The following is a 57,671-nucleotide window of genomic DNA, read 5'->3' as shown; positions in this document are numbered from 1 at the left end:
TTTTAGTAAATTTCTGGTGAAAAAGAAGCTGATTAAACAGATACTTCCATCAATCAATAGGGCAGGAGTAACTGATAAATATCGCGTCGTAATGCTACTTTGTAATGCTTCTAATTGATTCCCAGAGGTCACCAATATGCCATTCAGGGTAGCAATGCATCCAATAAAAGGAAATTTTGTGTAAGCTGTTATTTTTCATAATAATTAAAAAGGAAAATAAAACAGCAGTGGCAGAGTACAACTCCAACAAAAACTGGATTGTAAATTTTCTGACAGTTATAGCGATCTGCCCAATGACTACGAATAAAAGAAAAATCGCACGAACGAAATGCAGCAAATGCATCGGAGCGTAAAAAGGCATAAATCAAATTTGTAATGGGGATAAGGCCAAAAGGATGTACCGAAGTCCATCCTTTTGTATTTTAGAAAGGCTTATTGTGCTTTACTGACAGCGACTGATGAATCATTGGCGTATATTTCAACCCTAAAGTTTGGCTGGTGTATTGACGCACCTGATCCAATAATACAGGGTTTGTGCTGAGTTCTTGCTGATACGATTTTACAATTTCATGTAATTTCGGGTTCCATTCACCGTGTACTTGTTGCGGGAATGCTTTTTCAAGCAAACTCAACATAATATAAGGTGAAGTTGATGCGCCCGGTGAAGCACCCAGCAATGCTGTTACAGCACCGTCTTTCGACGCGAAAATTTCTGTACCAAATTGCAAACTTGCAGGCTTTCCTGGTTCTTTCTTAATGATTTGAACACGTTGACCACCTTGATTCAAATGCCAGTCTTCTGGTTTTGCATCAGGATAGTATTTTTTCAATTCATTAAAACGATCTTCATCAGACATCATGACCTGACTTACTAAGTATTTGACCAAATCAAGGTTTTCCATGCCGACAGCAGTCATGGGTAATACATTGTTTTTCGTGGTCGATTTTAATAAATCAAGCTGAGAACCTTGCTTTAAGAATTTATTTGAATAGGTCGCAAATGGGCCAAAGAGCACATATTTTTTACCATCAATATAGCGGGTATCAATATGTGGAACAGACATTGGCGGAGCACCTAATTCGGCACGACCATAGACCTTGGCGGTATGACCTGCGGTGACTTTAGGATTGTCTGTCATTAAGAACACACCGCCTACAGGGAAGCCAGCGTATTGTTTTGCTTCAGGAAGACCTGTCATTTGCAAGAGTTTAACTGCTGCACCACCTGCACCAATAAACACAAAACGAGTTTTGACATGATTGGTTGCACCTGTTTTCAAATTTTTGAAAGATACAGTCCAAGTTTTGTCATCATTTTGGCTGATGCCAGTCACCTCAGTAGAGGTTTGTAGTTGGAAGTTAGATTGCTTTTTAAGGTGATCGACCAATTGTGTGGTGATTGAACCATAGTTCACATCCGAACCCACATCCATACGTGTTGCAGCGACTTTTTGTGTTGCATCACGACCATTCATCACCAAAGGTGCCCATTGTTTAATTTCGGCAGGGTTCTCAGAGAACTTCATGCCGTAGAACATAGGGTTTTTAACCATGGCAGCATAACGTTTTTCTAGGAAATTCACGTTGTCTCCCCATACAAATGCAATATGAGGAACAGGGTTAATAAAGCTAGTTGGTTTGCCTAAAACACCTTGTTTGACTTGATATGACCAGAATTGTTTAGCGACTTCAAACTGTTCAGCAACTTTTACGGCTTTGGTAATGTCCATCTTGCCGTCTTTTTCTGACGTATAGTTCATTTCCATAAAGCCAGAGTGACCAGTTCCTGCATTATTAAAGCCATTCGAGCTTTCTTGGGCAACTTGATCAAGTCGTTCGTACATGCGAATTTGCCAGTTTGGCTCAAGTTCGGTCAGATAAGTACCTAAGGTGGTACTCATAATTCCGCCGCCAACCAAAACAGCATCTACCACAGGTTCATTATTTGAGGTTTGAATTTTTTTAGACACAGTTGGTCGGAATAAAAAAATCAATACTGCAAGCAAAAGCAGTACGATAAATACCGCGAGGTATTTTAAAAAAGTTTTCATGCGATTTAAACCTTGGGAGCAGGTGTTGGCATCGCTTTAGAGCGAATAGAGAATAAGAACGAAAAATAAAAAAAGAAGTTGACGGAAATGGTGGCAAACTAAAAGTTCAGAAGAGAGGGAGTGAAATACATGAATCCTTAAAACTAAGAAAAAATGTACCTTTTAGTTCAACCACACATTTCCAATCGGTTGCCATTTTAGACGAAATAAGTATTGACTCAGTAATTTTTATTATAAATGTCGATATAATATCTATAAATTTGAGTGATGGTTAATTTATTTTTTATGAATTTCAGTGATTTAGGATAAATTTATTTCTTCTATAAATCAATAGACTAGAGTTTTTTGTTGATTCACCCCAATTTTTTACTATCAGTACAGCATAATCTCCGCCATAAGATAATGCAGAAGGAGTGAACAATTAAAATAATGAAAACATATTCAAAATATATCTAATTATAATACCTAATAAGTATAGGGAAATAATAACACCACATTAATTGATCTCAATAATGTGGTTTTGTTGATATTCAATGAATTAGATGATTCGGTTCCAAGCGCTTGGGAATCGGGTGCAGCGATCGTGCGAAAGCCTGTCAACCACAGATTTGAGCCGCCATTTTTTCAGTCATCATAATAGTGGTGGCATTTAAGTTACCCATGAGAATGAACGGCATAATCGAAGTAATGATCATTCGAAAGCTTAACATATCATGTATATGTCCTTGCCGATCTAACACAGACATTGCAGCTTTAGTCATTTTACAATGACAGAATCGATGGTATCTGTCCCAATATATTGTGAGCTCGGCAACTGGGTAAGTGGTTCTATTACCGTTTTGAAATTTATTTGTGCAACGTCTTTGTTGGTTCTACCAAAATGCAAGTGATTCATGATGTGTTGGATTGTTATGTTCCCATGACCTTCTTACAGATCAATCAATCGGTTCAGGGAATTATCCCTTATTTCCAGACCTTTAAGGATAATTAGGAGAAATCATGTTGACCTCATATTTACATGCATTTGCTTTGTTTTTCTCATTGCTGAATCCGTTTTTAATGAGTATTTACATGATTGGTATGATTCGGAACTCCGAAGCGAAAGTGTTTAATAAAGCTTTGATTCAGGGTTGTCTGATTGCCTTTGTAGTATTTATGCTGTTTGCATGGGGTGGAGAAGCTATTTTTAGTAAATATTTAAATGTGCGCTTTGAAGCCTTTCAAATTTTTGGTGGTCTGATCTTCTTGGTGATTGGCTATCGCTACGTGTTTCAGGGGGCGGATACCATTGGGGAAATGCGTGGTGCACCTGAGCATTTGGCAGGAACCATTGCCATGCCTTTTATGATTGGGCCGGGAACGATTAGTGCTGCTGTGGTAACGGGCATGTCGCTGCCAATTGGAGGTGCAGCCATGATTATTTTCTTAACTTTAACGCTGACCTGTGTGTTGATGATTTTAATGAAATTTGCCCATGATCATTTGCGCTATAAGCATGCCAAATATATAGACCGTTATGTCGATATTGTCGGACGGTTGTCGGCATTACTGATTGGAACCATTGCGGTGGATATGATTATTAACGGCATTATTGGTGTGATGGCTGAAATGTAATCTTCAGGGGAGTTAAAACTAAAAACCGAACATATAAAGTCCGGTTTTTAGTTTTAAAAAGAAGGTTGAGTTAGAGGCTAAACCTTCTAAGTTCAGTTAAGATGCGAATCTTTCGATAATTTTATCTAACTTCTTATCGATTTGCCCGCGATATACATCAGGTAAAACACGTGAAAGTTTAGCAAGAATACGTGCCTGAGTTCCCGGAATAATCATAAATTCAGAAGAAAAAATGCCTTGGTAAATTTCTTTACATGCTTTATCTACAGGCATGCTTCCACCTAATTGTTTCAATGCTGCTGTAATTGGTGAACCATTTTTACGTTCTTCTTCCACAAGTGGCGTGTCTACTTCTGGTGGGCAAACCACGGCAACATCAATCTTCTGGCTACGTAATTCCATACGAAGGACTTCAGCTAAGCCGACCACACCAAATTTAGATGAGCAGTAACCTGTGTAGCCATAGCAACCCACTAGACCCGCGGCAGATGCAATAAACACGATCTTAGGACGTTTACCTTGCTGTACTGCTTGCTTTAAATGCGGTAAAGCAGCATGTGCGACATTACGACTGCCGATAAGATTAATATTGATCTGTCTTTCGAACTCTTGCGAAGTCATTTCATCGAAATTCTTCGCAATACTGATGCCTGCTGAGTTAATCAACAAATCTGGTGTACCAAATGCTGTAACGGCTTCTGCAAATTTTGCATCCATCGTACTTTCATTTTGCACATCAATTTCAAAACCACAAACCGACGGGGAAAGCTTTTGCAAGTCAGTAACGGCTTGTTCAATGCCTGCATGGGCAAAAATACACACTTGGTACTTATCTTTGAGTAAGCGTTTAGTCAGTTCAAGACCAATACCGCTACTACCGCCCGTAACCCATGCTGTTTTTTTCATTGTATTTTTCATCTCAATTTCCTTATTTTGACAACTTAAAAGAGTGAAGTCTTAAACCACTTCATGTTGAAGTAGAACATCACCAAATTGTGTACGTAACGTAGCTTTTACAATTTTACCTGTACCATTGACTGGTAAAGCATCAACAAAAATCACCACATCAGGAATCTGCCAACGTGCAATTTTATTTTCAAAGTAAGCGCGCGCTTCTTCTTCAGTTAGGTTCGAGTTTTCCTGTTTCACTGCAATCAGGATTGGACGTTCATCCCATTTTGGATGACGTGCTGCAATTGCTGCCGCCATACGAATTTCAGGGTGACCGACTGCAATATTTTCAATTTCAACCGAAGAAATCCATTCACCACCAGATTTAATTAAATCTTTGGCACGGTCGCAAATGCTCATATAACCATCGACATCAATCGTTGCGATATCACCAGTGTCGAACCAGCCATCAGCCGTTGTCGCACTTTTCTCTTGGTTAAAGTAGGTGTCAACAATCCATGGACCACGAATTTGTAAATTACCTTGCGTGTGACCATCATTTGGCAAAGCCGTTAGGTTGTCAGCATCAACAATACGTAATTCAACACCGAATGGTGGACGACCTTGAGTTAAACGTAATTTTTCGAATTCTTCTTCATTTAAGGCTAAATGTTTTGCTTTTGGTTGGTTCGCTGTACCCAATGGGCTAGTTTCTGACATACCCCAAGCGTGAATAGTGTCACAAGCATAGTTGTTTTTGAAATCACGAATAATTGAAGGAGGGCATGCGGCACCACCCACGACATTACGCGCCATGCTTTCTAACTTAGTGCCGCGCTTTTTCGCAGCAGCAAGTAGACCTTGCCAGATGGTAGGTACACCTAAAGCCACAGTGACTTTATAATCATCAATTAAGCTAACAAGGCTGTCACCATCAAGGTTAGGTCCTGGAAGTACAATGGTACAGCCAACCATTGCAGCTGCATAAGGTACGCCCCATGCATTTACATGGAACATCGGGACTACAGGCATCACAATATCTTTTGCAGACAAGTTAAGTGAGTCTGGTAAGCTAATTGAAAGTGTATGCAATAACGTAGAGCGATGGCTATACAATACGCCTTTAGGGTTGCCGGTTGTACCTGAGGTATAGCAGAGAGAACTTGGTGTCTCTTCACTAAATTGTGGCCAGCTAAATTCGGCAGATTGATGTTGAATCAGCTCATCATAGAACAGGACATTTGGTAAAGCTTCAGCGATTTTTTCATCGCGTGAACCATAGCAAATGAAACGCTCAACAGAAGGTACTTTACCTTGAATCGCTTGGATTAATGGTAAAAATGTTGAATCAAAGAAAATCGCTTTATCTTGAGCATCATTAATAATAAAAACTAATTGTTCCGGGAATAAACGCGGGTTAATGGTATGGCAAACATAACCACTTCCCGAAATCGCATACCAAGTTTCTAAGTGACGATGGTTGTTCCATGCAATGGTAGCAAGACGATCACCAGCTTTGAGATCAAATGCAGAGAAAGCATTTGCCAGACGTTTACTGTTCTGTTGAACTTGTAACCAGTTGGTCGTGGTAATTTGACCATTCACTTCACGTGAAATAATAGAGGTATCGGAGTGATACCTTGCTGCATGCTCTAGTAAATTACTAATCAACAAAGATTGATGCATCATTTTGCCAAACATTTCATTCATCCTTGGTTTCTATTGTTCTAATAAAAAGGACTTCTAACTGTTGTTAAAAGTCCTTGATCCGTTTATTCGCCAGTTAATACAACGCCAGCGCCGGGTTTGATATAACGCGGCAATTTTTGCCCTGTTTGCTGCGCGACTGCATGAAGTGTACGCTCGATCCAACCTGCATCCATGATGAACATGAGTGAGTCGTCATCATTTAAGTTGACGTTTGCGCCTTCAATGACCATGAAACCTTCAGCGCCTTCAGGGGTTGCTAAAGTATGGATAGAACCTGCTGGTTCAAATAAATAGCTTCCAGCTGTTTGAACATCTTCAGGATATTCGACATAATGCCAAGAACCTGCTGTGGTATAAAAATGTACTACACCCGTGTGGAAGTGACGTGGAAGCACTGTGCCCGCATCAAAACGTGCGCGGATAACCCAAGTACCATTATCTGGATCTAAAAAGCAAGGTGTTACATGTACACCTGGTAAGGCATTTTTGATTTCGCCATCGTTTACATTAATTGTTAATAAACGGTCTTGATGATTGATTGATTGTGCAATGCTCATGACAAACTCCATGTATGTCTTTTTTTGGAGAATGAGATATCAGAACGCTATAGTAGCGTTTATCTGTTATTTCCTTAAGCTTGAGCATAGCAATGTTTCATAATAAGCAAACCATTCAAAAGAATGGATTTGTACTCGTTTGATTATTGCTCGGGTGGTTTGAATTTAAAAATGTATTTAAAATCTGGATTTTGATTCAATTTCATATTGAAGTATTACGCGCCTTATTTTAATTTGGTTGCGTTTTTTAGGGGAACATATCACGCTTTTTACGAAGATGATGTGTGATGTTAAATTTCAAGGAGTGGAAATTTGCTCATGGAACTGAATAAGAAAGATTGGATGAAATGATATGCAAGTATTAAAAACTAAGCTCAGCCGTCCAAGCATGATGAGTAATATGGTGATGCAACGTCCTGAGTTGCTAAACCAGATGTTGGAAAATTGCCAATCTTCTCTTGTTTTTATTCATGCAGCAGCAGGTTATGGAAAAACTACGCTCATGTATCAACTGAGTGAAGTATTCATTACTAAAGGCAAAAGAGTCAGTTGGTTAACTTTAGACAGCGATGATAATGATCCAATTCGGCTTTACCAATATTTGTGGTTAGCATTATTGGGTTTGGAACAGTTGAACTCTGTTCCAGATGGACAAATTCACAAGCAGAATCTTCTTGAGCTAGTTCAGCGAGTTTCAGATATTGATTCTGAAACAGTATTTTTTATTGATGAATTTGAAGTCTTAGAAAATTCTGAATGTTTAAATATTTTGTGGTGGTTGTACCAATATTTACCGCACAATTGTCATTTGGTCATTGCATCCAGAGTCAAACCAAATTGGAGCTTTGCTAAAGAGTATTTGCTGGGTCGTTTAAAGCTGGTTACCGAAGTTCAGTTAAGTATCAAATCGGCAGATAGTGCCGAATTAATTCATTTTTTAAAACAACAAAATTTTGATCACGTCACCTTAACCCCAAAGCTGGCAGATCAATTGATTGAGAAAACAGAAGGCTGGCTCACTGGAATTCAGCTCACCAATTTATATTTAAAAAATTATCACGATGCTGGCGCTGTTATTCAAAGCTTAAGTGGTGCTCACAATCAAATTGTAGACTATCTGAGCGAACAGGTTTTTATTCAGTTGTCCGAAGAAATGCAGAATTTTCTTTTGAATATTAGTGTATTAAGAAAAATAAGTTTGTCTAATATTCAGGAAGTTGCACAAAACCCTGCATCTGCAAAACTGCTAGAGCAAATGCTTCAGACGGGACTATTTTTACAGGCTTTAGATGAGCAACGCACATGGTATCGTATTCAGCATTTATTCCGTGAATTCTTAGAGAACCGTTTTAAGATTTTAGATGCTGAGCAATATAAAGCTGCACATTTGCGCGCGGCTTATTGGTATCAACAACATCATTATTTAATGGAAGCCATTTATCACGCGCAGCATGCTGAAAACCAAGTATTGGTCTTGGAACTTTTAAGTGCAGTCAGTCGTGAGCTGGTCTTAGAAGGTCGTTTTTATAGTTTAGTCGAGTTGGTCAAGTTAATTCCAGATGCACTTTTGGTGCAGCGTACCACGTTGTTATATGACGTTATCTGGTCTTTAATCATGACCCATCAGCATTTATTGGGTAATCATTATCTGCAACTTTGGCTCAAAATTGACCCCAATGAGCGAGTTGTCGGTGATGACCAATTAGGTCTTGAGCCCATGATTGCCTTAATGGGAGATGAAATTAAACAAGCCTATGAGTTATCCCAAACAAATATTTCAAAATTATCAGAAAATTCCTACTTTGTTCGTGCACCATTAATTGGGATTGGTGCGCTGTACCATATTTGTTTGGGTAAAATTACTGAAGCCAGAAAAAGTATTATTCAAACCCGCGCTGCATATATACAAGGTCAGAACGTATTTGGGTTAATTATTACGGATTGTATTGAAGCTTTATGTGACTATTTAGAAGGTAATTTAGACAAGGCATTGGTTAAAATTAATCACATTGGCAAAAGCGATGACTATTTGAAACTCACTTCAGATGAGTTTTTAAGACCAATTGTGAATATGATTACCAGTAGTGTAAAAGGCTATCTTTATTATGACTTGAATGAGATTACGTTAGCAGAAAACACACTGAAGCATTTTAGTAACGGCGAACAATTGATTATTCCAGATTTGGCAATCGTCGGTTTTGAGTTGTTATTGCGTTTAGCGCATATTCAAGGTGACGTGCAGGCAGAGCAAGCATATTTGACCCAAGCACAAATTTGTACCAATAATTGGTCTATGCCAAGGTTAAGCCGAACGGTTCAGAATATTTATGATCAATATCAATGGTTCGATAAAAAACAAAAGTTATTTGAGACGACAGCTGAAAATCTAGAGGAGTTGTGCCATCGTCATGTCGAGAAGACATTGAATATTTCCAATGTTATTACAGGGGATGATTTAACCCTTTATCGACAGTTAATTTTTACAGATCGTGAGACGCAAGCGAAGGTATTTCTTGAACAAGAATTAGATCGAATTCTGACTTATCCATTAAGAAGAGTCCGCATTTTATTATTATTGGCCTTAGCTGATTATCGTTTAAATCACAATGAAGCTGCATTTGTATGGTTTGAAAAAGCTTTGGTCATTTTAGAGCCAACGAAAGCTGTACGGATTGTATTGGATGAACATCCGCTGCTATCCCAACTCTTGGCTGATTATATGAGACATTTGGCTCAGTCCAAGCAGAAAAAAGACCCTTCTGTTTTGGCTTTCGCTGAAATGCTGGCTGCAATGTGTAGTGTTCCTTTATCTGAAACATCGGTAGATGATGATCTAGGCGTTATACAAACCGAATTACTTTCTAAACGTGAATTGCAAATTTTGCAGAAGGTGAGTGAGGGTTGTACCGATATTGAGCTTGCAGATAAAGTCTTCTTGTCTGTAAATACAGTAAAGTGGCATTTGCGTAATATTTATAACAAATTGGGTGTACGTTCGAGGCTTGAAGCAGTTACGGAAGCCAAGAGGAAGGGATTAATCCTCTAAAGCAACAGTCAGTCAGACAGTGCAAACGGATTAAAAAAAAGTTGCCCATGTCTAAACGCTAAGACATGGGCAAGATAGGGAACTGGTTTAATTGATTTTGTTTTTTTGATTAAAATAATAAGAATTTTTTAAGTGTTTTCTTTAAATTTTGAATATTAAGATCATACGGAAGTAATCTTTATATTTAAAATTCATACCGTTTCCTTTAGGCTGGGAAACAGCTAGAACCTCTTTTCTAACGTTGGTTGTGCCTACAACTTAGAAAATAGAGTATGCACCATCAACTTTTACAATCGCGCCATTTACGAAGCTTGCTGCATCCGAAGCTAAGAAAAGTACTACGTTTGCAATTTCAGATGGTTTACCTAAACGTTGCATTGGAGAGCGTGCCATAATGCCTCCAAAGACTTCTGGCATATCTTTTAATGGTTGGATCAGCGGTGTATCGATCCAGCCTGGTGCTACAGCGTTCACGCGAATATTTGCTTGAGCCAAACTTAATGCGTGTGAGAAGGTTAATTGGTCAATTGCACCTTTAGAGCAAGAGTAAGCTGGTGCAAGAGCTGAACCAAATTGTGCATAAAGTGAAGAAACATTAATAATTGAAGGGTTATCAGATTTTGCGAGGGCCTTTGCTGCAACTTCGCTGATATAAAATACTGAAGTTAGGTTGACTTCGAGTACTTTCTTATAAGTATCTAATTCGTGTTCAGCAATTGAACCCATGCCTGCGCCATTGAATAGAGTATCAATACGATCAACTTTTGCAAAGAATGCATCAACAGCAGCTTTGTCAGTGACATCCATTTCAACTGTTTCAATGTCTAAACCAGCTGGATAAACGGCTTTTTGTGCTTGTAAACCAAGTGCCCAAACTTTTGCGCCTTTTTCAGCAAAAGCAATAGCAACTGCCTGACCAATACCTGAAGTCCCGCCAGTTACGACTGCAACTTTATTCTCAAAAATTTTTGTGTTGAACGCATCCATGTTCCAATCCCTTTGTTGTGTAGTCAGCACTATGCTGTTGGGATTTACCTTAGCGGTTGCAGAATCAATTGGAAAGAATTGTTGTAAAAAACCATTCGAATGAATGGGTAAAATGGGAGAGTAGGAAAAGCATAAAAGAAATTAGCCTATGTTTTTAGACATAGGCTTTGGTATGTACTTTATGGTTTATAAAGTCCAAGTTGGACGAGATGTAAACGCAGAATACGCCTTAACTCTAACACTGCTTCAGGTGTTTCTTGAATTGAATGGCCACCGTGAATAATTTTTTCAGAGACAGCACCTTCTAGGTGAGCACTCTTGTAAGGCACAATGCCATCCGTAATGACATTAAGGTCATCACTTTTGGTGTTATTGCCCATAATTGAGTGAAATAACAGACCTTTACGCGGCATTATGTCTGAAGTGATTGTCATAAATTTAGACTTATGACTTAAATCACTTGGGCCATTCTGAATGAGTCCTTGATCAATTTGTTTGGCTAAGTCCGAGAAATCTAAATCTTGGCTTTGTAAAGTGTCACCAACCGCAGTTAAGAATGCCCCAGGAAGTTTAATGACTTTACGAGCTGCACGGGTAAACCAAAGGTCGGCATACGCTGTGCCGTGGTGTGGTGCAGAAATAAAGATCGCACGGCTAAAATTAGGAATATCTTGTATTTGCATGCGCTGTGCAACAATCGGGACTTTTTTATATTTACTGAGTTGTCGATTGCTCATCATCGACAGTGCTTTTTTGGTGACATCAGCATCACTGACCAACAGACGGGCAATAATTCCCCCCATACTATGTCCAATGAGTACAGCATCATTCTTTGCGGAAGCGCTTGCATTAACTTGTGCGAAACTTTGTTTAAGAAGTGCGTAAATTTGCAAGCGACTTTCTATAATGGGCATATTGGTCGAATAGAAAACTTGCCAGACTTGGTAATTTTCTCTTAAGACTTTATCTCCCATAATGTCATTGGTTAGACGAACCCAAGCCTCAGGACTGCTGGCTAAACCATGAACCAACACAATCACTTTTTTATTCGGATTGTAAGGTTCTAACATATATAAGTGGGGCATGGTTAAACGGTTTTCACGGTCAATCAGGGTCAGATAGGCCGCTTTACCCAAGTTATTCTGGGCTAACCATAAACCGTATGGAGTCGAGAAGTTAGCGGCTAAAGGATATTTATGTCCAGCAAGCTGAATGGATTCATATTTATACGGATCATAGGCCCGAATCACAAATTCAGGTTTGGTTAAAATATCATTGACTGAAGTGGCTACTTTAGGTTCAGCGGTAAATGTTGCTGCCAAGTAGCGTGCTTTATGAATATTTGGATTGATTCCACTGTCATAAGAAAAATGTAAAGGATCAAGAATGTATTGATTGGATTCTTTTTGTTGAGCGTTCGAATCTGGGAGTACCACCACAAATTCAGAGCCAAAACCATCACGACGGTTAATCGAGCGTAGACCTGAAAAATTTAGATTATAACTCGACATCAGTTGTTCAATTTTCTGATCTTTCAGCAAAGGATAATTACTAAAATCAATGTCATAAATACTCTGACCAATTTTAATTTGACGCTGAACTTCTTTTTCAGGGTAACGAAGACTATAAGCATTAGAAAGATTTGCAATCGCTAAGTTATAGAAATCTCGTATTTGCACTTGTCGGTTATCAAAAATTCGATCTTCAGGGCCACGTTGGGTTTTGAACATGTAGGCATAGCTATAGCGAATACTTTTATCCAACATGTCTAATTCTTGGTCTAAGCACTGATTATATATGTCTTGTTGAATTTTCTGTTTTTCTTCAGATTTATGGCTAGTCAGTAATCCAATTTTACAGTCTGAAGAACCTTCTAATGCCAGTGCCCGCGCCAGATACAGTTCACTGGCTGTGGAATATAATTGTTCATCTTGAATTTGTGGAATTTGCTGTAATTCCTCAACGCATTGAGTGGGATGTGCTGTACAGATTTTAGCTTCACGCCCCGTCATGGATAAAACATTCAGGCTTGCTTCACTCAGCTTATCACGTGTCAGAATACTTTCACGTTCATTGGTGATGGTGACTTTTACAGCTTGATTTTTGACAGTAACAACTTGGCAACCCGAAAGTAGAGAGGTGACCAGTACAGAAAGCAGGGCAATATGGCTAAAATTCTTTGGCATAGGCGGATCTTAACTTTCATTTTGTTTGTTTTTTTTAATCATACGATAATTGTCAGCTTTTTCAATGCACAGAAAAAGAAATAGACCGTACTGGACGGTCTATTTGATGTAGTGAATGAGATTAAGATGCTTTAGGGGGAGTATTTAATACTTGCCAGACATTCCAGCGACCTTGAGTTTCAATTTCGCTAATTAAACGATCAGCAACAGCAGCTTCTTGAGGATATTTGAGTTTGTAGTTTTTTAGAATTTGGATGGCACTTTTCTTTTGTTCCAGTGCAATATAGTTATTGGCAGCGGACAAATAAGCTTCCTGAACACCTGCTTTCATGGCTTTGTCTAAATATGGAATAGCTTCACGTTGACCACCACCTTCAGATAAACCAAATCCAAACCAGAAGTTGGCTTCAGCATCATCTTGATTAATTTTTAAGATGCGCTGTGCATACGTTAAAGATTTGGTGGTATACACAGAGCCTAAGTCAAGATTACGTGCCATAACACTGGCTTTAAATGCACGCACTAAAATATCGAAAGAGGCATCATCGCGGACAGCAAGCGTATCTAATTCTTGCGTGACTTGTTTTAATTTTGCTTCGAAACCTTTACGTTCTTTGCGTTCTGTAAAACGTGGTGGGTAGTGGCGTGCTTTGCCTTCAACTAACTGTAAAAAGTCATCAATATCCGTGATATCAATTTCATTTTCACCTGCCAAAACGGCATATTTGATCGTGCGTTGATTGTTATTAATCGTAGGAATGATCAAACGATTTGTTTCTAGCGTAATTTTTTCATTTGGATTGGCTGAATTTGTTACCACCATTTTTGTGACTGGCTGAGCAGCAGCTTGCTTCAATGCCAATTCAAATGGAGGCGGTGCAGCATAGTCAAATGGGTTCAGTGCATAAAATGGGGGAGTTGTATCGGGTTCTGTGAAAATAATCGGTTCTTTAGAGTTCTTATCTTTGGTTGGGGTTATGCTACACGCCGTTAGAAATGATGCGGCAATTAATGCGATTGCCAGAGGCTTTAACGTCATAGTATTCATCCATTCTTTCTTTTAAAAGTAATAAAAAATTTGCATGTTCGTCAGTCTAAGAAAACTATAGCGAACATGCAATATAGGGCGTGTTACAGTTGGTTTTTAATTATGTTGTTATGGCTTAGATTGACTACTTTGTGCTTCACATTCGCGGCGCACATCTTCAATAATTTTTAACTCTTCTTTACTGTATGGTTGTTCATTTAATTGCTGCTTTTTAAAGGTTGGATCAAGCAGAGATAAACGTTGGCAAAGCGTATTCATACGTTTTTCATTATTTTGAATACGGTCTAATAAAATACGCATACCTTCAAGCATTGGGTCTGATTGGTCTTGCGTTGCAGCATAGGCTTGGAATCCAATACTTTCGGCATAATCACGGCGACGTGCCTCATCTTGATCTTTTGGAAGGTCTTTACTGATGTAGCGTGCAGGGTTTCCGACAGCAGTTGTCCCAGCAGGTACGGCTTTGGTGACCACCGCATTTGACCCAACTTTTGCACCTTTACCTACGGTAAACGGTCCTAAAATTTTGGCACCAGCACCAATAATCACACCATCTTCAAGCGTAGGGTGACGTTTGCCTTTATTCCAAGTGGTACCACCTAATGTGACACCATGATAGAGCGTAACGTCATCGCCAATCTCGGCAGTTTCACCAATTACTACACCCATACCATGATCGATAAAGAAGCGACGACCAATTTTTGCACCAGGGTGAATTTCAATACCTGTCGCAAAACGGCTAAATGATGATAGTAGTCGAGCTGAGCCTTTACAGTCTTTTTTCCACAATTCATGTGCCATACGGTGCATGATTAAGGCATGAATGCCAGGATAAGTGGTTAAAACTTCTAAAGTGTTTCGCGCTGCTGGATCGCGGGCGAAGACAGCTTGTATATCCTCTTTTAGCTGTTTAAGCATTAGACGGATCCTCTTTGTCTTTGGTCTTAGGTGTAGATGGTTTCCAAGTTCCTTTATTTAAGGCTTGTACGCGACTAAAAATACCGCGAAGTAAATGATATTCCATTTTATCTAATTGTATACGCCCAAATAGTCGACGCAAGCGTAAAGGCAGTAATCTTGGATTATTTGGATCTAAAAACTCAATATCTTCAAGCATTTTCTCTAAATGTGGATAGAACTGCTGCATTTGGTCATGCGTTACTAAAGGTTCATCCCAATGCATTTGCGTAGTATCTGTGACTGGCATGGTGGCTTCTGGATCTTCGGTTTGTTCAATCCGTGCCAATGCCGCCATCCGCATTTCATAACAAATGATTTGAATGGCTTGAGCCACATTCAATACGCCGTAATCGATATTGACTGGAATAGTGACATGATAGTTGGCCAAGGCTAGTTCTTCATTGGTTAAGCCTCGGTCTTCACGTCCAAAGACTACGGCAACATTTTGCTGTTGTGTGACCACGGCTTGAAGTGATATTTCTGCCGCAGGGCGTGCATCCAGCAATGGCCAAGGAATAGTACGGCTACGTGCACTGGTCCCAAAGACAATGTGACAGTCTTGAATGGCTTGTTCTAGGGTGTCTACAATTTTAATTTGCGGAATCAGATCTACTGCGCCAGCAGCCAGTGCTTCAATGTCTGGATGAGGATAGGTTTTTGGAGCAACCAAGACCAATTGGCTAAGCCCCATAGTTTTCATGGCCCGCAGTGCGCTACCAATATTGGCAGGCAAGGTCGTATTCACCATGACAATACGGATATGGGAAAGATGTGCTGCAACCGCAGTATTGTCGAATTGATTCATTGCATTTCCAATCTTGTTTACTTGCTGAATTCGGTTAATCGTTATGAATATTGATTAACGTCAGCTTGATATAAATCCATTGCCTCATCCATGCTTAAATCGGCGGGTGGAGGAGGGACTTGTACTGGTTTGGCTTGCTCGTAATTGACGGCTTTGGCAGCCTTAGATTTCACCTGATATTCAACATAGATGGCTTCTTTACCAAAATAATCGCGCAATTTACTTAAAAGTTCATCTAAAGGAGCAACTTTCCATTGCATGCCAAAATGTAATTCCGCAGAAGCATAGGCATAATCGAGTTGCAATAACATAGGAATATGATTGCACAGATCGACATTGCAATAGGGCAACAAGATTTTTTGTAAATCTTGAGTTAAAGTTTTACTTAGATGATCAGCGTGTAACTTAACTTGAATGCTATTGGCACGTTTTTGACGAATTTCATTCAGGCTAAAGGCTTTGGTTAAACGTCCCATTGGACGATCATATCCTTCACGTTCATAAATTTCGCCTTCAATCACCACCACACGCTCATTGACAATAATGTCTTTAAAGCGTTGGAAACGTTCGTGATTGGCAGAAACCTCAATGCGTGATGTACCATCATCTAAGGTAATCATGACACGGTTCGGGAAGTTAGCAACATCGACCACTAAGCCTGCAAATACTGTAGTTACACCACGACGTGTTGGTGTCAATTCATTAATTTTTGCAGGAACAAAAGATTTTAATTCAGGGCGATAGACATCAATTGGGTGCCCTGTTAAATATAAACCTAGGGTGTCTTTTTCACCTTTTAAGCGGACTTCATCTGACCATGGTTTAACTGGCTTTGCAGGCTTACGTTGAACTTCTTCAACTTCGCCAAATAAATCCATAATGCCTGTTTCACGGTTGCTACGTGCTTGTTCTGCGGCTTGTACAGCCTCAGGCAATTGGGCCATTAAGCTTGAACGTTCAATACCTAAACAGTCCAAAGCACCTGCACGAATCAGCGCTTCAAGGGTACGTTTATTGATTCTCTTTAAATCAATACGATGGCAGAAATCAAACAGGTCTTTATAAGGACCATTCTGGAGGCGGGAGTCAATGACTGACTGCATCGCCTGTTCACCGACACCTTTAATCGCGCCTAAACCATAAACAATGGTTTGCTCATCAGTAGCATGGAAATGATACAGCGACATATTCACAGATGGCGGTAAAACGTCCAAACCATTATTACGACAGTCATCAATCAAGAACACGACGTTGTCAGTATTCTGCATTTCCGAAGAAAGTACCGCAGACAAGAATTCGGCAGGGTAATGTGCTTTTAACCAAGCTGTTTGATAGGCAACCAAAGCATAGGCAGCGGCGTGGGATTTGTTAAAACCATAACCTGCGAACTTTTCCATGTAGTCGAAGATATGGTTGGCCGTGGCTTCATCAATGTCTTTTTGTGCAGCACCTTCAATAAAGATCTGGCGCTGTTTTACCATTTCTTCGGGTTTCTTTTTACCCATGGCTCGGCGGAGTAAGTCTGCGCCACCAAGGGTGTAGCCCGCACAGTATTGCGCGGCCTGCATCACCTGTTCTTGATAGACCATAATACCGTACGTCGGTTCAAGCACACCTTCAAGTAAAGGATGTAAGTATTCGAACTCGCCACCGTGCATACGATGAATAAAGTCAGGAATCAGATCCATAGGACCCGGACGGTACAAAGATACGAAGGCAATAATTTCCTCAAATTTGCTCGGACGAGCTTCTTTGAGCATTTTTTTCATACCGACGGATTCAAACTGGAATACCGCTGTGGTGTTGGCATCGGCAAAGACCAAGTAAGCATCTTTGTCGTTTAAAGGAATATTGGCAATATCCAGTGGGATGGTAGAAGGATAGTGCTTGTTAATATTTTGCACTGCATCTTCAATAACGGTTAAGTTACGTAGTCCCAAAAAGTCAAACTTGACCAGTCCTGCTGCTTCTACATCGTCTTTATCATATTGTGAAACACGACCTGTACCGTCCGCATCACAGAGTACCGCAGAGAAGTCGGTAATTTTAGTCGGTGCAATGACTACACCGCCGGCATGTTTCCCTGTATTACGAGTAATCCCTTCTAATTTGAGGGCCATTTCCCAGATTTCTGAGGCATCGTCATTGTCTGGATTTGAAGGGTTCGTGACAATATCTTTTAGTTGTGGTTCGGCTTCAATCGATTCTTCTAAAGTTAAACCTAAAGGTTTGGTTGGAATCATTTTAGAAATACGATCCGCTAAACCATAAGATTTACCTAAGACACGCGCAACGTCACGAATGGCACCTTTTGCCGCCATAGTTCCGAAGGTCGCAATCTGAGAAACTGCATCTCGTCCATAGTTACGTGCCACGTAGTCAATGACTTTATCTCGACCTGCAATACAGAAGTCGACGTCAAAGTCGGGCATGGAAACACGTTCTGGGTTCAAGAAACGTTCGAAAAGCAGATCGTAACGAAGTGGGTCGAGATCGGTAATTTTTAAACTATATGCAACCAATGAACCTGCACCAGAACCACGACCAGGACCAACAGGTACACCGTTATTTTTTGACCATTGAATGAAGTCCATGACAATCAGGAAGTAGCCAGGAAACCCCATTGAGTTAATAATATTAATTTCGTAAGTAATACGGTCATCATAAGGTTTACGGATTTCAGCCCAATCATCACCGCGTTGTTCTACAGGGTACAAATGATTCAGACGTTCTTCTAAACCTTCTTTGGACAAATGTTCAAAGAAGGTGTCAATGGTATGACCTTCGGGAATTGGATAATCAGGTAGGAAGTACTTGCCCAATTGTAGGGTGACATTACAACGTCGAGCAATGTGGAAGCTATTTTCAATTGCAGTCGGCAAGTCAGAAAACAGCTCGGTCATTTCAGCTGCGGTTTTAAAATATTGCTCAGAGCTATAAGGTTTTGGGCGACGATTGTCGCCTAGAACATAACCATCGGCAATACAGACACGGGCTTCATGTGCATCAAAGTCTTCACGGGTAATAAAGTGCACATCATTATGTGCCACTACACCAATATTATATTTTTTAGCCAGTTTAACGGCTTCTAAAATGTAATCGTCTTCAAAGGGGCGATCAGTTCGGGTGAGTGCTAAATAAACACGATTACCAAATTTTTCGATCCATTGTTCGAGTAAGGGTTCAGCTTTTTGTGGGTTTGACGAACACAGCATTTTGCCGACATCACTATGCATACCCAGTAAGGCAATAATGTCTTGATGTTGTTCTAGAACCCAGTCTTTTTGTACGCAGGGAATATCGAGTTGCTGACCTTCAATAAAACCACGGGAAACAATTTCTGTTAACCCACGCCAACCATGATTGGTCATAGCCAATAAGGTCACACGATGTTCAGCATCATTCAGGCGAATCACTGAACCTAAAATCGGTTTGATGCCTTTGGATAGGCAAGAGCCGTAGAATTTCACAGCGGCATGCAGATTAGATAAATCCGTCAATGCCAAAGCGGGCATTTCATCATTTACGGCAGCTTTAATTAGATCAGGTATCCGAACGATAGATTCAGTAATAGAATATTCGGTATGAATACCAAGATGAACAAAGTGCATAAATGAGTTCCTGCAAAAACCACTCATTAGTTTAGCACGCTATGCGCTTAATCTGAGTTTAATTGAAATGAATTGGTTAAGATTTAGTAGCTTGAAAGCCTTTGCAGGCTTGTTTTATTTTGTCGCACCCAAAATTTAGAACCCATTTCATAGACAGATTTAAGAAATGGGTGGATAGACTTAACAACCAAGCGCTTGCTGAATGGCGAATTGTGCTAGTTTTCCGTCCTTAAACTGAAAGTTGAGATAAGCTGTGTAGGGTGGACTGAACTCTTGGGGATGATTCAAATACGCTTTGGCTTGATTGTGTTCTAATATCAGGACTTGTGCTTTTCCTGAAGGATTGATCCTGCGAGCACTGTGTTTAAAATCTTGTTTAAATTGCTGTAATGAATATTGCGGTGAGATATGGATATTTTGTACAAAAATATTTTCAGACATGTCTTTGGTATTGTTCCAAGTCATCCAGATACGACCTTTGGTTTGCCCTAATTGTTTGAAACTGGATTTATTTTGATAAAATTGTTCAGCTTTGATTTTGGGATTATCTTCAGTGAAGATTTCAAATTTTAGTGTTTTATTGGGTGAGTGATTTAAACTGTATTCATAGTGCATTCTGAATAGACTTTATGGGTTGTAGTCTTCCCATCCGTTATCAATTTGTTGACTTGATCTGCTGATACCGCAGCATTCAGTTCAATCTGGTTGACTTTGACACTGGTGACATAATTATAAGAAATAGTATTTGCATGGCTGATCATCGAAAGCATACAAAGGCTCATTAATATCGTCTTTATTTTCATGATTAAGTTGGGCTTTGTTTGTTGTTATGCTGATTATATAAATTTCGAATTTGAAAAAAAGCTCCCATTTAGGGAGCTTTAAAAGATCTGTTTTATCTTAAACGAGACAACCAGTCACCAAAGCTTTGTACTAACTGTACTAAGATCAGTAGAACAATTACGGTGAGGATGACCACACTGGTGTCAAAACGTTGATAACCATAAGAAATTGCGAGATCACCAATACCGCCAGCACCTACAGCACCTGCCATCGCAGTGGCACCAATTAAGCTAATAGTTGCAGTCGTTAAGTTCAAAATAAGTGAACTGCGCGCTTCAGGTACAATAAATTTGAAAATGATTTGCCAAGGACTCGCACCCATCGCTTGAGCGGATTCAATAATCCCTTCATTGACTTCTAGGAGTGAAGTTTCAATCAGACGACCAATATAAGGTCCTACATAAATGGTGAGTGGAACAATGGCTGCCCACGTACCAATAGAAGTCCCCACAAGTACTTTAGTCAGTGGAATGACTGCAATGAGTAAAATAATAAATGGTAATGAACGTAAGGCATTCACAATCGGGTTTAATATATGATAAACCACACGATTTGGTAAAATACCATTTGGACGCGTCACTAATAAGGCAATGGCTTGAATAAAGCCCCAAATAGAACCAAACAGCATGGCAAAAAACACCATGTGAAACGTTTCCTGCAGGGCAGTGACAAATTGGTCAATACTGAGTGAACTATGCCAAAATGGTGCCGTAAGGTCTGTCAGCCATTGTACGATTAAATCTCTCATTCGCAGACTCCAGATTGTTCAACTTTCACACCATGTTGCTCAAAGAATGCAATTGTCTCTTGAATGATGTCTGGATCGCCCAATAGCTGAATAAACATCTGCCCAATTACCGAACCGTTAATTTCAGTCATATTGGCAAATAAAATATTTAAGCTAATATCAAATTGTTTAATTGCAGCTTGAACCACAGTTTCTTGGGCGGAAGTGCCTAAGAATTGCAAGCTATAAATACTGTGCTGATTTTGATTCTCTAAATTATTAAGAATATTGATCGGCAATTGCTGCTGTAAAACAGTTTGAATGAAGTTTTTGGTCGTTGGATGTTGTGGCTGACTGAAAATTTCAAGGGTAGGCCCTGTTTCAATCACTTTGCCTTGTTCCATAACTGCCACATAGTCACAAACCGATTCAATCACATCCATTTCATGCGTCACCATCACAATGGTAATGCCTTGTTCCTGATTAATCTTTTTTAACAAGGCTAAAACTGATTTTGTGGTTTGAGGATCAAGTGCTGAAGTTGCTTCATCGCAAAGTAAGATTTTGGGATGATTCGCCAACGCACGTGCAATACCAACACGTTGCTTTTGACCACCAGAAAGTTCATCGGGATAGGCATCTTTTTTATGCTTAAGATCGATAAATTCGAGTAGTTCATTCAGGCGCTTTTCTCTTTCCGCTTTGGAAAAGCCTAAAAGTTTAAGTGGCATTTCAATGTTGGCTGCAACCGTTTTGGTTTGCAGTAAATTGAAGTGCTGAAAAATCATGCCGATATTTGCACGTTCTTGACGTAATGAACGTGCATCCAATGCTGTAAAGTCGGTGTCACGAATAATGACCTGACCTTGCGTAGGACGTTCAAGCAAATTAATCAGACGGATTAAGGTACTTTTACCTGCACCACTGTAGCCAATAATGCCGAAAATACTGCTATCTGGAATAGTCAGGTTAATGTTATCCAGAGCACGTATGGTTTGACCTTTGAGCTCGTAGTGTTTTGAGATGTCTTTAAATTCAATCATAGCGTCAAGAACTGTACAAAATGAAAAAACAGGCAAAGTCACTTTGCCTGTTTTGTTTGCAGCATTATATTACTATTTGCTTTCGGTAAGATAGCTAACAGGTTTGTTTACATCAATTTTAGTGCCGCCAAAGTGTTCTTGAACATATTGTTCTACAGCTTTGGTGTGGTAAAGCTCGCCTACTTTTTTCAAGATTGGGTCATCTTTACGTGATTCAGCTACTGCTAAAATGTTGACATTCATCTTCGTACTTTGGTCAACTGGTTCGTAGAAAACCGCATCTTTCAATACGTTTAATCCACCTTCCATAGCCAATGTGTTACCCAAAACAATTGCATCTACTTCGTCTTTAACACGAACAGCAGTTGCCATTTGGATTGGTTTGATCACGATTTTCTTGTTGTTTTCAACGATGTCAGCAGGTGTACCTTTTACATCATCAAAACCAGCTTTTAATTTTACTAAGCCAGCAGATTGAAGTAATAACAATGCGCGTGATTCGTTAGCACCATCATTAGGAATGGCAATGGTTGCACCATTCTGGAATTCATCAAGCTTTTTCACTTTGCTTGAGTAAATACCCATTGGTTCAAGGTAAGTCGTAGAAACTGGCGCAATCTTGTCTTTATTGTTGGCATTGAATGCAACAAGGTAAGCATAAGATTGGAATGCGTTGATGTCGATTTCTTTATTGGCTACAGCAGTGTTCATTGCAACGTAGTCAGTAAAGTTTTTCACTTCAAGCTTAATTCCTGCTTGTTTTGTTTCAGGAAGCGTTGCAATGAAACGCCAAATATCAGCGTCAGAGCCAGTCGAAGCCATGACTACAGTTTGTTCGGTAGTCGTTGCCGCATCAGTTTTTGTTTCAGTTGCAGGAGCTTCCTGTTTGCTGCAGGCACTGAGTGTTAACACAGATGCACTCAATAAAACGCTAAATAGCTTTTTCATGAATATTTCCTAGTACAGACCTACTTTTATCGTTTTTACATTATAAAGACATGCTAAATAAATGTCCGATGCTCACAATAAAAGAAGTTGTCTGATAAAAATTCGGTACTTTGCGTTTTCTCGCTGTAATTGGAGCAAGAAAAACGCTTCATCCCAACAAGACCAAAATAATTTCGTATTTAGAGAAACAGATTAGCGCGTTATGATATTGAAATCATGCGGCATTACTGCCAAGGCAGCTCTGAAGTCTCAAAAAGATACGCTATCATAACAATAAAACTATATTCAATATAGCGAATAAGAATGCAATGCTTATCATTTTAGTCGCAAAAGAAAGTTCTTCTTTTTTATAAAATAATAGTAAAAACAATGTATTGTTTTAAATAAATATAAATAATCTATTCATTTTGCTGAAAAAATAAGCTTTATAAGATTTTATCCAATAGACATCTGAAAAATGAATAATTTGTGTAAACAGAGTAGGATTTTAACTATATAAAGGGTTGAATTTATAGATAATTTAAATGCATGAATTGGGTTCAAGTCATTGATATTGAAATTGAAGAGATGTTCAATAACAGACTAAAGTCTAGTCTTGAATTTTATGAAATATAGCTTCTATTGAGAAAATACAAAGCCTTGCTTTGGGTTTTTAATGAATGGGATTCTGGGAAAAAGCCAAAGCCATAGCACGTAGAGTGATCGCTTTGACTTTTATCTCATCTGATTTTTCATGTAAAGATTTAAAACTTTAACCCCTACACGTATTTCATTTTATTTTAAAAAATCAGCTGCTTCGTATGCTGGGTTTGGATAGTTATAAAAACCTTTGCCTGTCGGCATGCCCAAATGGCCAGGAGTAATAAATTCAGCCTCTAACTTTTGCATCAATGGCACCATAAGTGGATTGGTATCAACATTTAGCTTTGCAACATTGTAAACTGTATTAATACCAATAATATCCAGAATTGCAAAAGGTCCTTTAGGTGAACCAAATGATTTCATCCAAGCCTTATCAATCGTTTCAGGTTGAGAGACCTCTTTTACCCAAAGATCTAATGCTGAGATTAAAAATGGCACAAGCATTGAATTAAGAAGATGGCCAGGTTGCTCTTTGTAAATCGGGAGTGGCAACATACCAATTGCTTGAGCAAATTCGACTACGTCTTCAAATACTTTTGAGTCAGTCGAACTATGTCCCATAATTTCTGCCATATTGTTAATCCAAATCATATTGGCAAAATGCAAAGCTAAAAACTTTTCAGGGCGTCCGGTAAATTCAGCAAACTGACTCGGCATTAAGGTTGAAGTATTGGTTGCAAATACGGTTCTTTCAGGGGCAACTTGACTTAATTGTTCATAAAAATTACGTTTGATATTTGGATCTTCTGGTACCGCTTCAATCACTAAATCCGCATCTTTAACGGCTTCTGCGAGGTTTGACTGATAACTAAGATTGTTAAATGTATTGTCGAGTTGTTCTTGGGTTGCATTGAGATCTCGTTTATAGCATTCACTTAATTCAAAAAACTTAGCTTTTGCTTTAGCAAGTACGTCATCATTGATGTCGTAAACTGAAACTTTAAAGCCGTGAAATGCAGTCTGAAATGCGATTTGATAGCCGAGAACACCACTGCCTGCGACAGTTACATTTTTAAAATTCATTCTAATTTCCTTGTCTTATGTTTGATCAGAAATACGGTATTTCATATCCATGTACCGTATTTATTTGCAGTACCCAAGTATTTGTTGGATGTGCAATATTAATGAACAGAAAATCTGTTCATTAACACTATGCTGCCCATTTATATTTATGATAACTTGACGATATGAGTCTTTTTTTTGACATGTTGAGACAAGGATTGTTTGAATGGTGTACTCAGATTCGTTGGATTTTGTAAATAATAAAAATGCACGGCAAGATATGGTACATAGCTCAGGATTGCGAGGTTATGTAGATGTTATGCAGTCGCTTGGTATGGACCCAATACCCTTATTAACGAAGTATGAAATCTATGTAACCGATATACAGGCTGAAAATGTATGGATTAAACATCAGGCATTAATACAGCTTTTAGAAGAGAGTTCGCAAAAAGCCAATTGTGCTGATTTGGGTTTGCGAATTTCCAGTTATCAGGATATCCGTGTATTAGGTGTCCTTGGGCAAATTCTACAAAGCGCATCGACATTCCGCGAGATGATCAAGTTTTCATCTGACCTTTTATTTTTGCATGGTTCAGCACTTCGGTTACATATGAATGAGCATGTAATAACTGATTTGTCGGATCAGAATACTGAAATTATTGAAATTGTTTTTGATATACAACTTAAAAATTCAGAAAATATTTTAAGTAAGCGTCAAGTTATTGACCTCGGGCTTGCTGTGTGTCATCGAGTAATAAAATATTTGAGTGGTGAACAGTACCGGCTACTGAAAGTGGCATTGCCGCATCATCCTATTGCACCGTTGAATGTCTATAAGCGTTTTTTTAATGCAGATGTAGTTGTAGGGCAGAACCGCGCAGCATTGTATTTACATAAAAGTATGTTAGATATTCAATTTAATAGTGCTGATAGTGGTTTGCGTGAAATAGTTGATCATTATCTTGAGCAAAGTTTTCGTAATAATCAAGGTTCATTAGTCGAACATGTTCGTCATGCAATTCGGATTCATTTATCTAGCCCTAAAGCGAATAAAGTTGATGTCGCAAATATGTTAGCAATGCATCCTAGAAGCTTGCAGCGTAAACTCAATGAGTTGGGCACAAGTTTTGAGGAAATAAAAGAAAAATTAAGACGGGAACTCCTTTTACAATATCTGGTCGACTCTAAAGCAACCATGAGTCAAATTACGTCCGTACTTGGCTTTTCAGAGCAATCCGCTTTAAGCAGAGCATGTCGTAATTGGTTTGGAATGACACCGAGAGAGCTAAAAAATAGGGTCACAGCAGCATCTGCTACACCTTTAATAATGAGTGATAAATTGAATTGAGTTTATGCTGTTTTATTGCATTTCATTCGATGAAATTAATTCAATTTCATCAATAAAAAAACCCGCATTCAGCGGGTTTTTTTCGTATGAATGCTTTTAAGTATTTTCACGTGCAATAGCACGATAACCAATATCTGTACGATATTGCATACCTGTAAATGTCACTTGACCGCAAACTTCTAAAGCATTGACTTGCGCTTCAAGTACAGTATCACCAAGTGCAGTTACACATAAAACACGACCACCCGCAGTCAAGATGTGACCGTCAGCACTCATTGTTGTGCCTGCATGGAAGATTTTGGTGTTCTCAGGAGATTGACCAAGACCAGAAATCACGTCACCTTTACGAACGGTTTCTGGGTAGCCTTCTGCAGCAAGAACAATACCAATTGATTTGCGTTCATCCCATTCAGCTTCTGCTGGCAGATTACCTGCAATACCAGCTTCAACCAAATCGACCAGTGAAGATTTTAAACGCATCATAATCGGTTGTGTTTCAGGGTCACCAAAACGACAGTTAAATTCGATTACACGAGGTGAACCTTGTTCATCAATCATGAGACCAGCATATAAGAAGCCTGTGTAAACATGACCATCTTTTTTCATGCCTTCCACAGTTGGACGCATAATTTCAGTCATTACACGATCAAAGACTTCAGGAGTAACCACTGGAGCAGGTGAGTATGCACCCATACCGCCTGTATTTGGACCTTGGTCACCTTCAAAGATACGCTTGTGATCTTGTGAAGTTGCCATAGGAAGGATGTTGTCACCATCAATCATACAAATGAAAGAGGCTTCTTCACCTGCAAGGAATTGTTCAACAACAACACGAGAACCGGCATCACCAAATTTGTTTCCAGCTAACATGTCATCAATTGCTGCAAAAGCTTCATCGTTGGTCATTGCAACAATTACGCCTTTACCCGCAGCAAGACCATCGGCCTTAATGACGATAGGAGCACCATGTTCTGTTACATAGGCTTTGGCAGCATCTACTTCTGTGAACACATCATAAAATGCAGTTGGAATATTATGGCGTTTTAAGAAGTGTTTTGCGAAAGCTTTTGAGCCTTCTAGCTGTGCAGCAAATTGAGTAGGTCCCCAAATTTTAAGACCTGCTTCACGACATGCATCAACGACACCATTTACAAGTGGTGCTTCTGGGCCGACCACAATTAAATCAACCGCATTATTTTGAGCAAATTCAATAATTGCAGGATTATTTTGAATGTCTAATGCAATGTTTTCACATTTATCTTCAGTTGCAGTCCCTGCATTACCAGGTGCAACAAATACCTTAGCTACTTTTTCATCTTGAGCGATTTTCCATGACAATGCATGTTCACGACCGCCACTACCCAAAACTAAAATGTTCATCTTACTATCCTTTTTTTAATCCCTCCTAGCCTCCCTTTGAAAAGGGAGGGGCATCACGAATTTAAAGAGCCCTTTAATTCATGATAAGTCCCCCTTTTTAAAGGGGGATTTAGGGGGATTTTTGAATATGAATTATTGTAAATTAATGACGGAAATGACGCATACCTGTGAACACCATGGCAATACCTGCTTCATCAGCTGCTGCAATGGTTTCTTCATCACGCATAGAACCGCCCGGTTGAATAATACATTTAATGCCTGCTTTCGCTGCATTATCAATACCATCACGGAATGGGAAGAATGCATCTGATGCCATAACTGCACCTTCAACCACTAAGCCAGCATGTTCTGCTTTAATTGCTGCAATACGCGCAGAGTTGACGCGGCTCATTTGACCTGCGCCCACACCAATTGTTTGGCGGTTTTTTGCATAAACAATTGCATTCGACTTCACATATTTTGCAACTTTCCATGCAAAAATCATGTCATCAATTTCTTGTTCAGTAGGGGCACGCTTAGTTACGACTTTAAGGTCATCTTTAGTGATCATGCCTAAGTCTTGCTCTTGAACCAATAGACCACCGTTTACACGTTTGTAGTCTAATTGTGGAGCACGTTCGTCAATTGCAGGTAATTCACCACAAACGAGAACACGAACATTCTTTTTCGCGCCTGTTACTTCAAGTACGCCTTCAGCGATACTTGGTGCAATGATCACTTCCACGAATTGACGGTCAACAATCGCTTGTGCTGTTGCAACGTCTAATTCACGGTTGAATGCAATGATGCCACCGAACGCTGATTCAGTATCTGTTGCATAAGCCAAGTCGTATGCCGCTTGAATGCCATCTAAAGACACAGCAACGCCACAAGGGTTTGCGTGTTTAACGATGACGCAAGCAGGTTTTGCAAATGATTTTACACATTCAAGTGCGGCATCTGTATCTGCAATATTGTTATAAGAAAGTTCTTTACCTTGAAGCTGTTTCGCAGTTGAAACAGAGGCTTCAGTTGCTGTGCTTTCTACGTAGAATGCTGCTGATTGGTGTGGGTTTTCACCATAACGCAAGTCTTGAGCTTTATTTAATTGTGTATTGAAAGTACGTGCAAACTTGTCTGCTTGACCTTCTTCTTTACCAACGCGTGCACCTAGGTAAGAAGCAATCATGCCGTCATATTGTGCTGTATGTTCAAATGCTTTAACGGCTAAGTCAAAACGAGTTTCATAAGACAAAGCGCCATTTGCTTTAAGCTCAGCAACAACAGTGTCATAGTCTGTAGCATTGACCACAATACCTACAGAGGCGTGGTTTTTCGCAGCAGCACGAACCATTGTTGGGCCACCGATGTCGATATTTTCAATCGCATCTGCAAGTGAACAGTTTGGTTTAGCCACTGTTGCAGCGAATGGATAAAGGTTCACAACCACCAAGTCAATTGCATCGATGTTGTGCTCAGCCATTACTGCTTCGTCTAGACCACGACGAGCTAAAATACCGCCATGAATTTTTGGGTGTAAAGTTTTTACACGACCATCCATCATTTCTGGGAAACCTGTGTGCTCTGAAACTTCTACAACTGCGATGTTGTTGTCTTTAAGCAACTTATATGTACCGCCAGTTGATAAAATTTCTACCCCTAGAGCAGAAAGGTTTTGAGCGAACTCAACAATACCAGTTTTATCGGAAACAGAGATTAATGCGCGTTTAATGGTCATGATCTTCGTCACAGTTATCAAGGATTAAAACAAAAAAGCTAAAAATAGCAGGTAAAAAAAATGCCCGCGGAAGCCGCAAGCATTTTATCATTTATTCACTCATTAAACCGTGAGCTTTCAACTTTTTACGTAAAGTGCCACGGTTCAGTCCAAGAATCTCGGCAGCACGTGTTTGATTACCACGCGTATACTCAAGAACTACAGATAAAAGAGGTTTCTCCATTTCTGCTAGCACCATGTCATAGACCTGAGAAGGTTGCTCGCCTTGCAATTGAGCAAAGTAATGGCGAACTGCGCGATCTACGTGAATACGTAGAGCAACATCAGATTGTGCAGTAAAAATAGGAGATTTGCTATTCATGCGAATTAATCCGAAAAATCAGATACCACTTGGGTAAAGCGATATATTAATGTTGTCTATAAAAAATAAATGAACTCCGTTTTAGATCCTAAAACGAGGAGTTCTAAAACTCGTACATTTAGCTTGCCACAATTCAGCCGCACTGATCAAAAAACATACGTAACAATTATTTAATATTTGTTACTGATCAAATCAAAACAAAAAATAGATACCCTACGCATTATCTGGAATAAAGCGCATTGGCAAAACTAGTAGTTGTTGTGAAAATTAGCGAGGAGTTTGCAGCACAAAGCTTTCGTGGCGCGTATGATACCATTGTCTTAGAAAAAGTGAGCAAGAAAACTGCATTTTTTTTACTTTTTTTTTACTTTTTTTGTAGTTTTTTCATTTTTTAAGGTCCAATGATTTCTAAACTATAGTCATCAAAGCTTTTTCGATCGACTGGAAGCTCAAAATGGATTTTAAATGGTCTTTTTTGAGGGATACGTTCAATACCAACCAAGTTGTCTGCTAAATATTCTTTGGGTTGCAGTGTGAAGCTACCTGTTTCTACACCTTGTTCACGTAAAATAACTTTAAGAATAGGTAAAGGAATGCTCTTATCGTAATAATTGATTAATTCACCTGTAAATAGTGTTTTGTTTTTTTCAATACGCTTGGCTTTTACTTTGGTGGCACTAATAAGGGTATAGTTCTCTTGCTGTATTTCACATTTGAACAAAGCGCAAACGTGGTTAAAGCTCGCGGCTAATTTAGGGCTACTTCTTAAGTAATGTGGGTTAAACCAAAAGAACTGGAACAATAATAATAGAATTAAAGCAATATTAATGATGCCCCACATCATATAATAGATAGGGCTACGAGGTTTGTGCTCTACATCTTTTTCTGCAAGGTTAAGCGCAGGGAAGTTTCCGATTGGATCGGTACTAAAATAATTGAGATTGTTTAAATACGTTTTTAAGTCAATATTGGAGTGTTCAATTTTTCGATCAAAAATTTCAAGTAATTGTTGACGATTCGACAAAGAATGTTCAAAAGCAATATTGGACATTTGATGGCGAAAGTCAGTTTCTTGATTAGATGAATCAAAATGATTATCCGAAGCGGGATAAGTCGCAAGCTGACCAAAGGGCTGATTGATTAAATGTGTTAAAGCATTAAACGTAGTTGAACACTTTGGGCAACAAACCATGCCCTGAGCAACAGTCAGTTGAGCCACAGAGACTCGATAAATTGTTAGACACTCAGGACAGCTGGTTTGTTTTTCGCTCATAGTTTTTAAATTAGATAGTTAGGCTTTGTGGCGTTTGCCTGAAATACGGCACCAGTTTTCTTCACGCGTTTCAACTTCTAATATATCAAAAAATTCTGAGTAAATGCTAGAAACATCAGCAACTTGCTCTTCAATCACACCCGCAAGTGCGAACTCTGCCTCATATTTTGTTAAAGTTGCAAACTCTGGCGCAAGAGCCATTAATGGGCCAGCTAGAATATTTGCAACCAATACATCGGCTTTTTGGCTACCAAAAGTTTCATTGAACTCATCTGGCAAGCCTACAAACAGTTGGTCGAGAACACCATTTAGATCAGCATTTTGTTGAGTTGCTAATATCGCTTGTGGGTCAATATCTGTAGCGTAGACTTTTTTCGCACCTAGAAGTAAGGCTGCAACACCAAGAATGCCCGAACCACATCCGTAGTCGATCACGATTTTATCTTTAAGGTCAGTTTTGCCAAGCCATTGTAGGCATAAGAAGGTACTTGCGTGATTGCCTGTACCAAAAGCTAAACCTGGGTCCAGTTTAATGTTGACAGCATCCGCTTCTGGTGGCTCTAACCATTCAGGCACAATCCAGAATTTTTCACTGATTTGAATGGGTTCGTAATAGTCCATCCAAGATCTTTCCCAGACTTGATCTTCTAAGTACTCACTACGCAAAGGTGCGTCTGGCATTTGTGCGCGAATGAAGGTTTCTAATGCTGCGACATCAATTTCTTCATTATCTTCTTGTGCATAAATACCCGTCACAATGACTTTATTCCAAAGTGGTGTTTCACCTGGAAGTGGCTCAAGTAAGTCTTGATTTTCAGCATCGTCCAAAGTCACGCTGACTGCGCCCAAAGAACTTAATAATGTTTCTGTAAAATCGACTTGTGCTTGATCAACAGTAATATGAATTTGTAACCACTTCACGGAATAACCCAAACTTTGCTTTTCTAAAGCGCACATTGTAACTGAGAGCAGCACTTACAGCTACACTTTCATCTAACTGTAAAAAAGGATGCCGAAGCATCCTTTTTTTTATATTAAGACTTTAGGTTAATTGGGTTGTCATCCTGAACAGATTTTGGCGTGCCTTCTAATTTATTCAGTAACATGCCAAAACCAGCAGCGATAAAGTACATAAATAAAGAATAAACCGCAGCAGGCATGGCTACAGTGGTGTTTCCAATCACAGTCATGGCGATTGTGACGGCAAGTGTTCCATTGTGTACCCCAATTTCGAAAGCACAGGCACGTGCTTGCGCGCTATTTACTGAAATGAGTCGTGGTAATACATAGCCAAGTGTTAAGCTAATCATACAGAATAGAATGGTAACGCCACCAACCTGCGTGAAATATTGTGCAATGTTATTTCTTTCTTTAATAAATGCAGCAGCAATAATTAAAATTAAAAACACAACCGAGAAAATGCGAACAGGTCGATGCATTTTCTGTGTAAAATTCGGTGCAAAGTGACGAATTGTCATACCAATACAAACAGGCACAATAATGATGCTAAAGACCTGAATGATTTTCCCAAGCTGCAAATTAATTTGTTGACCATCATTAACGAAATGATGAATCGAGAAATTGACAATTAAAGGTAGGGTTACTGCTGCAAGCACAGAGTTAATTGCTGTAAGGGTAATATTTAATGCGACATCACCTTTAAAGAGATAACTATATAAATTGGCAGTTGTGCCACCTGGTGAAGCTGCAAGGAGCATGACACCAACAGCCAGAAGTGGTGGAAGTGCAAAAAGTTTACACAGTAAAAATGCAATACCCACCAGAAGGACCAGTTGTGTAAATAAGGCAATCATCACGGCTTTGGGTTGTTTGGTAACGCGTGCGAAATCTTTTGGAGTGAGCTCAAGACCTAAGCCCATCATAATGATTGCTAAAGCGAGAGGTAGAATAACGGTAATCAATCCTGAATCCATTTTTATTCCTATTGTTAAATCAATTTAATTTTAAAATCAGTAAAACTCGATCCTGAGTTTTTGATTGAGATTGTGGTTATTTTTGTGTGGGGTCTTTCGCCGAAGCGATACACAATCATTTTGATCATAATGTATTTATAGAAGTTGCAAATGACATTTATGCACAATGCTGCATGCTTGTGTGGTGAACATTGATTTTTAATGCAGAATGACTAATGTGATGGATGTCTCTTTTTAAGATTTGATTCTATGATCCATATCTTAAAATAACTGTTTGTTTTTTTAATGTTTAAAATTAACTCTTGGCTAGATATCCACTTTGTTTAAAAATTATTTTCAATTGTAGATTCAGTTGGCGGTTTTCAATTCTAAAAATGACAAGTACATTTTATGGTCAAAATGACTGTAAAGCGTGACCAGTCAGTTCTCACCTTAATTTATATATATTTTATTGACTGCTAACGCATGATTTGAGTGTTTTATCACTCATGCAACTTGATAGGGAAAGTGGTTAAAGATGAAGTACTTTAACCACTTTGTGGAGGATAACTGTTTGTAAATTACTTACTATTTATTTAGGGTAAGGGGCGGTGAAACCTAATGCACATTTCCCTTTTACTTCTTGACCAGCAATCATGACAGATTTAGCAGCCATATCTGTTTGGCATGTAGTCATTAATTCGGATTCATTCCCTGTCACTGCTTTATTGGTACTAAAGAATTGTGGTTCGCAGGTTCCATTCCAAATAATGCCACGGTAAGCAAAACTGACAGGAGCGCCTTGAGTTTTTCCTTTACAGACCTGCATATATTTTTGCGCGTTGTAGGTGGTTTCAACTTTATCATTTGCCTGAGTGGCAAATGGAGTAAGACATAAACCGCAGAGCAGAGCAGAGAGTAGAATATTTTTATTCATGATGCGTACCTTGTTCCTATATTTTTTAGGTTACTCCTTAATAGAATAAAAAATAGCCAAAATAAAACAGTGTAGATCAGGTAAATAGTGCTGAAAAATTGTGTTAAATCGCTTAATTATTAGACAGATCAATAGTGTTTATGTAGCGATATGCAACATTCAATAGGAAATGTTTTAAAAATAAAATTGAGTTGTTTGGTCAACTTATTCAGCAAAATTTGATATAATACTCTGTCATTCTTTTTATTTCTCTCTATACCACTATGCATTATCCTAAAGTTTACGATGTCATTGTTATCGGTGGCGGTCACGCAGGTACGGAAGCAGCACTTGCTGCGGCGCGTATGGGTCGACAGACTTTACTCCTGACTCATAACATTGAGACTTTAGGGCAGATGAGCTGTAACCCAGCCATTGGCGGCATTGGTAAATCGCACTTAGTCCGTGAGATTGATGCTTTGGGCGGTGCAATGGCACTGGCTGCCGACAAAGGTGGTATTCAGTTCCGTATTCTGAATTCACGTAAAGGTGCAGCGGTACGCGCAACACGTGCACAGGCTGACCGTGTACGTTATAAAGCTGCGATTCGTGACACTTTAGAAAACCAAGCCAATTTGGATATTTTTCAACAAGCAGCAGATGATCTGATTGTTGAAGGCGATACTGTAAAAGGCGTTGTAACCCAAATGGGTATTCGCTTTGATGCGAAAACTGTTGTACTGACTGCAGGGACTTTCTTGGGTGGTGTAATCCATGTTGGTCTTGAAAAATCGAGTGGCGGTCGTGCAGGCGATCCACCATCAATTTCGCTCGCACACCGTTTACGTGAGTTAAATCTGCCTGTAGGTCGTTTAAAAACAGGTACACCGCCACGTATTGATGCGCGTTCAGTGGATTTTTCTGTAATGACACCTCAACCAGGTGATTTCCCGTCTCCTGTGATGTCATTTATGGGTGATGCATCTATGCACCCAGAACAAGTCAACTGCTACATTACTCATACCAATGAAAAAACCCACGACATTATCCGTGGTGGTTTAGACCGTTCACCAATGTACACAGGTGTCATTGAAGGTGTCGGCCCACGTTACTGTCCATCAATTGAAGACAAAATTCACCGTTTTGCGGATAAAGACTCACATCAAGTGTTCTTAGAGCCTGAAGGCTTAGATACACATGAACTTTATCCAAATGGTATTTCAACGTCACTTCCGTTTGATGTGCAGTTTGAATTGGTTCGTTCGATTCGCGGCATGGAAAATGCACATATTTTGCGTCCAGGCTATGCCATTGAGTACGATTACTTCAACCCACAAGCGCTTAAATTTACTTTAGAAACCAAGGCGATTAACAACCTGTATTTTGCGGGTCAGATTAATGGTACGACAGGTTATGAAGAAGCCGGTGCACAAGGTTTACTTGCAGGTCTGAACGCTGCGCGTCGAGCTTGGGATCAAGAGCAATGGACACCAAAACGTGATGAAGCGTATATGGGCGTGTTGGTAGATGACTTGATTACGCTAGGCACGAAAGAACCGTACCGTATGTTTACCTCACGTGCGGAATATCGTTTGATGTTGCGTGAAGACAATGCGGATCAGCGCTTAACCCCAGTGGGTCGTGAAATGGGCTTGGTGGATGACGTTCGTTGGGCCGCTTACTGTGAAAAAATGGAAGCCGTTGAACAAGAAACAGGTCGTTTACAACACCTTTGGGCAGCACCAAATAACCCGATGGGTAAACAGTTTGTCGAAATGACAGGTGCGGATTTATCGAAAGAGTGTTCTGCGATTGATTTGTTAAAACGTCCGAATATTTCATTTGCTCAAATTGCAGAACTCACTGGCTCTGAAGTGTCTGCTCAAGTAGGCGATCAAATTGAAATCGCGGTGAAATATGCAGGTTATATTAACCGTCAGCATGAAGATGTCGCGCAAATGAAGCGTTTGGAAGAAACAAAAATTCCAGCCGACTTTGATTATGATGTAGTTTCAGGTTTGTCTCGTGAAATTACTTTAAAATTGAAGGATGTGCGTCCAGATACTTTGGCTCAAGCCGGTCGTATTCCAGGTGTAACACCTGCTGCAATACAGTTGGTGATGATTACAATTCGTAAGAATGCACAAACCAAGAAATCTGCTTAATCTTTGAAAGTTATTAAAAAAGCCCGCTTTATGCGGGCTTTTTTCTTTACGCAGCTTTGTTCTTTAATTCTTTTTCTTTTAAGCGCTCTAACAGTTCAGTGAACCATTGTTCTTGACGTATATTATTTAAATCTTGATCTTCACTAAGGTGTTTATGGGGATTTGAAGGCAGAGAATCATATTTTTCTGCATGCAGTAAATTTTCTTTACTTACTTCTAGATTATTTTTTAATGAATAGTAACAAGCCAAGTTATAGGTATCATTTGGCCGTATTTTTGAAGCTTTTTGATATTGTGCAAAAGCTTTTTGGAATAAGCTTTCATCATTTTTAAATTTAGCTAAGTCTGAAAGTACATTACCATAATTATTTAGAATATCAGCATCATCAGGTTGAATATTTAAAGCTTTTTGATATTCGATAATGGCTTTATTAAATAGAGCTTCGTCCTGTTGAATTCTTGCTAAAGTTGAAAGTGCTATCGCATAATTCCCTAGAAAATTTAAGCTGTCTGGCTGAATGCCTAAAGATATTTCGAATTTTTCAAATGCTGTTTTAAAAAGGTTTTCATCCTTTTTTATGCACGCTAATCTTAAAATAGAAAGACCAAAGTTTCCTATATTATCGGCATTAAATGGTTGAAGCTTATAAGCTTGTTCATGCAATTCAAAAATTTTATTAAAAAGATTTTCATCTTTTTTTATATTTGCATAGTCTGATAAATTTAATGCGTAATTATGGAGGCATCCATAATGGCGAGTTGATATTGCTAAAGCTTGATCATAAATTCTATGGCTGTCTTCGAATTTCTCTTGATTTCTTAAGTAGCGAGCTTGTTGGTCATATGCCCACATAATGTCATTAATAGCTTTTTCAGTTAGTCCTTTAGTTGATTCTTTATTTTGATATTTGTGTATGACGGCAGTATATAAGCTTTTATTTAAAGGTTTTTCCGCTTGTTCTTTTAAATAACCTGTTAGATTCTCAAGGATGTCTAATCCGTCTCCGAGAGGGTAAGGTTGGATATTTTTAAGTTGTTGGTCTAGGAACCTATATGGATTGGAAAAAAGTTCTGGAGGAAAACATTCAAGTTCTTTTGCAAGTTGAATTAAAAAGTCATCAGCATCAATACCACCAATATAATGTGTTAAATTATTATTCTTTTTTAAAAAACCTTTAACAGACTCTGCTTCAATTTGATCAATATTCTGCTTTCGTCCTGTCCAAATTAAACGATGTTGTTCTGAATATTTTTTCTCGAGTAGGGGGAAAAATTCGTCTGCGTTACCACTATAGCCAATAAATAAACTTGGATTGGAGTTTAATGTTGAAGCAATAAAATCACCCAACTGTTCGGTATGTTTTAGTGTTTCTTCTTGAGTATTCAGTTGAACAAATCCTGTGCCTTGCCCATGTAAGTGAACAATAGATGGATCATTAATCAAATGATAAAGATGTGGGTTGGCAGTTGCAAAATCATAAATAGAAGGGTGTAAGCCTAGAAGATTACAAGCGCGTGACAGTATGCTGTCAAAATTAAAGGTTAGAACACGTTGGATATATCCACCTTGCATAAGGCAAGCGAGAGCAATATGTGCCCAATTGATTTTTTTATTGTCGATAATGTGTGGCTTAAGTAATTCCCTACGCTCAGATTTATCTAAAGCAGACATATACTTGCCGTAATTGTACTTGTCTTTTTCTGGATCAATATTTTTGACTTGGATTGGGAATTTCTTGCAAATCTCTTGAATGAGTTCTGTTGCAGTTGGAACGTCTGCTTTCACTGAGCAACCAGCACCCGTAAAGAATACATATGGTTTTTCATTTTCTTTGGCTTGTTTTAAAAGCTGTGCGACTTCTTTTACGTTAAAGCTCATTATCTTTAAGTTATTAAAATTGATGATTTATTCGATTATACGATGAATTTGAATAATAAAAGTAGAGTTCAACTAAAGAGATGCAATCTATTGCCAATTTTAGAGAAAAAAAGAAAAGTATAGTCAGTTCTGATCATTCGATAGCCTAAAACTAGTTAAATTTTAAGTTATTGAAATTTATATAAATAATTTATTTTTAAATTCTATTTATTCATTTAATTATATGGTTCAGGTCTTATTTGATAGGTTTAATGTTGTATACCTTGAAGCAATCCCGACTATTGTCGTGCTATTTCTAGCCAGTGATACCTTTCAAAATAGCCCCACAAGTTTTAGCCAACTTGCAAACTATTGATGGAGATCAATTATGGCTCAAACAAACACGGGAAAAATGCAGAAATTCCTCATCGTATTTTTGTGTTTTTGGGTGGCTTTTTTTGAAGGTTTTGACCTACAAGCCCCCGGTATTGCAGCAAAAGGAATCGCAGCAACCTTTGGTTTAGATCAAGTACAAATGGGCTATGTATTTAGCCTAGGTGTATTTGGCATGCTGTTTGGCGCATTCTTTGGCGGACGTTTTGCTGATTATTTAGGGCAAAAGAAAGTCCTGATGTTGTCTATTGCGATCTTTGGGGTATTTTTTAGTATTACAGCAATCGCACCGAATGTAGAAGTTTTATATCTTGCTCGCTTTTTAACAGGTCTAGGTTTGGGGGCCGCAATGCCAACCATGATTTCAGTGGTCGGTGATGAAGCAACGGAAGCTAACCGTGGAAAATTAAACAGTTTGATGTATTGCGGCTTGCCTGTTGGCGCAATTTTTGTTGCAGGGTTAGCGATCTATTTTAAAGATATTCCATGGCAGACATTGTTCTTGATTGGTGGGATTACCCCATTAGTCCTCATTCCATTCATGGCATTTATTTTAAAAGATAAACCGAAGCAAACAACGCTTGTCGAAAATGCTGACCTAGCACCAGTCCCTGCAATGACTGAAGTATTATTTCAGCAACAAAAATTTAAACAGACTTTACCGTTATGGGTCAGTTTCTTCTTCACCTTGATGGTGAACTATATCCTAATTAGCTGGTTACCCAATTTATTGATGGAGCAAGGCTTAGAAAAGCAGCAAGCATTTTTAGTGATGTTGGTGTTTCAGGTAGGCGCTGTGATTGGTACGCTTTGCTTTGGTTACTTGCTGGATCGACTTAAATTATGGCAGATGGCGGTGATTATCTATTCGGGCTTATTCATTGCACTATTATTGCTGTTTACCAGTAAAGTCGTTGCTGTATTAATTGTTGCGGGTGTTCTTGGAGGAATTTTCTCTACAGGTGGTCAATCTATTCTCTATGGAATTTCTCCAATCTTTTATTCAGGGGCGGGTAAGGTCACAGGTGTAGGCAGTGCAATTTCTTTAGGACGCCTAGGTGCAATGACAGGTCCATTACTGACAGGTAAAATTCTAGCCTTAGGTTTGGGTACAACGGGTATTTTGGTGGCAAGTGCTCCGGGAATTCTCCTTTCGGCAATTGCAGTCACGGCATTATCACGTTTTAAAGCTCAGCAAGAGCAAAAATAATCTTTTATCCTCCGATCATAAGGAGCTACGCACAAGTGTAATGATTTACATTTGTGCGTTTGGCATTTTATCGAAGTCTTTTATGCTGAACGTTAAATATCAGTGCTTGGTTTTAAAAATTAAGAACAATAATTTGTTGTCTCAAAAAGCGATAAATATCAACTTTTTTAAACGATAAGGATAGATTAGGGAATAAAATTTGCTACATTATAGGAAACCATTCTCATTTGGCATTAGTTAAATATGTCTTACATTGTTCCTGATGAAGAATTATTACAAACGCGAACAAAAAAATTCCTCAAGCGAATTTTTATTATGCGACAGCTTGGAACAATTTTGTGTTTTTTCCCTATTTTTTCAGTATTACGGGATATGCATTATGAAAGTAGCTATTTTATTTTATTGGCAGTGAATGCTTTTGTTTGGCCAAGTGTTGCCTTCTTAATCAGTCGAAGATCTAGCGATCCTGTGAAATCAGAACAAACCAGTTTGATTCTAGACACCATGTTCGGAGGCGCTTGGATAGGGGTGATGGGCTTAAGTCCCATGCCATCTTTTATTATTCTGGCGGTATTTATTGCAGACCGTTATGCAGCAGGAGGATGGAAACTTTTAGCTCCTTCAATTTTAGGATTTACCGTATCTTTGATTGGTATCTGGTTATTGGTTGGTATGCCTTTGACCCTCACTTTTAGCCCTCATACGGTGTGGCTCACCATTCCATTGGCAACCTTATATTTAATTGCCCTGAGTATTTTATCTCGGAAGCTCTCTACCAATTTAAGTCAGAAAAATCGTCAGTTTGAACGGATTGCCTTAATGGATCCGCGTTTGCATATTCCTAACCGTCGTTTGTTTGAGCAGCGTTTAGCCAGCACTTTTGTACAGACACAACGTGGAAATAGTACGGCTCATTTAATGTTAATCGATGTGGATCATTTTAAAGACATTAATGATACCTATGGACATGAAATGGGAGATTATGTCCTGATTGAGCTGTCGAATATTTTAAGAGAATCAATTCAAAGTAAAGATATTCCTGCCCGATTCGGTGGTGATGAGTTGGCTGTGATTGTGATGGACAGCAGCTCGCAAGAAATCATGCAATTGTCACAAACCATTTTGGACAAAGTACGACATTTTCGCTTACCGAGTAATCCAGATTTTCGGATGAGTATCAGCATTGGGATTTCTTCGGCAGCCGCAGCAGGTTCCACGACGGATTGGCTAAAAATGGCAGATCAGGCGTTGTATGAAGTGAAACGTCAGGGACGTGATGGTGTGCAATACATTTGTGAAATGAGTTAATAGAAATCATTTTAATACAGCCTTTAGGGTGAATTGTTTTAATTCTGGTGCAAAAAAGCACCTTTTTTTATTTTTGCATCATCTTCGTTCAAAAATAGTATTACGGATGATAAAAACCGTAATACTTAATTGGCACAGCCTTTGCTTAATCATTGCTATGAAAAAAGTGAACTAGGGTTCCGATACGTACGCGTATGCCTGAGACCGAGAGTTCACGGTTCGAAAGAACTACACGGAGGGATAAAAGCCCGGGAGGTCATGCGAATCCACCGAAGAGGTAACAGCAATGGGCTTACATCAATATCACAATGACCAAACACTATGGACTGAAGTGTTGCCAGGCGGACATCACTGGTCGGGGCGTATTCAAAAAGGTGCAATTCTTCGTTTTAAAGCACTCTCTAAATATGCCAATGTTTCACTGTTCTGTGTTAATGCTGCCGATAAACTAGAGCGTTTTAACATGCCAGACAGTTTGAAAGGGCAACATACCGCCTATTTAAGCTCGGGTCATGTGCTGTATTCAGATCTTGGGCGTGTCATGGCTTCCATTGTTAATGATGAACACGGTTGGAATGATGTGCTATGTGGTGCAAGCCGTGCGGAACAGATCACAGCGCAATATGGCCACCAAAACTTTCAAGCTGCACGCAATGCCATGTATCAAAGTGGTGTAGATGGTTTATTGGTGGAAATGGCGAAGTGCTGTTTAGGACAAACTGACTTAAGTGCCACTCTGAATTTATTTTCCAAAGTGGCGCCCAATGATGCAGGCGAACTCTCTTATGTAGCCGCTGACAATACCGATCAGGTGATTGAGTTACGCTTTGAAATGGACTGTTTGGTATTTTTGTCTGCTGCACCGCATGCTTTAGATCAAAATCCTATTTACCAACCTGCGGACATTCAGCTTTCTCTGTTTAAAGCCAATCCTTTGAATGAACATGATCTCTGTCGTGATTCATGTGCCCAAAACCAGCGTGCGTTCCAAAATAATGCACGTTATTTCGCATTATCTGATGCTTGCTAAGAACTCTGGAGAATGGTCATGACAGTATTACAAAACTTTGAAAAAACAGTGTTAAGTGAAGTGTGTCCTGCGGGTGAAGCATGGATGTGCGAAGTGAAAAAAGGACAGTACTTCCGCATTATCGATTTAGAAGGCAATCAGGCGGTGGATACACTGTTTATCAGTGCTGAAAATCCAGAAGAACGTTATAGCGCAACCGATACCTTGGCCATGAATCGCCAGATTTATCTTGAAAAAGGCACCACGTTATACAGTAATTTGGCGCGCCCGATGGCAATTATCCACGATGATAACTGTGGTCGACATGACACTTTGGGCGGTGCATGTTCGTGTGAAAGTAATACAGTGCGTTATGCCCACGACACTTACCCAATGCATAGTTGCCGCAATAATTTTATGTATGCCTTGGCCAAGCATCCTGTCGCGTTAAAACATGGTCTAAATGTGCGTCATATTGGTCCAAACATTAACTTCTTTATGAATGTGCCTGTTACCCCAGAAGGACATTTGAAATTTGAAGATGGTATTTCTGCCGCAGGAAAGTACGTGGAAGTTCAAGCGCAGATGGATTTGATTGTACTGATTTCGAATTGCCCACAGCTAAATAATCCCTGTAATGCCTATAACCCAACGCCAATCCAACTGATTGTTCGTGAAGCAGTGGTGGAGTAAGCGGCATGTTTAATAAAGTATTAATTGCGAATCGTGGTGCGATTGCTTGCCGAGTGATCCGCACCCTTAAAAAATTGGGTATTCAATCTGTTGCTGTTTATTCCGAAGCAGACCGTGATTCTTTACATGTGACCATGGCGGATGAAGCCATATGTATTGGCGCTGCACCCGCCAGTCAAAGTTATTTAAATATTGAAAAAATCCTGCAAGTTGCACAGCAAACAGGGGCCGAAGCGATTCACCCAGGTTATGGTTTTTTATCTGAAAATGCAGAGTTCTGTGACCTATGTGAAGCCGCGGGGATTGCTTTTATTGGTCCGACTTCTGCACAAATGCGTAATTTTGGTTTAAAGCATACTGCACGTGAATTGGCAATTCAGAGCCAAGTACCACTTTTGCCGGGTAGTGGTCTGTTGGCAGATGAAGCCGAAGCTTTGGTAGAAGCAGAAAAGATTGGTTATCCCGTGATGCTTAAAAGCACCGCAGGAGGTGGTGGTATTGGCATGCGGTTGGTTTGGAATGCCGAAGAGCTGAAAGATGCTTATCAAACGGTATCTTATTTGGCACAAGCGAACTTTAAAGATGCAGGCTTATATTTAGAAAAATTTGTGCAAAATGCCCGTCATATTGAAGTGCAAATCTTTGGTGATGGCAAAGGTCAAGTTCTGGCATTGGGCGAACGCGATTGTTCGGTACAACGGCGTAACCAAAAGGTGATAGAGGAAACACCTGCACCGCATTTTTCGGATGAACAACGTGATTATCTGCAACAAGTCGCTATACAACTGATGCAATCGGTGCAATACCGTTCTGCGGGTACTGTAGAATTTGTGATGGATACCGATACTCAAGAATTTTATTTCTTGGAAGTGAATACCCGTTTGCAAGTAGAACATGGTGTGACTGAACAGGTTTATGCTGTGGACTTGGTGGAATGGATGGTGACTTTAGCCAGTGGTGACTGGATTGCACCGACTTCGGCTTTACAGTCTAGAGGGCATTCCATTCAAGTGCGCTTATATGCCGAAGACCCAATTAAAAACTTCCAGCCGAGTGCAGGACTTTTAACTGAAGTTGAATTTGATCCACATTGTCGTGTCGAAACTTGGGTGGAAACAGGCTCAAATGTGTCTTCCTATTATGACCCGATGATTGCCAAAATTATTGTGACTGCTACAGATCGTGATGCCGCGATTCAAGCCATGACAGCCAGTTTAGCCAATACCCAAGTGGCAGGGATTGAAACTAATCTTGAGTATTTACAGAATATTGTGGCGGGAGAGGTATTTCAAGCAGGTACACAAACGACGCGTTTTCTAAATAGCTTTACTTGGAAAACTCAAAAGATTGAAGTGTTACAAGCAGGGATTCAAACTTCGATTCAGGACGTTACAGGACGCTTGGGATATTGGGATGTGGGAGTCCCGCCATCAGGAGCGATTGATCCATTTTCTTTGAATGTTGCCAATCAACTGTTGGGTAATGAGAAAAATGCTGCGGGTCTGGAATGTACCCTGCAAGGTCCGAGTTTAAAATTTCACTGCGATAGTCAAATTGTGCTTACAGGTGGCGAGATGCCAACAACACTGGATGGCGTAAGCATTCCAATGTGGCAAACTGTAAATGTGAAGAAAGGACAAATATTAAAATGTGGCAAAATTAGCACAGGCTGCCGTAGTTATATTGGGGTTAAAGGGGGCTTTAAAGTCCCTGAATATTTAGGCTCGCAAGCCACATTTACCTTAGGGCAATTTGGTGGTCATGCAGGGCGTAACTTATTGGTCGGTGATATGTTGCCAATCACATCTTTTAGCGATCAGCCTGCGAACGCTTTAAATCAGGAGCAAATTCCTGCATTTAATTCGAATTGGGAAATTGCGGTGATGTATGGCCCACATGGTGCACCTGACTTTTTCACCAAGCAGGATATTGAAACTTTCTTTGAACATGAGTTTGAAATTCATTTTAACTCAAGCCGAACAGGCATTCGTCTGATTGGACCAAAACCTGAATGGGCACGGGAAGATGGTGGTGAGGCAGGCTTACACCCATCCAATATTCACGATAATGCTTATGCGATTGGGGCGATTGATTTCACGGGCGATATGCCAATTATTTTAGGACCAGATGGTCCGAGTCTGGGCGGTTTTGTCTGTCCAGCAGTGGTGATTCATTCTGAATTGTGGAAGTTGGGACAACTAAAAGCAGGAGATAAAGTGAAATTTATTCCTGTGAGTTACCATCAAGCCAAGCAGCTCAATCAAGACTATCAAGCCATGCTGGATGCACCATCATCTGAAAGTATTCACTATGAGCAAGTGGTACAACCCGAGCCGATCACTTTAAATCATGTAGTTTTGGATATGGTCAAGGGGGATAGTATTCGCCCTGATGTAGTCTATCGTCCTGCGGGGAATCATTACCTGTTGGTGGAATATGGTGAGTTGGTGCTGGATTTGAATCTACGTTTCCGTATTCATGCCTTAATGCAATGGATGAAAGAGCAAAACATCAAGGGCATTATTGATTTAACTCCGGGCATTCGCTCGCTACAAATTCATTATGATTGTTTGGTACTGGATCAAACCGATTTACTGCGTTTGCTAGAAGTGGCTGAAGAACAACTGCCCAATATTGCCGAAATGCAGGTTCCGTCACGAACTGTATATTTGCCTTTGGCTTGGGAAGATTCGCAAACCCAATTGGCAACGGAACGTTATAGCCAAATCGTGCGTGCCGATGCGCCGTGGTGTCCAGATAATATTGAGTTTATTCGCCGTATTAATGGTTTAGATTCTAAACAAGCGGTGAAAGATGTGGTCTATAACGCCAGTTATTTGGTGATGGGACTGGGAGATGTGTATTTGGGTGCACCAGTGGCAACACCTTTAGACCCGCGGCAACGTTTAGTCACCACCAAATATAACCCAGCGCGGACATGGACACCTGAAAATGCGGTGGGCATTGGCGGTGCTTATATGTGCGTGTACGGCATGGAAGGGCCGGGCGGTTATCAGTTTGTGGGACGAACCACGCAAATGTGGAGTCGTTACCGTAAGAATGCCAATTTTGAAGAGGGTAAGCCGTGGTTACTGCGCTTCTTTGACCAGATTAAATTCTATGAAGTGTCTGAAGCTGAATTGATGCAGATGCGTGAAGATTTTAAAGCAGGACGTTTAAATCTACGCGTTGAAGAGGGTGTATTGAACCTAAAAGAATATAACCAATTCTTGCAGGAGAATGCTGAAACTATTCAGGCATTCAAGCATATCCAGCAAAGTAACTTTGAAGTCGAGCGTCGTCGTTGGCACGAAGCAGGATTGGCGGAATATGTATCTGAAAGCTTAGATACGGTGGATGATGGTGAAGCCGTGTTAATTCCAGATGGTGGTTGTGCCGTGGAATCGCACATGCCCGGTTCAATTTGGAAAATTGAATGTCAGATGGGTGATGTGGTGGAAGAAGGGGCGACTTTGGCGGTGATAGAAGCCATGAAAATTGAGATTCCAATTTTGGCACCTGATCGTATGAAAGTTGAAGCCATTACCATTGAAAAAGGGCAAACCGTGAAAACGGGGCAAGTGCTGTTTACATTGGCACCTGTGGCTTAGATAGTTTTCCCCTAACCTTTCTTTTAGGAGCGGTTAGGGGATTTAAATAGCTTTAGTAATTACACTTTTCAATATGCTTAAAAATTCGTTCGCAAAGCTCAGTTGCTTTTGAAGTGAGTTGCCAATCAGGGTTTTCATCAAAATCTTTAATAATTTCTCGGCAAAAATCTAATTTGTATTTAATAGTCCCAACTCCTGTACCATCAGCAAATGCAGTTTTGGAGGATGTAGATTTTGGTTTTTTAATTTGAGTATCTAACAGCTTACCAATTCCATCATCTGTATGATCAAAATAATTTTCATCTGAAATCTGATCAATGAGCGCAATATCATAACTTTTAGTTGTTGATTCTTTCATGCGAAAAAATCTAGATTTTGCTACACGAATAATGGAGTTTTTAGGTAATGTATTTTCGGTTTCTTTACATTTTAGAATGAAATAATTTTCAGATTTCAATTCCTTTTTTAAAATGGCTACACGATCAGCCTTGCCGTTAATATCTCCATCTGCGATCAAAAGCATTAAAGCATTTTACTTAAAATTGTATTTGCACTGGCTTTGTTGCACAAAGCTGTTCTTAAGGGCTTCTTCAGCAATATAATTTTCAAATGAAGAAGCCTACACACAAAATCTACCGCACAACCAATTGGCCCGCATATAACCGAGCTCTCATTAATCGTGGAAATATTGCCATTTGGTTCGATCCAAAAACACAATGGTATGCACTAACAAGTAGTAAACAAGGTCGAAGTCAAACCTATTCCGACATAGCAATTCAATGCTGTTTGATGATCAAATCTCTATTTAGACTCACTCTACGCATGGTTACTGGCTTTGTTCAAAGCTTAATTAAACTTTGCGGATTAGATTGGACAGCACCAGACTTCACGACGCTTTGTAGAAGACAGAAGCATATTGATATTGCAATTAGTTATCAGAAAAACAGTGATGGGCTTCATCTACTCGTAGACTCTACTGGCTTAAAGTTTTTGGGTGAAGGTGAATGGAAACGAAAGAAACATCAGCCTGAATATCGTCGCCAATGGCGTAAATTACATATTGGTATAGATGCTAAAACCTTGCAAATACGCGCTATTCAGCTCACAACCAATAATGTGAGTGATTCACAAGTACTTGGTGATTTACTGGATCAGATTCCACAAGATGAGAAGATTGACTCCGTTTATACCGATGGTGCTTATGACACCAAGAAATGCCGTCAGGTCATTGCAGATCGGCAAGCGCATGCAGTGATTCCACCCAGGAAAAATGCGAAACCTTGGAAAAATATAAAGATCAGCTCGCTAGAGCGAAATGAATTGCTTCGAACAGTTAAATGTTTAGGCAGGACATTATGGAAAAAATGGTCAGGCTATCATCGCCGAAGTTTGGTCGAAACCAAGATGCATTGCATAAAGTTATTAGGCGATAAACTCAGTGCAAGAAACTTTCAAAGCCAAGTCAATGAAATTCATGCACGTGTAGCAGTCCTCAACAGATTTACGGAATTAGGTCGCCCTCATACCCAAGTTGTATCTTAAATTTGGATCTTCTAGGGTAGCTCTATCTTTCAAACCTTTGTGCAACCAAGCCGCCCTGAATTAGAACAAGACTAAATTTTCTGCACAAATAATAAGCTTTTTCAGCCCTTAAAACCGTAAATATCCTCCATCAAACTGGCACGCTTTCTGCATTTATTCGAGTAATACAAAATTCGAATTTGGTAATACCAAAGAGGAGCCGCAGATGCAAAAGTCGCAAACCCAAGCCAAGAAGACATCACAGCTTTTTAAACAGTTTCTACTGGAGTTAATTAGCGTTCGCGCGGGCTTTTATGTCAAGCAAGACCCTCATCATCCTGAAACATTGCGGAAGTAAATTGTGGCTAAACCTAAACTTGCCCGAATCAGTGTCACGGTTCCAGAAAGTACCTTAAGCGCACTGGATCAGAAAATTGTTGATCAATGCTATGAAAGTCGTTCGCAAGCCATTGTAGACATGATTCACAAGCACCTAATTGCAGAAGAAGAGCGGCAAAATTCGGTCATGGTCGGCACATTGACCTTGCTGTATGACGCCAGTTCTATGCCATTGCGAGTTCAGTTAATGGATTTGCAACAGCAATATTTGGAACAAGTAATTAGCTCGCTGCATATTCAACTGGATGAGCAAAAAATTATGGAAGTCATGCTGATGCAAGGCAAAAGCACCGAATTAAAGTTAATGAGCCAACAATTTATTACTCTAAAAGGGGTCATTAACGGACACCTTGAATTGATGGATGCGGTAATGCCACCGATTCCACAAAATGTTGAATAATCTAAGGGGAACCTGAAAATGATGAAAAAAGCAGTGTTATCAATGTCCGTGGTTGCGGGTATTTTACTTTCGGGCTGTGACAATACCGCCAAAGTGCCTGAAGCGGAAAAAAAATCAGAGACTACGGCAACGAGTCAACCGATGACCATTGGTTATAGTGACTGGCCGGGATTTGTAGCTTGGCAAGTTGCGATTGAAAAAGGCTGGTTAAAAGAAGCGGGCTTAAATGTCGAATTTAAATGGTTTGATTATTCAGCATCGCTTTCGGCATTTGCGGCGAACCAGTTAGATGCAGTTTTGGTGACCAATGGCGATAATCTGGTCACAGCATCGGGGGGAACCAAAGGCATCATGATTATGGCAACCGATTATTCCGCAGGGAATGACGTGATTATTGCCAAAGAGGGCATAAACAGCATTGCAGATTTAAAAGGGAAATCGATTGCGACTGAAAAAGGTTTGGTGGATCATCTATTATTATCTACAGCTTTAGATGATGCCAAAATTTCATTATCTGATGTGAAACTGGTCAATTCAATGACCAATGAATTGCCGCAAGTCTTTGCAAGTAATAGTGTAGATGCCATTGCAGTATGGCAACCCGTCGCCAATCAGGCATTAAAATCGGTTGCTGGGTCTAAAATTATTTATACCTCAAAAGATAAACCGGGTCTGATTTATGACACGCTGACCGTGAATATGAGCCATTTAGCTGCCAACAAAGAACAGTGGTCGAAATTAATTCAGGTTTGGGATAAAACCGTGAAATATATTAATGACCCTGCAACCCATGCAGATGCGGTCAAGATTATGTCGAATCGTGTTGGGGTAGATCCTCAGCAATATGAACAATTTATTGGTGGGACACATTTACTGGATTTAGCTGCAAACAAGAAAGTGTTTACCAAAGGTTCAGGCTTCGATTCCATTTATGGTTCGACGTATCATGTGAATAAATTTAATGTCAGCAATGGCATCTACAAAACTCAAATGGATGTCGATGGTTTAATTTATCCCGCATTGATCGAAGGATTGAAATAAGCCACTTATACGAGGAAAAGCCCAGAAATCTTCTGGGCTTTTTGGTTGGGTGATACAGCATGGCGATGTTTCTGTCATGCTATTTTTATATTAAAGATGGGTGCTTTGCGAAAAGATATTAATCACCAGAATTCCTGAAATCATTAAAGCTAAACCAATCAATGCAGGTACGTCTAATTGCTGCTTAAAACCAAACCATCCCACCAATGAAATTAAAATAATGCCCGCACCCGACCAAATTGCATAGGCAATGCCCATAGGAATGGTTTTTAAGGTTAAAGACAGAAAATATAAAGCAATCGCATAGCCCACGACTGTAATTGAAGAAGGGATAAACACACTAAACCCTTGTGAGGCTTTTAATGCTGAAGTAGCAATGACTTCGGCAATAATCGCAATGCTTAAGTAGATGAATGCAATCAAAATATCACCTACTTAATATGTTGCTTGAGCATGATGTAACAGATGCTCAGCTTCTTGTGTGAGCCAAGTTTGACTGGCTGCTGTTGTAGGGGTTTGCGTTTGGAATTGATAATGGGGTTGATAGATGTCGACCTTGAAATATAAGGCATAGGTTTCACCTTCAATTTCTTTGACTTGCTTAAGCTGATTTTCACCAATATATTCGAAGCCTTCGAGTGAAAAGGGCTGCAGCAAGCGATGGTTTTGGGTGCTGAATTGTACGCCCGAAGATAACGAACCCACTGAAACTTCAAACTGATTGATTTGCTCTAAATCAACACCTGCTTGATGCGCCTCCACTAGATGAGTAAACGGGTCGATAACTTGCTGATTTTGCGGCAGTCGAGACTGTGCATAAGCCACTAAGTCACCGCAAATAATCAAGCCTGCATCCAGTTGAACTGGAGTATTCGATTCAAGATGAACGGCTTTTTCTAAACGTAATCCAAGGTATAAACCTTGATTGGCTTGTTGACGCCAATCCTCCACATAGGCATTGCTAGGAGAGAATTCCAAAATACAGTTGCCAATGCAATGTAAGGTTGCGGGTTCTGGCCACTGAATATGGTTTTGGTAATTGGAATTTGAATTGACTTGCCAAGATAAGACTTGCTGTTGTTTATTCCACTGGGTTTGTCCAAGCCAGCCCTGACGTTGCAACACAGGGGTAAGCTCAATATCTTTCAGTCTTAAATCAATGGTAAAAGATTTGGATTGAAACCAATAAACAATAGTTTTCTCATCCGTTTGACCATTAAAAAAACTAATGCTTTTGCGTCTAAACGCACCGAGCAATTCTAAAGGCAGCCCTACGGTATTTACATCAGTTGGCAAGAGTTGAGTCGACAACTTTGCACATAAATCGATTAAATTCATAACTTTTCCTTGTGTTCATTTAGACCAAAGGAATACAACGGACGGGCATTGTTCAGCACAATTTCGCCAGATGCGACTTTTTCTTTTAAATAATGAAAGGTCTGAGCAGTCTGGTTGAATAAGTGCTCTCCGCCACTTAAAGGGGCATATTTGGGTTGATCTGTCTCAATCACAGGCTGAATCACATAGTCATAATCGCAAGAGAAAAACAGCGGGAACGAGTAGCGCTCTTGTTGAACTTTTTTGACGCGATGTTTGGTGGCCAAATAACGTCCATTGGACAGAATTTCCATCATGTCGCCAATGTTCATCACCAGTGTGTTTTCAAGTAAGGGAATATCGATCCATTCCCCTTGTTTATTCAGGACTTGTAGGCCGGGAGCGGTCGGAAGGAGTAGGGTAAAACATTCATAATCGGTATGTGCTCCCATACCTTCTTGGTCTTGTGCCTGCGGATTGAAGGGGTAGTGAATCAGTCGAAGTTGACTCGGTGCATGAGCAATATGCGTATCAAAATAGTTTTCCTTTAAACCTAAGGCTAAGGCAAAACACTGGAACAATTGCTGACCAATATCTTTTAGATGTTGATAATACTGCGATACATGCTGTTTAAATTCAGCATCTTCAGGCCACTGGGTCGGTCCCACTAAAGGACGCCGTTGTTCTATCCCTAAGTAGTCATAATTCACATCATAGGACTCTTTAAGGTCATAGACATTTTGGACAAATTGTTCTTCTCCAATGGGAACATAGCCGCTATGATTTTCGGAAAAACCAATGTAGTGCTGCATTTTACTTTGCTGATCACGGGCAAAATATTGTGCGCTGATCCGACATAAATTTTCAAAGAGTTCGGGTTGGAATTGCTCACCTTTTAAATATAGAAAGCCAACCTCTTTACAGGCTTGATCGAGTGCCTGTGCAACAGATAAACGCTCTTCCAAATGTGGGCTGTTGAGTTTTGAAATTTCTACCAGTGGTAATACATAATCGTTTTGCATGATCATCACCAAAAGTTGGTCGTCCAACGTATTGTTCAACACTTTGGGTCGTCCCAAAGGCTAGGATTGTTTATGAGCATCTTATTTGTGTGTGCTGACTTGTGTCATACGTGGAATTTTGGGTAGCTCTGCTAAAGCTGGGTCAAGTTCATCTTCCTGTGCGTGGACCAAGGCATCGACACGTTCACGTAAGCGTTTGAATTCCGGTGTAAGCATCAGTTCTGCATTGCGTGGTCGTGGTAAATCCACCTCAATAATTTCTTTAATTTCCCCTGGATTGGCTTTCAGAGCCACAATTCGATCTGCCAGTAAAATGGCTTCATCCATGTCATGAGTGACAAAAATAATGGTGATGTCGATGTTCTGCCATAAATCCATGAGATGTTTTTGCATTTTCTGACGGGTATGCGGATCGAGCGCCCCAAAAGGTTCATCCATGAGTAAAATTTTCGGTTGATTGACCAAGGCACGGGCAATCGCAACGCGTTGTTTCATGCCACCCGACAGTTGATGCGGATATTGGTTTTCATATTTTTCTAAGCCAATAATGTTGATCCATTCACGTGCATGTGCTTCTGCGGAGGCATGGCTTGCACCTTTCATGAGCGGACCGAACATCACATTTTCTTTGACAGTTTTCCACGGAAATAATGTATAGCCTTGAAAAACCATGCCACGTTCTGGGCTAGGGCCTGTAATCGGTTGACCATCGACCAGTAGTTCTCCACTGTGATACGGATCGAGTCCCGCGACGACACGGCTAAAAGTGGATTTGCCACAACCCGAGGGACCAATTACACAAATAAATTCACGCTTATGAATTTTTAAATCGAGTTGATTCAACACGGTGCGTTGGGTTTTGCCATGTTGAAACACTTGCGTGAGTTTTTTTGCCTCAAGAATCACAGGGCGTTGATAGATTTGTTCAAAATATTGTGTTGCACCATCATTCGAGGTTGTATTCATTATTTTGCTCCTGCTTTCCATTTAAACAGTCGTTCGCCCAATTTCATTAAAATGACATCGCAGACCAGTCCAATCACCCCAATAATCAAAATAGCAGCATAGACATTATCAAAGTTTTGATAACGTGCTTGTTGGGTAATAAACCATGTGATGCCCGAGGTCGTACCAATCAATTCAGACACAATTAAATAGGTCCATGCCCAGCCCAATAGCACGCGTAAATCACGATAAATATCGGGTAATGCCGCAGGAATCACCACATGAAACAGACTTTTCATTTTGTTGGTGCCGAGGGTATAGCCTGCTTCTATCAGGCCGCGATCGACCATGCGGGTGGTATTGGCAATAATTAGAATTTGTTGAAATAGTGTTCCGATCACAATAATGGCAACTTTCGGCGCATCATTAATCCCTAAGATGGCAACCGCAAGTGCACCAAATGCAGGGGCGGGTAAATAACGGAAGAACTCGACAAAAGGTTCGGTCAGTTTTGAAATCTTGAGTGAGAAGCCACACAAAATTCCTAAAGGAATACCAATTAAGGAAGACAAGAAAAATGCGGTAAAAACCAGTTTAATACTATGCCATAGGCTTTGATGAAACCACGGAGCATCGGGTTGTACAGGTGCGGTCGTAAATGCAGTGATGAGCGCCGTTGCAACTTCATCGGGTGCAGGTAAATAAATCGGGTTGACCAATTTGCCTTGAGGTGGCGCATCGCCGTGATTGCCAGCATTTTGTGCTTCATTATAGAACAGCGCTTTATCGACCCGACTGTCGACTTGCAAATAAGGCACGCTGCCAGAGTCGGTAATTTGGACTTGAGGATGCCAAATAAACGGCAGATAACTGACAGCACACCAAATCAAAATCGGAATAAGAAATGAGCAAAAGCCCAGAATCAGCTTATTTTTTTGGTTGAGTTCATTTGCAACATATCCCATATCGCTTGCCCGCCTAGTATTACGAATTTTTAAAAACGTATTACTCATAAGCAAAATAAATGCCAATTAGAGATTAAGCACAGGAAGCATGATTCAATCAAAACAAGATAACTCTGCGTTGTGCAGCATTTTTACTATATTGAATCAATACCATTTTTAATGGGATAGCTCGGAATCATTCGTGATTTGGGGGAAGGTGCGTTATCTATGTGTGGAATATGCTGACGACAATTTGTATAGGATTAATCAAAGACAACACCTTATGCAGTCCTCTATGATTTGTTATCCCTCTGGGTGGGAGAAGAATAAGAATAACGGAGCATATGGAAAAACGCTTTTCCGAAATTCAACATTATTGTTCAAACAACGCTATATCAGCATGAGTTATTAGAAAAATGAATTTTCATTAGCTGAAATAAAGATATTGTTTGGAGGATTCAAGCATTAAATCTTTTAAGAGTTTCTCTATAATCAGCTTTTTTATTTAATATAACTTAACTTTATGAAAATCTTAGATGGCGGTTTTGGTCGTGAACTTGCGCGTAGAGGTGCACCTTTTAGACAACCTGAATGGTCTGCATTGGCTTTAACAGAAGCACCAGACATTGTAAAACAGGTGCATTTAGACTTTATTCAGGCGGGTGCAGAAGTTATTACCACCAATAATTATGCAGTGGTTCCATTTCATATTGGCGAGCAACGCTTTGAAAATGAAGTAACAAACTTGGTGAATGTTGCTGTAACTCAGGCGAAAAAAGCAGTTGAAGAGAGTGGAAAAGACGTTCGCATTGCAGGTTGTTTGCCTCCGTTATTTGGTTCTTACCGTGCGGATTTATTTAAAGAAGCAGAGGCTAAAACTCTTGCAACACCAATTATTGAAACTTTGTCACCGCATGTCGATTTTTGGTTGGCAGAGACACAATCTTGCCTCAAAGAAGTCGAAACCGTACATGCCTTATTACCTAAAGATGGGCGAGATTTTTGGGTGTCGTTTACCTTGCAGGATGAAATTCAGTTAGAACAACCATTATTACGTTCTGGGGAAAGCCTTGAACAAGTGGCAGAGCTACTGAAACGCCTTGATGCCAATGCCGTATTATTTAACTGCTGCCAACCAGAAGTGGTATTACAAGCCATTATTGAAATTAAAAAATTATTACCTGAAACAGTACAAATTGGGGCTTATGCCAATGCATTTCCGCCACAGAAAAGTGAAGCAACCGCTAACGATGGTTTAGATGAAATCCGTGCCGATTTAAATCCTGAATTATATTTAAGCTTTGCACAGCAGTGGCAAGCTGCGGGAGCAACCTTAATTGGGGGCTGTTGTGGTATTGGTCCTGAGCATATTGCAGAACTTTCTCAATTTTTTAAACAGTAAGATTTTCTTATGTCTACAGCTAAAATTGGCTTACTTTCCTTAACTGCCTTAGTGTTTAGTTCTATGGTGGGTTCTGGGGTATTTAGTCTGCCACAAAACATGGCTGCAGTGGCAAATGGTCAAGCCTTATTAATGGCTTGGCTTATTACAGGCGTAGGAATTCTGTTTCTCGCCTTTGCACTGCTTTTTTTAACACGGCAAAGACCTGACCTGGATGGTGGTATTTATAATTATGCCCGAGAAGGTTTTGGTGAATTAATTGGCTTTTGTTCTGCATGGGGTTATTGGCTCTGTACCACCATCGGCATTGTTGGATATGTGGTAATTGCCTTTTCTGGTGTGGGTTTATTTACTGATAGCCCAGAGCATGTGTATTTTGGTGAGGGCAATACCCTGTATGCATTGATTGGTTCATCCATCTTTGTCTGGATTGTGCATTGGCTGGTCAGTCAGGGGATTAAAGAAGCCGCTTTGGTAAACCTTATTGCGACTATTGCCAAGATTGTCCCTTTGGTTATTTTTATTGCCTGCGGCTTTGTTGCCTTCAAGCTTGATTTATTCAAACTCAATTTCATCGACTTTTCTTTACAGTTACCTGTTTGGGAACAGGTGCGTAATTTGATGCTAATTACCTTATGGGTATTTACGGGTATTGAGGGAGCTGTGGTTTTATCGTCCCGTGCCAAGAACAGACAAGATATTGGTCGTGCAACCGTTTTGGGTGTGCTACTGGCATTAAGTTTCTATGTCATGGTGACTGTGCTGGCTTATGGTGTAACAGGGCGGGCTGAAATTGCCAATATGCACAACCCATCTATGGCGACCATACTAGAGCAACTGATTGGTTTACCGGGCACCATTATTATTACGCTGGGTTTGATTATTTCGGTCAGTTCTTCATATTTAAGTTGGACTTTATTTGCAACGGAAATTCCATTTTTAGCTGCAAAAAATAAAGCTTTTCCTTCTATCTTTTTAAAAATCAATCAGAATGGTGTACCGATTGCGTCGCTTTGGCTGACGTCTATTGTGGTGCAAATTTCTCTGATTGCAGTCTGCTTCTTTGATAAAAACTATACGCAATTATTGCTCATTTCATCTGTAATGATTTTATTGCCATACTTTTTGGTTTCTGCATTCTATTTAAAAGAATCTGTGAAACATAAACGTAGTAAACATGTTTGGATTGCCGCAGTCGCTGTGATCTATGCAGCATGGTTACTTTATGCGGCAGGTGTTTCATTGTTATTGCTGTCGGGTTGCCTGTATTTACTGGGGTTACTTGTATTTTTCTATAGTCGATTTACACATAAAAAAGTGGCATTTGAGTAAAGTGAATAAAAAGAAAACCGCGATAACAGCGCGGTTTTCTTTTTGGCAGGCCATAAAATGACTCAACATATTTTCTACGATTGAAGTGTCACAATAAGCATGTTTAGACTTGGATTATTTATCTAGGCGTTTTATAAAATATTGCGTAACTCACGTGCCGTCTCTTGCAGTAATGGCAAAATGTGCTGAATCAGATATTCCTTAGTGGTACGAGTAGTTGGGGACACAATATTCAAAGCGGCAATCACTTTGGATCTTTGTTGATAAATCGGTACGGCAAGCGCATGGACACCTAATTCATGTTCCTCACAAGAATAGCACCAGTCCTGTTCTTTGATTTCATGTAGTAAGTTTAAAAATGTTGCATTGTCGGTATGGGTGTATTTAGTTAAACGTTGTAGTGGATATTTTTCCAACCATTCACGTTGCTCATTCGGTTCTAGATGCGCCAATAAAATTTTCCCTGCGGATGTTGCATGCGCGGGTAAGCGGTTACCTAAGTGTAAACCATAAGGATTGACGCGATCTGTTTGTTGATGTGCAGCGCTACGTGCAATGGTAATGGCTTCATATCCATCCAGTACCATTACGGAAAAGATTAAAGATGTTTGGTTGGTAAGTAGATTCAATAGAGGTTGAGATATCTTAGGGAGTTGAGCACCTGCTAAATAAGAACCTGAAAATTTTAAAATTTTAGGGGTTAAATAAAAATAATGACCATCCGACTCTAAATAACCTAAATATTCAAGGGTGAGCAAATGACGTCGTGCCGCAGCACGGGTCATCCCTGTACGTTCAGCAGCCATGGAAATGTTTAAACGATGTCGTTCTGTGCCAAAGCTATCCAAAATTGCTAGGCCTTTGCTGATCCCTGCGACAAAATCTTCATGACGAATGGTTTTTTTATTGTCTTTATTTTCAAGCCATCTTTCAGTTTTGTGCAATTCCTCATCCATGTAGATACTTTCCTGAAATGTATTTTGTTTATATTTTTACTATAGCCTGAAATCTGACTGAAAAAATCAGGTTTTGTTCGATAATAAGTAAAAATGTTCGATCATCGAACAAAAGCACATCTAGCTATCTAGTCCAGAGTTAAGAAATGATAAAAAATGAACGGATAAGGAAATCGAACTAAAAGACTAGGGAATGTTGTTTTAGCTGAATTGCTCTCCAGTATAAGTTAGGTTTCCGTGCCTTTTCAAATTTTGCATGATGCACAATGGAGTTATCTAATGATAGATAAAAGTGCAGCGACCTTAACGGAAGCGCTCTCCCAGATACAAGACGGCTCAACCATCATGATTGGTGGTTTTGGTACAGCAGGCCAACCCGCTGAACTCATTGACGGGCTGATCAAGCTTGGACGTAAAGACCTGACCATTGTCAGCAACAACGCAGGCAACGGCGACTATGGTCTGGCGAAACTGTTGAAAGCCGGTGCCGTGAAAAAAGTCATCTGCTCATTCCCACGTCAGTCCGACTCTTGGGTCTTCGATGAACTCTATCGTGCAGGCAAAAT

Annotated in this window: 46 protein-coding genes, 1 pseudogene and 1 riboswitch; of the genes and pseudogenes, 16 read left to right on the top strand and 31 right to left on the bottom strand. The window is 39.8% G+C overall.

Going from position 1 to position 57,671, the window contains the following annotated elements; all coding sequences use genetic code 11:
• Positions 1–422: 422 nt before the first annotated feature.
• On the bottom strand, positions 423–2,051 hold the full coding sequence (gene mqo / locus E0H82_RS05160) for a malate dehydrogenase (quinone) (protein WP_131263652.1): 1,629 nt from the start codon (positions 2,049–2,051) through the stop codon (positions 423–425).
• Between the two features lie 596 nt (positions 2,052–2,647).
• Entirely contained in the window at positions 2,648–2,851 is a 204-nt protein-coding gene (locus E0H82_RS05155) for a GMC oxidoreductase (protein WP_228258630.1), read from the bottom strand.
• Positions 2,852–3,050: 199 nt separating this feature from the next.
• Between E0H82_RS05155 and E0H82_RS05150 the strand changes: the two genes are divergently transcribed.
• Complete coding sequence (locus E0H82_RS05150) at positions 3,051–3,665, top strand: MarC family protein (RefSeq protein ID WP_131263650.1); 615 nt, start codon at positions 3,051–3,053, stop codon at positions 3,663–3,665.
• 96 nt (positions 3,666–3,761) lie between these two features.
• On the opposite strand, the gene E0H82_RS05145 is transcribed toward E0H82_RS05150, so the two are convergent.
• From E0H82_RS05145 to E0H82_RS05135, 3 genes are all read right to left on the bottom strand, one after another.
• Positions 3,762–4,583, bottom strand: coding sequence for an SDR family NAD(P)-dependent oxidoreductase (locus tag E0H82_RS05145; protein WP_131263649.1), 822 nt, complete (start codon positions 4,581–4,583; stop codon positions 3,762–3,764).
• Positions 4,584–4,622: 39 nt separating this feature from the next.
• A complete protein-coding gene (locus E0H82_RS05140; protein ID WP_131263877.1) occupies positions 4,623–6,257 on the bottom strand; it encodes a long-chain fatty acid--CoA ligase in 1,635 nt (544 codons plus the stop codon).
• Between the two features lie 71 nt (positions 6,258–6,328).
• The gene (locus tag E0H82_RS05135) at positions 6,329–6,823 is read right to left on the bottom strand and encodes a 2,4'-dihydroxyacetophenone dioxygenase family protein (RefSeq protein WP_131263648.1); all 495 of its coding nucleotides are present in this window, start codon (positions 6,821–6,823) and stop codon (positions 6,329–6,331) included.
• A 352-nt stretch (positions 6,824–7,175) separates the two neighbouring features.
• Between E0H82_RS05135 and E0H82_RS05130 the strand changes: the two genes are divergently transcribed.
• The gene (locus tag E0H82_RS05130; RefSeq protein WP_131263647.1) at positions 7,176–9,869 is read left to right on the top strand and encodes a LuxR C-terminal-related transcriptional regulator; all 2,694 of its coding nucleotides are present in this window, start codon (positions 7,176–7,178) and stop codon (positions 9,867–9,869) included.
• A 258-nt stretch (positions 9,870–10,127) separates the two neighbouring features.
• Here the strand turns inward: E0H82_RS05130 and E0H82_RS05125 are convergent, their stop codons facing one another.
• The 11 genes from E0H82_RS05125 to E0H82_RS05075 all read right to left on the bottom strand — a co-directional run bounded on the left by E0H82_RS05125 (position 10,128) and on the right by E0H82_RS05075 (position 24,692).
• The gene (locus E0H82_RS05125) at positions 10,128–10,856 is read right to left on the bottom strand and encodes an SDR family NAD(P)-dependent oxidoreductase (protein WP_131263646.1); all 729 of its coding nucleotides are present in this window, start codon (positions 10,854–10,856) and stop codon (positions 10,128–10,130) included.
• Between the two features lie 179 nt (positions 10,857–11,035).
• On the bottom strand, positions 11,036–13,042 hold the full coding sequence (locus tag E0H82_RS05120) for an esterase/lipase family protein (protein ID WP_131263645.1): 2,007 nt from the start codon (positions 13,040–13,042) through the stop codon (positions 11,036–11,038).
• Positions 13,043–13,163: 121 nt separating this feature from the next.
• On the bottom strand, positions 13,164–14,081 hold the full coding sequence (locus E0H82_RS05115) for an ABUW_2363 family tetratricopeptide repeat lipoprotein (protein ID WP_131263644.1): 918 nt from the start codon (positions 14,079–14,081) through the stop codon (positions 13,164–13,166).
• Positions 14,082–14,198: 117 nt separating this feature from the next.
• A complete protein-coding gene (gene cysE, locus E0H82_RS05110; RefSeq protein WP_131263643.1) occupies positions 14,199–15,008 on the bottom strand; it encodes a serine O-acetyltransferase in 810 nt (269 codons plus the stop codon).
• Entirely contained in the window at positions 15,001–15,855 is an 855-nt protein-coding gene (locus E0H82_RS05105) for an RNA methyltransferase (protein ID WP_131263642.1), read from the bottom strand. The genes cysE and E0H82_RS05105 overlap by 8 nt, the downstream gene beginning before the upstream one ends.
• Before the next feature lie 41 nt (positions 15,856–15,896).
• Positions 15,897–19,466: a DNA polymerase III subunit alpha gene (gene dnaE / locus E0H82_RS05100; protein WP_131263641.1), complete on the bottom strand. Its 3,570-nt coding sequence runs from the start codon at positions 19,464–19,466 to the stop codon at positions 15,897–15,899.
• Between the two features lie 180 nt (positions 19,467–19,646).
• Entirely contained in the window at positions 19,647–20,081 is a 435-nt protein-coding gene (locus E0H82_RS05095; protein ID WP_228258626.1) for a hypothetical protein, read from the bottom strand.
• 280 nt (positions 20,082–20,361) lie between these two features.
• Positions 20,362–21,057: a methionine ABC transporter permease gene (locus tag E0H82_RS05090; protein WP_131263640.1), complete on the bottom strand. Its 696-nt coding sequence runs from the start codon at positions 21,055–21,057 to the stop codon at positions 20,362–20,364.
• A complete protein-coding gene (locus E0H82_RS05085; protein WP_131263639.1) occupies positions 21,054–22,079 on the bottom strand; it encodes a methionine ABC transporter ATP-binding protein in 1,026 nt (341 codons plus the stop codon). Before E0H82_RS05085 ends, E0H82_RS05090 begins: the two co-directional genes overlap by 4 nt.
• Positions 22,080–22,151: 72 nt before the next feature.
• On the bottom strand, positions 22,152–23,027 hold the full coding sequence (locus E0H82_RS05080; RefSeq protein ID WP_131263638.1) for a MetQ/NlpA family ABC transporter substrate-binding protein: 876 nt from the start codon (positions 23,025–23,027) through the stop codon (positions 22,152–22,154).
• 774 nt (positions 23,028–23,801) lie between these two features.
• A complete protein-coding gene (locus tag E0H82_RS05075; RefSeq protein ID WP_131263637.1) occupies positions 23,802–24,692 on the bottom strand; it encodes a 3-hydroxyacyl-CoA dehydrogenase in 891 nt (296 codons plus the stop codon).
• Positions 24,693–24,897: 205 nt separating this feature from the next.
• Here E0H82_RS05075 and E0H82_RS05070 point away from each other — a divergent pair, with 205 nt between their 5' ends.
• Positions 24,898–26,019 (top strand): AraC family transcriptional regulator, encoded by a 1,122-nt coding sequence (locus E0H82_RS05070; RefSeq protein ID WP_131263636.1) that lies wholly within the window; start codon positions 24,898–24,900, stop codon positions 26,017–26,019.
• A gap of 96 nt (positions 26,020–26,115) precedes the next feature.
• Here the strand turns inward: E0H82_RS05070 and purD are convergent, their stop codons facing one another.
• From purD to E0H82_RS05035, 7 genes are all read right to left on the bottom strand, one after another.
• Complete coding sequence (gene purD / locus E0H82_RS05065; protein ID WP_131263635.1) at positions 26,116–27,399, bottom strand: phosphoribosylamine--glycine ligase; 1,284 nt, start codon at positions 27,397–27,399, stop codon at positions 26,116–26,118.
• Between the two features lie 142 nt (positions 27,400–27,541).
• Complete coding sequence (gene purH, locus E0H82_RS05060) at positions 27,542–29,116, bottom strand: bifunctional phosphoribosylaminoimidazolecarboxamide formyltransferase/IMP cyclohydrolase (RefSeq protein WP_131263634.1); 1,575 nt, start codon at positions 29,114–29,116, stop codon at positions 27,542–27,544.
• 91 nt (positions 29,117–29,207) lie between these two features.
• Positions 29,208–29,477, bottom strand: coding sequence for a DNA-binding transcriptional regulator Fis (fis, locus tag E0H82_RS05055; RefSeq protein ID WP_001086304.1), 270 nt, complete (start codon positions 29,475–29,477; stop codon positions 29,208–29,210).
• Positions 29,478–29,868: 391 nt separating this feature from the next.
• Positions 29,869–30,750 (bottom strand): DUF3426 domain-containing protein, encoded by an 882-nt coding sequence (locus tag E0H82_RS05050; RefSeq protein WP_131263633.1) that lies wholly within the window; start codon positions 30,748–30,750, stop codon positions 29,869–29,871.
• 18 nt (positions 30,751–30,768) lie between these two features.
• Positions 30,769–31,671, bottom strand: a complete 903-nt coding sequence (gene prmA, locus E0H82_RS05045; protein WP_116759010.1) for a 50S ribosomal protein L11 methyltransferase — start codon at positions 31,669–31,671, stop codon at positions 30,769–30,771.
• Between the two features lie 113 nt (positions 31,672–31,784).
• Entirely contained in the window at positions 31,785–32,684 is a 900-nt protein-coding gene (locus tag E0H82_RS05040) for a bile acid:sodium symporter family protein (RefSeq protein ID WP_131263632.1), read from the bottom strand.
• 571 nt (positions 32,685–33,255) lie between these two features.
• Positions 33,256–33,600, bottom strand: coding sequence for a hypothetical protein (locus E0H82_RS05035; RefSeq protein WP_131263631.1), 345 nt, complete (start codon positions 33,598–33,600; stop codon positions 33,256–33,258).
• Between the two features lie 263 nt (positions 33,601–33,863).
• On the opposite strand from E0H82_RS05035, the gene mnmG reads away from it, so the two are divergent.
• Positions 33,864–35,744, top strand: a complete 1,881-nt coding sequence (gene mnmG / locus E0H82_RS05030; protein ID WP_131263630.1) for a tRNA uridine-5-carboxymethylaminomethyl(34) synthesis enzyme MnmG — start codon at positions 33,864–33,866, stop codon at positions 35,742–35,744.
• 46 nt (positions 35,745–35,790) lie between these two features.
• On the opposite strand, the gene E0H82_RS05025 is transcribed toward mnmG, so the two are convergent.
• Positions 35,791–37,623 carry an SIR2 family protein gene (locus tag E0H82_RS05025; protein ID WP_131263629.1) on the bottom strand — a complete coding sequence of 611 codons (1,833 nt, stop codon included), beginning with the start codon at positions 37,621–37,623 and terminating at the stop codon, positions 35,791–35,793.
• Positions 37,624–37,990: 367 nt separating this feature from the next.
• On the opposite strand from E0H82_RS05025, the gene mhpT reads away from it, so the two are divergent.
• The 5 genes from mhpT to uca all read left to right on the top strand — a co-directional run bounded on the left by mhpT (position 37,991) and on the right by uca (position 45,826).
• Positions 37,991–39,205 (top strand): 3-(3-hydroxy-phenyl)propionate transporter MhpT, encoded by a 1,215-nt coding sequence (gene mhpT / locus E0H82_RS05020; RefSeq protein WP_131263628.1) that lies wholly within the window; start codon positions 37,991–37,993, stop codon positions 39,203–39,205.
• Positions 39,206–39,448: 243 nt separating this feature from the next.
• Positions 39,449–40,513, top strand: coding sequence for a diguanylate cyclase (locus tag E0H82_RS05015; RefSeq protein WP_131263627.1), 1,065 nt, complete (start codon positions 39,449–39,451; stop codon positions 40,511–40,513).
• Positions 40,514–40,673: 160 nt separating this feature from the next.
• A riboswitch (guanidine-I (ykkC/yxkD leader) is annotated at positions 40,674–40,770 on the top strand.
• A gap of 29 nt (positions 40,771–40,799) precedes the next feature.
• Complete coding sequence (locus E0H82_RS05010) at positions 40,800–41,543, top strand: urea amidolyase associated protein UAAP1 (protein WP_131263626.1); 744 nt, start codon at positions 40,800–40,802, stop codon at positions 41,541–41,543.
• 18 nt (positions 41,544–41,561) lie between these two features.
• Positions 41,562–42,215, top strand: coding sequence for an urea amidolyase associated protein UAAP2 (locus E0H82_RS05005; protein ID WP_131263624.1), 654 nt, complete (start codon positions 41,562–41,564; stop codon positions 42,213–42,215).
• A gap of 5 nt (positions 42,216–42,220) precedes the next feature.
• On the top strand, positions 42,221–45,826 hold the full coding sequence (gene uca, locus E0H82_RS05000) for an urea carboxylase (protein WP_131263622.1): 3,606 nt from the start codon (positions 42,221–42,223) through the stop codon (positions 45,824–45,826).
• 52 nt (positions 45,827–45,878) lie between these two features.
• Here uca and E0H82_RS04995 read toward each other — a convergent pair.
• Positions 45,879–46,349: pseudogene (locus E0H82_RS04995) on the bottom strand (ATP-binding protein); the annotation flags it as partial.
• Between the two features lie 86 nt (positions 46,350–46,435).
• Between E0H82_RS04995 and E0H82_RS04990 the strand changes: the two are divergent.
• The 4 genes from E0H82_RS04990 (at position 46,436) to E0H82_RS04975 (ending at position 49,187) form a co-directional block, all read left to right on the top strand.
• The gene (locus E0H82_RS04990; protein ID WP_131263620.1) at positions 46,436–47,368 is read left to right on the top strand and encodes an IS5 family transposase; all 933 of its coding nucleotides are present in this window, start codon (positions 46,436–46,438) and stop codon (positions 47,366–47,368) included.
• Between the two features lie 205 nt (positions 47,369–47,573).
• Complete coding sequence (locus tag E0H82_RS16665; protein ID WP_228258625.1) at positions 47,574–47,705, top strand: hypothetical protein; 132 nt, start codon at positions 47,574–47,576, stop codon at positions 47,703–47,705.
• A 3-nt stretch (positions 47,706–47,708) separates the two neighbouring features.
• Positions 47,709–48,146 (top strand): CopG family ribbon-helix-helix protein, encoded by a 438-nt coding sequence (locus E0H82_RS04980; RefSeq protein ID WP_131263618.1) that lies wholly within the window; start codon positions 47,709–47,711, stop codon positions 48,144–48,146.
• 18 nt (positions 48,147–48,164) lie between these two features.
• Positions 48,165–49,187, top strand: coding sequence for an ABC transporter substrate-binding protein (locus E0H82_RS04975; RefSeq protein ID WP_131263616.1), 1,023 nt, complete (start codon positions 48,165–48,167; stop codon positions 49,185–49,187).
• 90 nt (positions 49,188–49,277) lie between these two features.
• Here E0H82_RS04975 and E0H82_RS04970 read toward each other — a convergent pair whose 3' ends face one another.
• The 5 genes from E0H82_RS04970 to E0H82_RS04950 form a co-directional block, all read right to left on the bottom strand.
• Complete coding sequence (locus E0H82_RS04970) at positions 49,278–49,607, bottom strand: DMT family transporter (RefSeq protein ID WP_131263876.1); 330 nt, start codon at positions 49,605–49,607, stop codon at positions 49,278–49,280.
• 15 nt (positions 49,608–49,622) lie between these two features.
• On the bottom strand, positions 49,623–50,525 hold the full coding sequence (locus E0H82_RS04965) for a hypothetical protein (protein ID WP_131263614.1): 903 nt from the start codon (positions 50,523–50,525) through the stop codon (positions 49,623–49,625).
• On the bottom strand, positions 50,522–51,526 hold the full coding sequence (locus E0H82_RS04960) for an isopenicillin N synthase family dioxygenase (RefSeq protein ID WP_131263612.1): 1,005 nt from the start codon (positions 51,524–51,526) through the stop codon (positions 50,522–50,524). Before E0H82_RS04960 ends, E0H82_RS04965 begins: the two co-directional genes overlap by 4 nt.
• An 81-nt stretch (positions 51,527–51,607) precedes the next feature.
• Entirely contained in the window at positions 51,608–52,492 is an 885-nt protein-coding gene (locus E0H82_RS04955; RefSeq protein WP_165492923.1) for an ABC transporter ATP-binding protein, read from the bottom strand.
• Entirely contained in the window at positions 52,492–53,436 is a 945-nt protein-coding gene (locus tag E0H82_RS04950; RefSeq protein WP_131263875.1) for an ABC transporter permease, read from the bottom strand. Before E0H82_RS04950 ends, E0H82_RS04955 begins: the two co-directional genes overlap by 1 nt.
• A gap of 502 nt (positions 53,437–53,938) precedes the next feature.
• On the opposite strand from E0H82_RS04950, the gene E0H82_RS04945 reads away from it, so the two are divergent.
• Together E0H82_RS04945 and E0H82_RS04940 are read left to right on the top strand one after the other, a co-directional pair.
• Positions 53,939–54,817: a homocysteine S-methyltransferase family protein gene (locus E0H82_RS04945; protein ID WP_131263608.1), complete on the top strand. Its 879-nt coding sequence runs from the start codon at positions 53,939–53,941 to the stop codon at positions 54,815–54,817.
• Positions 54,818–54,826: 9 nt separating this feature from the next.
• Positions 54,827–56,149 (top strand): basic amino acid/polyamine antiporter, encoded by a 1,323-nt coding sequence (locus tag E0H82_RS04940; RefSeq protein WP_131263606.1) that lies wholly within the window; start codon positions 54,827–54,829, stop codon positions 56,147–56,149.
• 131 nt (positions 56,150–56,280) lie between these two features.
• Here E0H82_RS04940 and pcaU read toward each other — a convergent pair whose 3' ends face one another.
• A complete protein-coding gene (pcaU, locus tag E0H82_RS04935) occupies positions 56,281–57,093 on the bottom strand; it encodes an IclR family transcriptional regulator PcaU (RefSeq protein WP_165492927.1) in 813 nt (270 codons plus the stop codon).
• Between the two features lie 291 nt (positions 57,094–57,384).
• Between pcaU and E0H82_RS04930 the strand changes: the two genes are divergently transcribed.
• Positions 57,385–57,671: 3-oxoacid CoA-transferase subunit A (locus E0H82_RS04930; RefSeq protein WP_131263874.1), on the top strand; the 287-nt coding region annotated here is incomplete at its 3' end.

The sequence above is a fragment of the Acinetobacter sp. ANC 4910 genome, assembly GCF_004331035.1.
Taxonomy (GTDB): Bacteria; Pseudomonadota; Gammaproteobacteria; order Pseudomonadales; family Moraxellaceae; genus Acinetobacter.
The sequence above is the reverse complement of the archived record's forward strand: the minus strand, read 5'-3'. Positions and strand labels throughout refer to the sequence as shown.

What these genes read in the sequence shown, in the direction of transcription:
- mqo (WP_131263652.1), bottom strand. Translation starts at nt 2,051, where the DNA reads ATGAAAACTTTTTTAAAATACCTCGCGGTATTTATCGTACTGCTTTTG.
- E0H82_RS05150 (WP_131263650.1), top strand. Translation starts at nt 3,051, where the DNA reads ATGTTGACCTCATATTTACATGCATTTGCTTTGTTTTTCTCATTGCTG.
- E0H82_RS05145 (WP_131263649.1), bottom strand. Translation starts at nt 4,583, where the DNA reads ATGAAAAATACAATGAAAAAAACAGCATGGGTTACGGGCGGTAGTAGC.
- E0H82_RS05140 (WP_131263877.1), bottom strand. Translation starts at nt 6,257, where the DNA reads ATGTTTGGCAAAATGATGCATCAATCTTTGTTGATTAGTAATTTACTA.
- E0H82_RS05135 (WP_131263648.1), bottom strand. Translation starts at nt 6,823, where the DNA reads ATGAGCATTGCACAATCAATCAATCATCAAGACCGTTTATTAACAATT.
- E0H82_RS05130 (WP_131263647.1), top strand. Translation starts at nt 7,176, where the DNA reads ATGCAAGTATTAAAAACTAAGCTCAGCCGTCCAAGCATGATGAGTAAT.
- E0H82_RS05125 (WP_131263646.1), bottom strand. Translation starts at nt 10,856, where the DNA reads ATGGATGCGTTCAACACAAAAATTTTTGAGAATAAAGTTGCAGTCGTA.
- E0H82_RS05120 (WP_131263645.1), bottom strand. Translation starts at nt 13,042, where the DNA reads ATGCCAAAGAATTTTAGCCATATTGCCCTGCTTTCTGTACTGGTCACC.
- E0H82_RS05115 (WP_131263644.1), bottom strand. Translation starts at nt 14,081, where the DNA reads ATGACGTTAAAGCCTCTGGCAATCGCATTAATTGCCGCATCATTTCTA.
- cysE (WP_131263643.1), bottom strand. Translation starts at nt 15,008, where the DNA reads ATGCTTAAACAGCTAAAAGAGGATATACAAGCTGTCTTCGCCCGCGAT.
- E0H82_RS05105 (WP_131263642.1), bottom strand. Translation starts at nt 15,855, where the DNA reads ATGAATCAATTCGACAATACTGCGGTTGCAGCACATCTTTCCCATATC.
- dnaE (WP_131263641.1), bottom strand. Translation starts at nt 19,466, where the DNA reads ATGCACTTTGTTCATCTTGGTATTCATACCGAATATTCTATTACTGAA.
- E0H82_RS05095 (WP_228258626.1), bottom strand. Translation starts at nt 20,081, where the DNA reads ATGCACTATGAATACAGTTTAAATCACTCACCCAATAAAACACTAAAA.
- E0H82_RS05090 (WP_131263640.1), bottom strand. Translation starts at nt 21,057, where the DNA reads ATGAGAGATTTAATCGTACAATGGCTGACAGACCTTACGGCACCATTT.
- E0H82_RS05085 (WP_131263639.1), bottom strand. Translation starts at nt 22,079, where the DNA reads ATGATTGAATTTAAAGACATCTCAAAACACTACGAGCTCAAAGGTCAA.
- E0H82_RS05080 (WP_131263638.1), bottom strand. Translation starts at nt 23,027, where the DNA reads ATGAAAAAGCTATTTAGCGTTTTATTGAGTGCATCTGTGTTAACACTC.
- E0H82_RS05075 (WP_131263637.1), bottom strand. Translation starts at nt 24,692, where the DNA reads ATGAATTTTAAAAATGTAACTGTCGCAGGCAGTGGTGTTCTCGGCTAT.
- E0H82_RS05070 (WP_131263636.1), top strand. Translation starts at nt 24,898, where the DNA reads ATGGTGTACTCAGATTCGTTGGATTTTGTAAATAATAAAAATGCACGG.
- purD (WP_131263635.1), bottom strand. Translation starts at nt 27,399, where the DNA reads ATGAACATTTTAGTTTTGGGTAGTGGCGGTCGTGAACATGCATTGTCA.
- purH (WP_131263634.1), bottom strand. Translation starts at nt 29,116, where the DNA reads ATGACCATTAAACGCGCATTAATCTCTGTTTCCGATAAAACTGGTATT.
- fis (WP_001086304.1), bottom strand. Translation starts at nt 29,477, where the DNA reads ATGAATAGCAAATCTCCTATTTTTACTGCACAATCTGATGTTGCTCTA.
- E0H82_RS05050 (WP_131263633.1), bottom strand. Translation starts at nt 30,750, where the DNA reads ATGAGCGAAAAACAAACCAGCTGTCCTGAGTGTCTAACAATTTATCGA.
- E0H82_RS05040 (WP_131263632.1), bottom strand. Translation starts at nt 32,684, where the DNA reads ATGGATTCAGGATTGATTACCGTTATTCTACCTCTCGCTTTAGCAATC.
- E0H82_RS05035 (WP_131263631.1), bottom strand. Translation starts at nt 33,600, where the DNA reads ATGAATAAAAATATTCTACTCTCTGCTCTGCTCTGCGGTTTATGTCTT.
- mnmG (WP_131263630.1), top strand. Translation starts at nt 33,864, where the DNA reads ATGCATTATCCTAAAGTTTACGATGTCATTGTTATCGGTGGCGGTCAC.
- E0H82_RS05025 (WP_131263629.1), bottom strand. Translation starts at nt 37,623, where the DNA reads ATGAGCTTTAACGTAAAAGAAGTCGCACAGCTTTTAAAACAAGCCAAA.
- mhpT (WP_131263628.1), top strand. Translation starts at nt 37,991, where the DNA reads ATGGCTCAAACAAACACGGGAAAAATGCAGAAATTCCTCATCGTATTT.
- E0H82_RS05015 (WP_131263627.1), top strand. Translation starts at nt 39,449, where the DNA reads ATGTCTTACATTGTTCCTGATGAAGAATTATTACAAACGCGAACAAAA.
- E0H82_RS05010 (WP_131263626.1), top strand. Translation starts at nt 40,800, where the DNA reads ATGGGCTTACATCAATATCACAATGACCAAACACTATGGACTGAAGTG.
- E0H82_RS05005 (WP_131263624.1), top strand. Translation starts at nt 41,562, where the DNA reads ATGACAGTATTACAAAACTTTGAAAAAACAGTGTTAAGTGAAGTGTGT.
- uca (WP_131263622.1), top strand. Translation starts at nt 42,221, where the DNA reads ATGTTTAATAAAGTATTAATTGCGAATCGTGGTGCGATTGCTTGCCGA.
- E0H82_RS04990 (WP_131263620.1), top strand. Translation starts at nt 46,436, where the DNA reads ATGAAGAAGCCTACACACAAAATCTACCGCACAACCAATTGGCCCGCA.
- E0H82_RS16665 (WP_228258625.1), top strand. Translation starts at nt 47,574, where the DNA reads ATGCAAAAGTCGCAAACCCAAGCCAAGAAGACATCACAGCTTTTTAAA.
- E0H82_RS04975 (WP_131263616.1), top strand. Translation starts at nt 48,165, where the DNA reads ATGATGAAAAAAGCAGTGTTATCAATGTCCGTGGTTGCGGGTATTTTA.
- E0H82_RS04965 (WP_131263614.1), bottom strand. Translation starts at nt 50,525, where the DNA reads ATGAATTTAATCGATTTATGTGCAAAGTTGTCGACTCAACTCTTGCCA.
- E0H82_RS04960 (WP_131263612.1), bottom strand. Translation starts at nt 51,526, where the DNA reads ATGCAAAACGATTATGTATTACCACTGGTAGAAATTTCAAAACTCAAC.
- E0H82_RS04955 (WP_165492923.1), bottom strand. Translation starts at nt 52,492, where the DNA reads ATGAATACAACCTCGAATGATGGTGCAACACAATATTTTGAACAAATC.
- E0H82_RS04950 (WP_131263875.1), bottom strand. Translation starts at nt 53,436, where the DNA reads ATGGGATATGTTGCAAATGAACTCAACCAAAAAAATAAGCTGATTCTG.
- E0H82_RS04945 (WP_131263608.1), top strand. Translation starts at nt 53,939, where the DNA reads ATGAAAATCTTAGATGGCGGTTTTGGTCGTGAACTTGCGCGTAGAGGT.
- E0H82_RS04940 (WP_131263606.1), top strand. Translation starts at nt 54,827, where the DNA reads ATGTCTACAGCTAAAATTGGCTTACTTTCCTTAACTGCCTTAGTGTTT.